This is a genomic window from Brotaphodocola sp. (assembly GCF_050873365.1).
Lineage (GTDB): Bacteria > Bacillota > Clostridia > Lachnospirales > Lachnospiraceae > Brotaphodocola.
In genome coordinates, this window is the sequence record NZ_JBNMIQ010000006.1 from 1 (window position 1) to 57671 (window position 57671).

48 protein-coding genes, 2 pseudogenes and 1 riboswitch (1 of these 51 running past the window's edge) are annotated in these 57671 nt (G+C 48.4%); of the genes and pseudogenes, 4 read left to right on the top strand and 46 right to left on the bottom strand.

Features of this window, described 5'->3' with window-relative positions; all coding sequences use genetic code 11:
• Positions 1-721: 721 nt before the first annotated feature.
• The 4 genes from rlmD to ACR0QT_RS04425 all read right to left on the bottom strand — a co-directional run bounded on the left by rlmD (position 722) and on the right by ACR0QT_RS04425 (position 5704).
• Positions 722-2095 (bottom strand): 23S rRNA (uracil(1939)-C(5))-methyltransferase RlmD, encoded by a 1374-nt coding sequence (rlmD, locus tag ACR0QT_RS04410; protein ID WP_432629674.1) that lies wholly within the window; start codon positions 2093-2095, stop codon positions 722-724.
• A 506-nt stretch (positions 2096-2601) separates the two neighbouring features.
• Positions 2602-3207 carry a hypothetical protein gene (locus tag ACR0QT_RS04415; protein ID WP_432629675.1) on the bottom strand — a complete coding sequence of 202 codons (606 nt, stop codon included), beginning with the start codon at positions 3205-3207 and terminating at the stop codon, positions 2602-2604.
• A 111-nt stretch (positions 3208-3318) separates the two neighbouring features.
• Entirely contained in the window at positions 3319-4266 is a 948-nt protein-coding gene (locus tag ACR0QT_RS04420; RefSeq protein ID WP_432629676.1) for a 3'-5' exoribonuclease YhaM family protein, read from the bottom strand.
• Positions 4267-4390: 124 nt separating this feature from the next.
• Positions 4391-5704 carry a S1C family serine protease gene (locus ACR0QT_RS04425; RefSeq protein WP_432629677.1) on the bottom strand — a complete coding sequence of 438 codons (1314 nt, stop codon included), beginning with the start codon at positions 5702-5704 and terminating at the stop codon, positions 4391-4393.
• 281 nt (positions 5705-5985) lie between these two features.
• Here ACR0QT_RS04425 and ACR0QT_RS04430 point away from each other — a divergent pair, with 281 nt between their 5' ends.
• Complete coding sequence (locus tag ACR0QT_RS04430; RefSeq protein WP_432629678.1) at positions 5986-8376, top strand: endonuclease MutS2; 2391 nt, start codon at positions 5986-5988, stop codon at positions 8374-8376.
• Positions 8377-8414: 38 nt separating this feature from the next.
• A complete protein-coding gene (locus ACR0QT_RS04435; protein ID WP_177977239.1) occupies positions 8415-9125 on the top strand; it encodes a response regulator in 711 nt (236 codons plus the stop codon).
• 15 nt (positions 9126-9140) lie between these two features.
• Here ACR0QT_RS04435 and ACR0QT_RS04440 read toward each other — a convergent pair whose 3' ends face one another.
• The 8 genes from ACR0QT_RS04440 to ACR0QT_RS04475 form a co-directional block, all read right to left on the bottom strand.
• Positions 9141-9353 (bottom strand): FeoA domain-containing protein, encoded by a 213-nt coding sequence (locus ACR0QT_RS04440; RefSeq protein WP_432629679.1) that lies wholly within the window; start codon positions 9351-9353, stop codon positions 9141-9143.
• A 260-nt stretch (positions 9354-9613) separates the two neighbouring features.
• A complete protein-coding gene (locus tag ACR0QT_RS04445; protein ID WP_432629680.1) occupies positions 9614-10630 on the bottom strand; it encodes a hypothetical protein in 1017 nt (338 codons plus the stop codon).
• Between the two features lie 162 nt (positions 10631-10792).
• Positions 10793-12202, bottom strand: coding sequence for a HAMP domain-containing sensor histidine kinase (locus ACR0QT_RS04450; protein ID WP_432629681.1), 1410 nt, complete (start codon positions 12200-12202; stop codon positions 10793-10795).
• A 359-nt stretch (positions 12203-12561) separates the two neighbouring features.
• A complete protein-coding gene (locus ACR0QT_RS04455; protein WP_432629682.1) occupies positions 12562-13374 on the bottom strand; it encodes a hypothetical protein in 813 nt (270 codons plus the stop codon).
• Positions 13375-13450: 76 nt separating this feature from the next.
• Positions 13451-14065, bottom strand: coding sequence for an AAA family ATPase (locus tag ACR0QT_RS04460; protein ID WP_432629683.1), 615 nt, complete (start codon positions 14063-14065; stop codon positions 13451-13453).
• A gap of 131 nt (positions 14066-14196) precedes the next feature.
• Positions 14197-16248, bottom strand: a complete 2052-nt coding sequence (locus ACR0QT_RS04465) for a hypothetical protein (protein WP_432629684.1) — start codon at positions 16246-16248, stop codon at positions 14197-14199.
• 63 nt (positions 16249-16311) lie between these two features.
• Positions 16312-18540, bottom strand: coding sequence for an efflux RND transporter permease subunit (locus tag ACR0QT_RS04470; RefSeq protein WP_432629685.1), 2229 nt, complete (start codon positions 18538-18540; stop codon positions 16312-16314).
• A gap of 190 nt (positions 18541-18730) precedes the next feature.
• On the bottom strand, positions 18731-19543 hold the full coding sequence (locus ACR0QT_RS04475; protein WP_432629686.1) for a hypothetical protein: 813 nt from the start codon (positions 19541-19543) through the stop codon (positions 18731-18733).
• 359 nt (positions 19544-19902) lie between these two features.
• On the opposite strand from ACR0QT_RS04475, the gene ACR0QT_RS04480 reads away from it, so the two are divergent.
• Positions 19903-20511, top strand: a complete 609-nt coding sequence (locus tag ACR0QT_RS04480) for a hypothetical protein (RefSeq protein ID WP_432629687.1) — start codon at positions 19903-19905, stop codon at positions 20509-20511.
• A gap of 321 nt (positions 20512-20832) precedes the next feature.
• Here ACR0QT_RS04480 and ACR0QT_RS04485 read toward each other — a convergent pair whose 3' ends face one another.
• From ACR0QT_RS04485 to ACR0QT_RS04595, 23 genes and pseudogenes are all read right to left on the bottom strand, one after another.
• Positions 20833-21438 (bottom strand): histidine phosphatase family protein, encoded by a 606-nt coding sequence (locus tag ACR0QT_RS04485; protein ID WP_432629688.1) that lies wholly within the window; start codon positions 21436-21438, stop codon positions 20833-20835.
• 740 nt (positions 21439-22178) lie between these two features.
• Positions 22179-22676 carry a tRNA (cytidine(34)-2'-O)-methyltransferase gene (locus tag ACR0QT_RS04490; RefSeq protein ID WP_432629689.1) on the bottom strand — a complete coding sequence of 166 codons (498 nt, stop codon included), beginning with the start codon at positions 22674-22676 and terminating at the stop codon, positions 22179-22181.
• A gap of 95 nt (positions 22677-22771) precedes the next feature.
• A pseudogene (locus ACR0QT_RS04495) lies at positions 22772-23932 on the bottom strand (aminotransferase class I/II-fold pyridoxal phosphate-dependent enzyme); the annotation flags it as partial.
• Positions 23929-24411, bottom strand: coding sequence for an Lrp/AsnC family transcriptional regulator (locus ACR0QT_RS04500; RefSeq protein WP_177977229.1), 483 nt, complete (start codon positions 24409-24411; stop codon positions 23929-23931). The pseudogene ACR0QT_RS04495 and the gene ACR0QT_RS04500, both read right to left, overlap by 4 nt.
• Positions 24412-24476: 65 nt before the next feature.
• On the bottom strand, positions 24477-24605 hold the full coding sequence (locus ACR0QT_RS04505; RefSeq protein WP_432629690.1) for a hypothetical protein: 129 nt from the start codon (positions 24603-24605) through the stop codon (positions 24477-24479).
• A complete protein-coding gene (locus tag ACR0QT_RS04510) occupies positions 24595-25185 on the bottom strand; it encodes an AIR synthase-related protein (protein ID WP_432629691.1) in 591 nt (196 codons plus the stop codon). The genes ACR0QT_RS04505 and ACR0QT_RS04510 overlap by 11 nt, the downstream gene beginning before the upstream one ends.
• Positions 25186-25353: 168 nt before the next feature.
• Entirely contained in the window at positions 25354-27078 is a 1725-nt protein-coding gene (locus tag ACR0QT_RS04515) for a VanW family protein (RefSeq protein ID WP_432629692.1), read from the bottom strand.
• Positions 27079-27098: 20 nt separating this feature from the next.
• Positions 27099-27224 carry a hypothetical protein gene (locus tag ACR0QT_RS04520; protein WP_308450809.1) on the bottom strand — a complete coding sequence of 42 codons (126 nt, stop codon included), beginning with the start codon at positions 27222-27224 and terminating at the stop codon, positions 27099-27101.
• A gap of 60 nt (positions 27225-27284) precedes the next feature.
• Positions 27285-28070 carry a 3'-5' exonuclease gene (locus ACR0QT_RS04525; protein ID WP_432629693.1) on the bottom strand — a complete coding sequence of 262 codons (786 nt, stop codon included), beginning with the start codon at positions 28068-28070 and terminating at the stop codon, positions 27285-27287.
• A complete protein-coding gene (locus ACR0QT_RS04530) occupies positions 28063-28563 on the bottom strand; it encodes a deoxycytidylate deaminase (RefSeq protein ID WP_308450811.1) in 501 nt (166 codons plus the stop codon). The genes ACR0QT_RS04525 and ACR0QT_RS04530 overlap by 8 nt, the downstream gene beginning before the upstream one ends.
• A 135-nt stretch (positions 28564-28698) precedes the next feature.
• Positions 28699-29754: an L-threonylcarbamoyladenylate synthase gene (locus ACR0QT_RS04535; protein ID WP_432629694.1), complete on the bottom strand. Its 1056-nt coding sequence runs from the start codon at positions 29752-29754 to the stop codon at positions 28699-28701.
• A gap of 226 nt (positions 29755-29980) precedes the next feature.
• Positions 29981-30607 (bottom strand): ECF transporter S component, encoded by a 627-nt coding sequence (locus tag ACR0QT_RS04540; RefSeq protein ID WP_432629695.1) that lies wholly within the window; start codon positions 30605-30607, stop codon positions 29981-29983.
• 243 nt (positions 30608-30850) lie between these two features.
• A riboswitch (FMN riboswitch) is annotated at positions 30851-30985 on the bottom strand.
• Positions 30986-31142: 157 nt separating this feature from the next.
• Complete coding sequence (locus tag ACR0QT_RS04545; protein ID WP_432629696.1) at positions 31143-33122, bottom strand: fructose-1,6-bisphosphatase; 1980 nt, start codon at positions 33120-33122, stop codon at positions 31143-31145.
• A gap of 143 nt (positions 33123-33265) precedes the next feature.
• Entirely contained in the window at positions 33266-34015 is a 750-nt protein-coding gene (locus ACR0QT_RS04550) for an N-acetylmuramoyl-L-alanine amidase (RefSeq protein WP_432629697.1), read from the bottom strand.
• Between the two features lie 116 nt (positions 34016-34131).
• On the bottom strand, positions 34132-35745 hold the full coding sequence (locus tag ACR0QT_RS04555) for a metallophosphoesterase (protein WP_432629698.1): 1614 nt from the start codon (positions 35743-35745) through the stop codon (positions 34132-34134).
• Between the two features lie 165 nt (positions 35746-35910).
• The gene (locus ACR0QT_RS04560; protein ID WP_432629699.1) at positions 35911-37590 is read right to left on the bottom strand and encodes a glycosyl hydrolase family 18 protein; all 1680 of its coding nucleotides are present in this window, start codon (positions 37588-37590) and stop codon (positions 35911-35913) included.
• A 257-nt stretch (positions 37591-37847) separates the two neighbouring features.
• The gene (locus ACR0QT_RS04565; protein ID WP_432629700.1) at positions 37848-38369 is read right to left on the bottom strand and encodes a hypothetical protein; all 522 of its coding nucleotides are present in this window, start codon (positions 38367-38369) and stop codon (positions 37848-37850) included.
• A gap of 1089 nt (positions 38370-39458) precedes the next feature.
• The gene (gene rpsR, locus ACR0QT_RS04570; RefSeq protein WP_177976686.1) at positions 39459-39725 is read right to left on the bottom strand and encodes a 30S ribosomal protein S18; all 267 of its coding nucleotides are present in this window, start codon (positions 39723-39725) and stop codon (positions 39459-39461) included.
• Positions 39726-39785: 60 nt separating this feature from the next.
• Positions 39786-40253: a single-stranded DNA-binding protein gene (locus ACR0QT_RS04575; protein WP_432629701.1), complete on the bottom strand. Its 468-nt coding sequence runs from the start codon at positions 40251-40253 to the stop codon at positions 39786-39788.
• Between the two features lie 24 nt (positions 40254-40277).
• Positions 40278-40571, bottom strand: coding sequence for a 30S ribosomal protein S6 (gene rpsF, locus ACR0QT_RS04580; protein WP_177976688.1), 294 nt, complete (start codon positions 40569-40571; stop codon positions 40278-40280).
• 373 nt (positions 40572-40944) lie between these two features.
• On the bottom strand, positions 40945-41517 hold the full coding sequence (locus ACR0QT_RS04585; protein WP_432629702.1) for a biotin transporter BioY: 573 nt from the start codon (positions 41515-41517) through the stop codon (positions 40945-40947).
• 206 nt (positions 41518-41723) lie between these two features.
• The gene (locus ACR0QT_RS04590) at positions 41724-41939 is read right to left on the bottom strand and encodes a DUF951 domain-containing protein (protein WP_432629703.1); all 216 of its coding nucleotides are present in this window, start codon (positions 41937-41939) and stop codon (positions 41724-41726) included.
• 99 nt (positions 41940-42038) lie between these two features.
• A complete protein-coding gene (locus ACR0QT_RS04595) occupies positions 42039-43040 on the bottom strand; it encodes an aldo/keto reductase (RefSeq protein ID WP_432629704.1) in 1002 nt (333 codons plus the stop codon).
• A 45-nt stretch (positions 43041-43085) separates the two neighbouring features.
• Here ACR0QT_RS04595 and ACR0QT_RS04600 point away from each other — a divergent pair, with 45 nt between their 5' ends.
• On the top strand, positions 43086-43232 hold the full coding sequence (locus ACR0QT_RS04600; RefSeq protein WP_432629705.1) for a hypothetical protein: 147 nt from the start codon (positions 43086-43088) through the stop codon (positions 43230-43232).
• Here ACR0QT_RS04600 and ACR0QT_RS04605 read toward each other — a convergent pair.
• The 11 genes and pseudogenes from ACR0QT_RS04605 to ACR0QT_RS04655 form a co-directional block, all read right to left on the bottom strand.
• On the bottom strand, positions 43215-43964 hold the full coding sequence (locus ACR0QT_RS04605) for an NAD-dependent protein deacylase (protein WP_432629706.1): 750 nt from the start codon (positions 43962-43964) through the stop codon (positions 43215-43217). The two genes, ACR0QT_RS04600 and ACR0QT_RS04605, sit on opposite strands and share 18 nt — an antisense overlap.
• 89 nt (positions 43965-44053) lie before the next feature.
• A complete protein-coding gene (locus tag ACR0QT_RS04610; protein ID WP_432629707.1) occupies positions 44054-45301 on the bottom strand; it encodes a GNAT family N-acetyltransferase in 1248 nt (415 codons plus the stop codon).
• Positions 45302-45333: 32 nt separating this feature from the next.
• On the bottom strand, positions 45334-45828 hold the full coding sequence (locus tag ACR0QT_RS04615) for a shikimate kinase (RefSeq protein ID WP_432629782.1): 495 nt from the start codon (positions 45826-45828) through the stop codon (positions 45334-45336).
• Positions 45829-46056: 228 nt separating this feature from the next.
• Positions 46057-46662, bottom strand: a pseudogene (locus ACR0QT_RS04620) (flavin reductase family protein); the annotation flags it as partial.
• A gap of 77 nt (positions 46663-46739) precedes the next feature.
• A complete protein-coding gene (locus ACR0QT_RS04625; protein ID WP_432629708.1) occupies positions 46740-48416 on the bottom strand; it encodes a putative manganese-dependent inorganic diphosphatase in 1677 nt (558 codons plus the stop codon).
• A 320-nt stretch (positions 48417-48736) separates the two neighbouring features.
• Entirely contained in the window at positions 48737-49684 is a 948-nt protein-coding gene (locus tag ACR0QT_RS04630; protein WP_432629709.1) for an ROK family glucokinase, read from the bottom strand.
• A 579-nt stretch (positions 49685-50263) separates the two neighbouring features.
• Positions 50264-52255, bottom strand: a complete 1992-nt coding sequence (gene tkt / locus ACR0QT_RS04635; RefSeq protein ID WP_432629710.1) for a transketolase — start codon at positions 52253-52255, stop codon at positions 50264-50266.
• Between the two features lie 35 nt (positions 52256-52290).
• Positions 52291-53568, bottom strand: a complete 1278-nt coding sequence (locus tag ACR0QT_RS04640; RefSeq protein WP_432629711.1) for a DUF5711 family protein — start codon at positions 53566-53568, stop codon at positions 52291-52293.
• A gap of 351 nt (positions 53569-53919) precedes the next feature.
• Positions 53920-55428 (bottom strand): LysM peptidoglycan-binding domain-containing protein, encoded by a 1509-nt coding sequence (locus tag ACR0QT_RS04645; protein WP_432629712.1) that lies wholly within the window; start codon positions 55426-55428, stop codon positions 53920-53922.
• A gap of 198 nt (positions 55429-55626) precedes the next feature.
• Positions 55627-56130 carry a spore protease YyaC gene (gene yyaC, locus ACR0QT_RS04650; RefSeq protein WP_432629783.1) on the bottom strand — a complete coding sequence of 168 codons (504 nt, stop codon included), beginning with the start codon at positions 56128-56130 and terminating at the stop codon, positions 55627-55629.
• A 505-nt stretch (positions 56131-56635) separates the two neighbouring features.
• Positions 56636-57671, bottom strand: the 3' portion of a protein-coding gene (locus ACR0QT_RS04655) for a hypothetical protein (protein ID WP_432629713.1). 80 nt of this gene lie beyond the right edge of the window; 1036 of the gene's 1116 nt are visible here — the last part of the coding sequence; its start codon lies off the right edge, out of view — the gene reads right to left on this strand; the stop codon is at positions 56636-56638.

Genomic DNA, 57671 nt, shown 5'->3' on the forward strand with positions numbered 1-57671 from the left:
CCGTTCTACTGTTGTTTGGTTTGTTTTTGTTCTGAATTTCTCAATTCAAAGATGTCTTTACCAAAAGACTCTTTTTTATAAGAATTTTCAGGGTTTTAAACACTGTTCAATCTTTCATTTTCAAGGTTCAGTCTGTTGCTTTGTTTTCAGCAGCAACTTTTATAGTATATCATGTTGCTTTTGAATTGTCAAGCACTTTTTATTTTATTTTGAAGTTTTTTGACTTCTTTGTTGTTCTCGTTTCAGCGACAACTTTTATATTTTATCACATTGTCATTGATCTGTCAACAACTTTTTTATTTTTTTCTGATTTTCTTTTTAAATCAGCGCCCCTTTTTCAGGGGCGAGATCTATAATATCACACACAATCTGGAACGTCAAGCGTTTTTTCTACTTTTTCTATTTTTTTCGTTTATATATATTTTCACGTTTTTCGCGGATATATATTCGCCTTTTCTTTTTCTCTGTTGTTCTCCTCTGCTATCCGTGCATCAACCGTTTTCCCGATCTTCTGCCAGACCTATATCCTACCACAAGAACCAATAATTTCATATAGTAAAATCTCTGACTTAATCTCCGCCAGATAAAAAAATACTGGCAAGAAAGCTATGATCACTCGCTTGCCAGTTTTGATTTTCTGCTCGTTCCAATCGTTCCAATAATTTAATCAAGATAAGCAAGACACAATCCCAGCATCGCTAAGCCGGTCACTTAATCTTTTCTAATCTTCTCTTGAAAATAAAATCACGGTTTCTACATGACCGGAATTGGGGAACATATCACAACCGCGGACACGTTTCACCTGGTACCCGTGCTCCCCTAAATACTTCACATCGCGCGCAAGTGTCGCGGAATCACAGCTCACATAGACGACACGCTTCGGTGCCATCTTCACAATCGTGTTCAGGCAAACTTCATCACAGCCCTTGCGTGGCGGGTCTACCACAATCACATCCGCATAAATCTGATTCTTCTCATACTGTTCAGGTAAAACTTCCTCCGCTTTTCCGACAAAGAATTCCACATTCTCAAATCCATTGATCTTGGCATTCTCGCGTGCATCGTCGATTGCCTGCGGGACGATCTCAACGCCATAGACCTTCTTCGCCTTCTGTGCGAGGAACAGAGAGATCGTGCCGATTCCGCAGTAGAGATCCCAGACAACCTCACCGCCGTTTAATCCGGCATACTCAAGCGCAGTTTGATACAGGCGCTCCGTCTGCACCGGGTTGACCTGATAGAACGAGAGCGGGGAAATCTGATATTTGACATTTCCAATATAATCGGTGATAAATCCCGGTCCGTACAGGTTCACGATCTCCTTTCCCATGATCACATTCGTCTTCTCCGTGTTGATGCTGCACGAGATACTCATCATGTTCGGATAAAGGGTTCTCAACTTCTCCACGAGCTGATCGATCGCCGTGAATTTCTTCACCTTTCCATTCAGAACCAGACACACCATCATTTCTCCGGTGCGAAAGCCTTTTCGAATCAGGACATGGCGAACAAGCCCGGTATGTGCCGTCTCATCATACGGGGCAATGTGATATTCTTCCATATGAGTGCGGATGCAGTCAAGAATCTTCCGGTTTTCCTCCACACCGAGCAGACAGTCCTCGCTCTCGATGATCTGGTGCGTTCTGCCCGCATAGAATCCGGTGATGATTCTGCCGTTCTTATCCCGTCCAAACGGAAACTGTGCCTTGTTGCGGTAACGCCACGGCTCCTCCATCCCGATGATCGGCTCCATCGGAATCTCAGTCAGTCCACCGATTCTCTGCAAGTTGTTGCGGATCTTATTCTCCTTAAATCGAAGCTGTGCCTCGTAGCTCATGTTCTGAAGCTGACAGCCTCCGCACGGTCGGGCAACCGGGCACTTCGGCTCCGTGCGATCCGGTGACGGCTCGATCACGCGCACGAGTCTTGCAAATCCATACGACTTTTTCGTCTTCATCACACTTGCTTCCACGAGATCCCCGGTCACCGTATCTTTAATAAACCACGCAAATCCATCGGTCTTTCCGATTCCCTCGCCCTCACTGCTCATGTCCTCGATTCTTACCTGAAACACTTCATTCTTCTTAAATTCCATACATTTATTCCTTTGCTCAATTCTTAACAAAAAATCAAAATTTCGTTATACTTTCTTTCTAATCTTCCCAAATCCTTTAGAAACCGCTCAAACTTTAGACACATTTTTCCAGTAAGATATAACCATGATGTGAGGGAGACAGAAAAACCTTCCGAAACATTCCATAATGAACAATCAACTAAAGAGGTTCGTTATATTACTTACATAAAAGGGCCTGGTGGCAAACCGCGCGCAACCGTTGCCGGGTCCGTCCAAAAATATGACGTGACAATGACCCTATCCCATAACCATCATCGTCGCGTTTTACCATAGATAGAAAACACCATACAACTACCTCCTTTGAAAAGGGCTGCCACAGGATACGGAATCACTCCGTTTTCTGCGGTAGCCCTTTTCCCTTTACCTCTTTGTATCGATCTGTGTATCCAATCTGTCAAGCCACACCGTTTTCCCAGCTTCCCCAGATTTCATCATGCCATGTCCGGGTATATCCGGTTTCAAGCCTTTCATTTTAACAGAACAAGACCGCCTTTTTCCCGATATCCGGTCTCCCACAGCTCCTGAAAATCCAACCACTGTGATTCGCTGTATGTAACCGTCTTCACCCGCAGGCGAGCATCCGGGGTATCCTCCACCTCATAACCGATGAGAAGAAACCAGTGCCACACATAGTCTTCCATTTTGGGATTCTTGTGCTTTAAAATCAGGCAGGGAACCGGGTAACCGGCATCTATCTCAGCGCGCAGTTTTTGACCTGCTTCCTCCCACGGAAGATTTCCGTCGAGCGGTTCTGTGACAAGTTCCGGCGATCCCGCATCGCGAAAATACTTCTCGATTCCTTCCATATAGATGTCGAGGCGGTTGATCCCCATCGGACGCGGACTCAAGTATGGGCGCATCTTATCGGCAAAGCGCACATAGTCTTCTTTCTCAACCGGATCGAGACTGTACGGATACAGGTTTGTCATACCAAAATACTTTGCCAGATAGACACTGATGTCGCAGGCAGTCTCCGCCCCGCATCCGCCTTTTTTCATCATAAATCCCGAGAACCACTCCTGGTTTCCACCAAGAGAGTCCCCGATATAAAAATAATTCAGTTCTTTTTTCATCGTTTAAAACAATCTTTTCACAGTTTTTTCGTCGTTTAACTTTTTAATCTTAAATCCATTCTCAAAAATTAACTCTCAGACATTAATTATTAGAAATTAATTATTTAGAAATTAACTCTCAGAAGTCTTTCGGATATTGGTCTCAAGGAAACGGTTGTATCCAAGCCATCCCGGATTCTCTCCACCGCTCTCAAGCGCCTCAATCATCGTCTCGAGCTTTGCGTCTGCATTGTCCGCAAAGTTCAGCGCAAGTGCCTCGAGAAGAGCCGGTTTCTTCGGAGAACCATACTCCAATTCCCCGTGATGCGCCAAAATGCAGTGCTCCAGCTCAGATGCCAGCTTTTTCGGAAATCCCGGAATTGTCTTGATTCTCTCACTGAGCATCATCGTTCCAATGATGATGTGTCCGAGAAGCTGACCGTCATCGGTGTAATCGTTTTCCGGGAACACGGACAACTCTTTCATCTTGCCGATGTCATGGAACATCGCAGAGGTCAGCAGAAGATCACGGTTGAGCGTCGGATATGCATGAGAAAAATAATCGCACATCTTTGTAACGCCAAGCGTATGCTCGAGAAGACCGCCCACAAAACCATGATGAACGCTCTTTGCCGCACTGTGGAACTGGAAGGCTTTCGCAAAATCTGCATCCTCCACAAAGTAGCTCTCTGCCAACTTTTTCAGGTAAGGATTCTTCATGCTCGCGATCAGATTCAGAAGCTCTGCGTACATCTTTCCAATATCCTTCTTGGAAACCGGAAGATAATCCGCCGGAATGTACTCTCCCTCGTCTGCCTTGCGAATTCTCTTCACATTGAGCTGACAGGAACCCATGAACATGGTCACATCTGCGTCCACGGATACATAGTCCATCGCCTCAAAATTTCCGATTCCCGGAGAACCCAGATCCCAGATCTTCGCATCCACGGTTCCGGTCTTATCCTGAAGCACCAGACTTCCGTATTCCTTTCCTGCCTTCGTCAGAGAGATCTGTCTGCTCTTGCACAGATACACCTCCGAAATTCGCATTCCTTCCTTCAAGTTGCCAATATACTTCATTTTTTTCGTTTCCTCTTCTTTCTTTTTTACCTTTCTGATTTCGATTTCCATTTCCATCGTTTCCGGACAGCTCATGTTCCTGTTCACACACATGTGCCCCGTAACAGAATTTGCCGTGGCTCCACTATCTTGAACCGACAGTGACCGGGAACTCCAACTGTGTATACTGCTCGCGCCCATTGCGCTCCACACTGACGGTTGCCTGCTGGCCCACTTCCATCCCGTCAACGGCGCTCTGATACTCTTTCATCGAAGTGATCGAAGCTCCGTTGATTCCGACGATCACATCTCCGCTCTGAATTCCTGCATTGTAGGCGGGGCTGTCTGCAATCACATTCATCACATAGATTCCACTCGGAAGTCCCTGAGCCGTCATGCTCTCCGACACTTCCTGACCAATGACTCCGAGATAGGGCGCAGAAGCACCGTTTGTCAGCTTTTCGAGAATCCCCTTATAATCAGAGATCCCCATAATCTGCACAGACGAATTCGTACTCCCGTCCGCATTTCCCTGAGGTTCCATCGCCCATCCGATCAGCTCTCCCGAAGTATTCAGCAGAAACGTTCCCTTCTGAGCATCTGCCGAAATGCGAGAGTACAGCACACGGCACACACGATCTGCCATCAGGGCATTCTTCTGCACATAAGATACATAGCCGTAGTCGAGAGAATGTACAATTCCGGAGGGACCTCCGACTGCCAGAATCAAATCGCCCTGACGAACCGTGTAGGAATTTCCCAGTGTGAGAACCTCAAGGGAATCTCGCACACTGCTCTCAAGTGCGCCCATGCTGACACTGACAACTGCCATGCCCGACACCGCGTCTTTCTGTTTGATCTGACCATCCGTCTCCTGCTTCTCACCAAATGCGACCCGGATCGAATCGGCATTCTCAACCGCTGCATCGGGAGTCAGAATCAGAATCTCCTGTCCGTTATCCGCCACAATGACTCCGGCATACAATCCCGTCGTCTCCATCGAATTGTCAAACCAGTCCGTCCCCTGTTGAACCGAGTGAACCGTCACAATTCCTTTCTCTGCCTTCTGTACCTGCATCCGCAGACTGCTCAGCATCGAATTCATATCATCCACCGTAAAACGGTAATTTTCCATAACCGTCTGCACCTGCTCCTCAATCGGCTCGCTCTCTGTCGGTGCCGTCTCATCGGGTGCCGAAACATCAGTCGGTTCATCTTTTGGTATGAATACGGGTGTCTCAGTCGGCTCTTCCTCTCCGAAGAGTCGTCCGGCAAGTGGTTTCACTGCCGTAAAACTGAATGCAGACACCGCACCAAATATCAGCGCCGTGAAGACCACAAAGGCTCCGCGCGTGGCAACCTGCCTCTTTGTCAGAGGTTGCTTTACGATCTTTTCACTGATAAATTGCCGGCTCTTTTTTTCGCCAGATCCCTTCTTAGGACCCTGTATTTCAGGCATCGTAAACCTCCTAACCTCATAATCCTCCCTGAAAAACCTAACCTAATTATAAGGTTCTTCGTTTAATTCTGCAACTACAAACTTATTCGTTGCTGGGCAGTAACTCTTACGGCACTTCCGATTCCAAAAGTGCCTACCTCTGAACCGTAGCACTTCTTCCTCCCGTTGTTCTGAGTCGAAAGCAAAAATTGAACGAAAAAATTTTTTATGCTATAATGAGCGTTAAAGAAAACCCATAAAACATTATAGAATTTTAGAAATGAGGATTTTAGGATTTAATTATGAATAAAAAAGCATTAAAAACTCTGGAATACGAAAAAATCATCTCCCAGCTGACGGAGTACGCGGGATCTGCTCCCGGAAAACTGCTCTGCAAAAACCTCGTTCCGTCCTCGGACTTAAATGAGATCCGCCAGGCGCAGGCAGAGACCAGCGACGCCGTGACCCGTGTCCGCATGAAGGGAAATCTCTCGCTGAGCGGAGTGCGCGACATCCGCGACTCCTTAAAGCGTCTCGAGATCGGAAGTGCCTTAAGCATCCCGGAACTGCTCTCGATCAGCTCTCTTCTGACGGTCTGCGCGCGCGCACGCGCCTACGGTCGCCACGATGTATCGGAGGAATTCCCGGATGACTCCCTCGATGAGATGTTCCGCGAACTTGAGCCTCTGACGCCTGAGAACAATGAGATCAAGCGCTGTATCCTCTCCGAGGATGAGGTTGCCGACGACGCAAGCCCGGGACTTCACAGAGTCCGCCGTTCGATGAGCACCATCAACGACCGGATTCACACCCAGTTAAACAGTGTGCTGAATTCCTGCCGTACCTATCTTCAGGATGCCGTCATCACAATGCGTGACGGTCGCTACTGTCTGCCGGTCAAAGCAGAGTACAAGGGACAGGTAAACGGTATGGTTCACGATCAGTCCGCGACAGGTTCCACACTCTTCATCGAGCCGATGGCAGTGATTCAGCTGAACAACGAACTTCGCACACTCGAGATTCAGGAGCAGAAAGAGATCGAGGCAGTGCTTGCAACCTTAAGTGAACGTCTCGTTCCGTACACCGAGGTTCTCGCAATCAATTTACAGCTCTTGACTCACCTTGATTTCGTGTTTGCAAAAGCCGCTCTTTCCCGCCACTACAAGGGAAGTGAGCCGATTTTCAACACCGAGGGACGCATCCACATCAAGGATGGTCGCCATCCTCTGCTCGACCCGCAGAAGGCAGTTCCGATCACGATCTGGCTCGGTCAGGATTTCGATCTGCTGATCGTGACTGGTCCGAATACCGGTGGTAAGACGGTTTCCTTAAAGACTGTCGGACTCTTCACGCTGATGGGTCAGGCAGGTCTTCACATTCCGGCATTTGACGGTTCTGAACTTGCGGTCTTTGACGAGGTATTTGCCGACATCGGAGATGAGCAGAGCATTGAGCAGAGCCTGAGTACATTCTCCGCGCACATGACAAGCATCGTCGACATTCTCGGAAAAGCGGACAGCCACTCACTCTGCCTCTTCGATGAGCTTGGAGCCGGAACCGATCCGACCGAGGGTGCTGCCCTCGCGATTGCGGTGCTGAATTTCCTCCACAACATGAAGTGTCGAACGATGGCGACGACCCATTACAGCGAGCTCAAGGTCTATGCGCTCAGCACACCGGGCGTTGAGAATGCCTGCTGTGAATTCGATGTCCAGACGCTTCGCCCGACCTACCGCCTCCTGATCGGTGTTCCTGGAAAGAGTAATGCGTTTGCGATTGCAAGCCGTCTCGGTCTTCCGGACTACATCATTGAGGACGCAAAGAGCCACATCGAGACCGAAGATGAGACGTTTGAGGATGTGATCAGCCGTCTCGAGGAGAGCCGTGTGACGATCGAGAAAGAGCGCGAGGAGATCCAGTCCTACAAGGCCGAGATCGCAAGTCTGAAATCCCGCTTAGAGCAGAAGGAAGAGCGATTTGACGAGCGCAAGGACAAGATGATCCGCTCCGCAAATGAGGAAGCCCAGCGCATCCTGCGTCAGGCAAAAGAGACTGCCGACCGCACAATCAAGAACATCAACAAGCTCGCTGCCTCCTCCGGCGTCGACACCCGTGCCCTTGAGGCAGAGCGAACAAAGATCCGCGAGAACTTAAAGAAAGTTGACAGCAAGCTCTCGTTAAAGCAGGAGAGCAAACCGCACAAGGCAATCAATCCGAAGACCCTGCGTCTCGGCGACAGCGTGCGCGTCCTCTCGATGAACCTCAAGGGAACGATCAGCTCCCTTCCGGACGCTCAGGGCAACCTCTTTGTCCAGATGGGAATCCTGCGCTCCAAGGTGAACTTAAATGACCTCGAGCTGATTCAGGAGAATTCGATCAGTGCGCCGGGACTTGACACCCGCAGAAAGGGAAGCGGAAGCAGTTCGATCAAGATGTCGAAATCTTCCACGGTTTCTATGGAAATCAACCTTCTCGGAAAAACCGTCGATGAGGCGATTCCGGAACTTGACAAGTACCTCGACGATGCCTACATCGCTCACCTTCCGCAGGTTCGCGTCGTTCACGGAAAGGGAACCGGTGCTCTGCGCGCAGGTATCCACCGCCACTTAAAGAAACTGAAATATGTAAAGGAATTCCATCTCGGCGGTTTTGGAGAAGGCGATGCCGGCGTTACGATCGTTGTCTTTAAATAAATTTTGACATTAACTAACAGGAAAGGGATGAACCGATCATGGCTGAAAAACAGCGAATTTTGATTGTAGATGACGATGAGAACATTGCAGAATTAATCTCTCTCTATCTCATGAAAGAATGTTACGAGACGAAGATTGTAAATGACGGAGAGATGGCACTTCGGGTCTTTCCTGATTTTAAACCAAATCTGATCCTGCTCGACCTGATGCTTCCGGGCATTGACGGATATCAGGTCTGCCGGGAACTTCGCATGACCTCCCAGGTTCCGATCATCATGCTCTCCGCAAAGGGCGAGATTTTCGACAAGGTGCTCGGTCTTGAACTCGGCGCAGACGACTATATGATCAAACCGTTTGACTCGAAAGAGCTTGTCGCCCGCGTCAAGGCGGTTCTGCGCCGTTATCAGGCAGTTCCATCTCCGGCGACGACAGAGCCGAAACAGCAGGGCGAATATGTGGAGTATCCGGATCTGATTGTGAATCTGACAAACTACTCCGTCACCTACTGTGGACACTCTGTGGAAATGCCACCGAAGGAACTCGAGCTTCTGTATTTTCTGGCTTCCTCCCCGAATCAGGTATTCACAAGAGAACAGCTTCTCGACCACATCTGGGGATATGAGTACATCGGAGATACACGAACGGTGGATGTCCACATCAAACGTCTGCGTGAGAAGATCAAAGATCACGCAAACTGGGCACTGACAACGGTCTGGGGAATCGGCTACAAGTTTGAAGTGAAAAAGTAATAAAAAAAGAGCGGATCAAATTTTGATCCGCTCCGCTACTTCCCCGGCAATCGCAAATCGTCGGTTTCCAGTTCCGGCAATCACACCGCTCTTTCCTTTCTGAAACACACGAATCAGGTTTCCCTCTTTGATCTCGTGCTTCCTCAAAAATTCCATCACGGCAGAATTCCCCATCATCCATTTGACTGTACCAGACTCTCCAACTTTCATTTCCCATAACGACTGCATGATTCACCCTCCCATGCCTATGCATGCAACACACAACTCTACTGAATCTCTCCGGTTTTTCTATGTCATTGATCTATCAATACTCTATCAATCCATTTCTTATCCTTTGCAGGTTCCTTAGTTTCTATTCGGTTTTTATTCGGTTTTTATTCCTTTTTTTCAGTATAATCATGCGAAGGGCTGTTAGTCAATAGCAACATTTTTAACTAAATTTTCTGACATTTTTACTATTCACGCGTTGCACAAACAGCAACGGACATTTATGGAATCCACACTCCGTCTGCGCCTAACGAATACCCATCCGGTGTCGTTGTTCCAGAGAGCATCGCTCCACTCTCGTCACAGTAATACCACTTACTCTTGTACTTGACCCAGCCGGTCTTCATATAGCCATTTTCATCAAAGAAATACCATTTGCCATTGATCTTCGCCCAGCGAGCGCTCGGATAATTGCCATCTGCATACCGATACCACCACCCCGTCTCATCTTTCTCCCAACATTCCGCGGACTTTCCGTTTACCACTGGAAGAAGGCTCGTCGTGGCGGGAAGTTTGGAAGCCGTCATTCCTCCCGTCAGATCCTCATCCTCATCCGCCAACACATGCCAGATTTCAGACGTCTCCCACGCTCCGCGCTCAGACCCGGTTCCAACAGCGCGCACCATAAAGCGATACCGTCCACTTTTGGAAGTCGCCTCCGAAAAATCGTAGGTCGTGTTCTTTGTCGTCCGCGTCGAGCCAACTGCAACATCGTTGCGGTAGAGTTTTACCTGATAGACTCTCGCGTTGTCATTCTCCTCCCACTCTGCAAATCCGTCTTCCTCATTCCATGAAAGTCCATGCACACTCAGATCATCCTCATCACTTCCGAGTGTGAAAATCAAGGTCATGCCGGAACCGCTGTTTTTGACTTTTGCAGAGACGAACGTGACCTCATCTCCCTCGAACGAAAACATTTCCTCATCCGCAGTCCCGAAATAGTATCCCTTCTTTGCCTTGAAATCGACTGAGATTTTCGGTGCCACCTTACTCCAATCCTCATTCTCATTCAGAACCTCAATGTTTCTGATGCGATAGGTCGTGTCCCCGGTGCTCACACTCACATCGCCTCTGCTCTCCGAGTCTTCCAGATACGCTTCAATCTCCAGATTGACTTCTGTGATCTTTTCCGACTCCGACGCAAATGCAGAACACGCAATATTCAACGCAAAGATCATGACAAGCAGAAGTCTCAAAAATCCTTTTGTTCTTCCCATAATTCCCTCGTTTTCTATCATTTTGACTCTTCCTGCCTGTTTTCCAGCTTGTTCCACACTGTCTCTCCTCCCCTGAGAACTTTAAATTCTATTTTCTTCTATCTTTTTCTATTTTCTCTTATCTTTTTTATTCGCCTATTTTTTTATTCGTCCTATTTTTTTGTCCCGGACATCCACTCCGAGTTACAGGTTCGTGGAACGTGGCAGGGAGAAGATAAATTCTGATCCAACTCCCTCCGTGCTGATCACATCGATATTTTCTCCGTGTGCCTGAATGATCTCCTTGACGATCGCAAGTCCAAGTCCGGTTCCCTTCTTATCCTTTCCACGCGAGAGATCCGTCTTGTAAAACCGCTCCCAGATCTTTTTCACACTGTCACGCAGAATGCCGATTCCGGTATCCTTTACCGAGACAAAAATCTTCTCGTTTCTCGTATATGCCTGCACAAAAATCGTCGAACTGTCATGGCTGAATTTGATCGCATTATCGATCAGGTTATAGAGCACCTGCTGAATCTTTCCGAGATCTGCATACACCATCATAATCGTATCGGAAAACGTCAGATCAAATGTGATGTCTCTCGACCCGCAGATCCCCTCAAACGAGGCGACCGTATCCTTGATCACTCGCGTAATGTCAAAATTGCTTCTGGAAAGATAGCCCTTGCTGTCGAGAGAATTTAACGTCAACATTCCCTGTGTCAGCTTTGTGAGTCGCTCCGTCTCAGAGATCACCCTCGTCAGATATTTCTCATAAAATTCCGGCGGGATCGTCCCGTCAATGATCGCTTCCAAATAGCCCTTGATCGAGGTCAGCGGAGAGCGGAAATCGTGGGAGACATTTGCAATGAAGGTTCTCTGGTACTCCTCCATCTTGTTGAGCTCTCCGGACATATAGTTTAATGTTCCCGCAAGGTATCCCATCTCATCCTGCGAGTGAAGGTCAATGCGATAGTCCAGATTTCCTGCAGCGTACTCATTTGCACCTTCCGTGATCTTCTTTAACGGAAAATAGACGGTCTTTGTGAACACAGCCAGGATCACCAGCGAGAGCAGGAAAATCATCGCGGAAGAGATATAAATCACATTCAGACTGCGATTGCTCTCCTCCCAAATCTGGGAAATTGGCAGATGAATCAACACATATCCATAAGTCTTATAATTCCCCGTGATCGGCGCGCATACGGTCAATACCTGATAGGAAAACTGACCGAAATAATCTCCGGTACAGTACGGACGATTTCCGGTAAGCGTCGGATCAAAACCCTCGATCGTGTTTCCCGCGCGTGTCGGGGACTCGCTGTCCACGATGATCACGCCGTCGCGGTTCACCATCCAGATCTGCGCCTGAATAAACTTCGACACCGCCTGAAGCTGTTGGCTCACAGACTGCAAATCCTGCTTCTTTCCGCGGATATAAATGTCGCTGTATGTACCTGCAATCGTCACTGCCTCATCGTACATGGCTTCTGATCGCTCTTCCACGAGATGATTGTACATCATCTTCGAGGAGAATGTGGAAATCGCCACAAATCCGAGCAGTCCAAAAACCAGATACCCGAGGATAAATTTGTAGTAAAGGGAATGTTTCATGTTTTCTGCCTCATCTTCCTGTGTATTGTATAAATATCATCATTCCATATCTTCTTTCTTGTTCAGTATAACATGGATGCACGGCAAAAAGAAAGAGTCTGGAATCTTTCTCTGATATCAGACTCTGAATATTGGTTTAATATGTTTCTGTTACTTTTCATATTGTTCTCATTGTTCTCGCTCCTCCGGCGGAATAACGCCATGAAAACTCGCTCTCGCTCCGAGTTGCCATGTAGCGGTGCATAAAACCGCAAAATACGCGGTTTAAACACCGACATGGCAAACGGGTTTTCATAGCCTTTCCCGCCTTCGTCGCTACCGCAGTGGACAAAACAGCCCCCTGATACGATTCCTACGGTTTATTGTCCCTGAACGGAGAAACTTCCATCCTCCTGGACTATCATGACATTCGACATCACCCAGTCGCTCTTCGCATTATTTTCACTGCGAACGGAACGCACCTTGAACTGGTAGGTTCCTGCGCCCGGAAGAAGGTCGGAGAAATCATAATTTGTGCGGTAAACCGAGCGCATGATTCCGATCTCCCTGCCATCCTTGACGAGGAAAATCTGATAATACTTTGCCGACTCGACCGGAGCCCAGACCGCACGTCCTTTGACTGCCGGGTCCCAGCCTCGGACAGTCTCCGCACTTGCGTCGGTATTATTCTGAGTACTTTCCTGTCCAGTGACTGCCGGTGCATTCACCTTTCTCGTATCTGCCTTCTTGTCGAAAATCAGGCGTCCCCGAATCACAAGCTCAGAATTATCGTTCTGGCGCTTTGCGCTGATCAGCTCTACCTTGTCATACTTCGACTTTGCGGTCGTCGCAAGATCAAGACGAACTGCCGAGCTTCCGGTCTTTGCAAAGTAATATTCCTCCGCGTCCTGTGAGACAAGCGTGATCTCAAATTCCGGCGGATTTGTGTTGCCAAATTCCTCCCCGCCGTCATTGACAAGCTGAACATCGTCAATGCGGTAGCGGTCGGTATTTCCTCCATCCGGTGTCACATATACATCCCCGCTCACATCTGCCTTGATTCCGACATCCGCGTCTACGACAAGCCAGACTTTTCCGATCTTTGTCTTCTCGCTCTCACTCTTCTCCGACGCCCAGACTTTTATGGTCGGACAACTTGCGACTGCGACACAGGTTGCAAACAGAACTGCCATCGCACACTGTCTTCCCCTGCGCCAAAACGAAGTCCTCTTTTTTTTCATCTTTGTTTCTAATCTAAGCATAGTCATGTTATTTCATCTCCATCTGATTATAGAGCGCACAGATCATCTCCACACAGCCATTCAGACCGAGGCGACCGCTGTTTAACGACACATCATAACTCTCTGTCGATCCCCAGCGTTTCCCGGCATAACACTCATAATAATTTCTTCTCGTCTTGTCTTCTTTTCGGATCAGATTCAATGCCTGATCGCGGAGCACCTTGCGCTTCTCGCTGACTCTCTCAATTCGGCTTCCAAGATCCGAAAAAATGAAGACTGAGCGCACATCTTCCTGCTCCCTGAGCACATAGTCTGCACAGCGTCCGACGATGATGCAGGACTCCCGCTCCGCGAGCTGGCGAATCACTGCTGACTGGAGGTTGAATACCATATCGTTGATTGATCCGCCATGTCCGGTGCGATCATTCTGAACCTCGCGCGGAACAGAAAACAGAAATGGATTTGCACGTTTCTCCTCCGCGTCCTTCATTCGCTCAAGATCCACATTTCCGTACTTGCACGCCAGCTCAATCAGACGCTTATCATAGCACTCGATTCCCAGTCGTCTTGCCACTTCCCGTCCAATATAGCTTCCGCCACTTCCAAGCTGTCTTCCTATCGTAATGACCCGATTCTTTCCCATAGCTTTTGTCTCTCCTTCCCGTAGTCTTCTCCGTTCCATTCCACCCAACACGAACACAACTCTATTCCGATTATCCTAATAATCTAACAATCCTGATAATCCCTGTATTCCCAATAACAACTTCTCTCTGATTAACGGTTCTTAAAGATCTCGATAATCGCCTGAACCATCTTTACAAGCACATTCCACATTCTCTTTAACGGTCCCTCAGATGCCTTTTCAGACTCAGCATCGAGCATCTCATCGTCATCGTCAAGGCTGATCTCCTTCGTTCTCAGAATCACCTGAAGCGTATCCGGCTCCTCATTCTGATCCGAAGTGAACGAAACTTTCTCCGCGGACGGGTCCATGTAGAGGAATCTCGTATCGCCGTCGAGATCATCCCACTCACGATCCATCGTATCCTTCATCGTTCTTCCCGCCATACGCATCGACGTCGTGCTGTCGAGAACGCGAAGGCTCTTATCGAGAACTTCCATACTTCCGCGAATGCTGTCGCGTGCTGCCGCATCGAGAGAATCACTGCTTGCTCTCATCGTATTCTGAATCAGAGTCAGCGTGCTCACACTCGTGTCGAGCGCGTTTGTCGTCCGGTTTACCAGCTCCTCGGAATCATCAAGCGCAAGCTGGAAATCCGAGTAATATGTCTCAAGAGAATCATACAGAGCCGTGCTGTCCTCAAGGATAAAATCGATCTCATCGACAAGCTCACCCATCGAGCGAGATGCATCTGAGGTATCATCAAGCAAGGATGCCATCTTTCCGGCCAGAGAACTGCTCGCCGAGGAGAGTTTCTCAAGGTAGGCTTTCTTCTGCGTCAAAGCGACGAGAAGTTGCTGGGTATTCAGCGTCACACCAGGAATTCCGGCCGCCGTTGCAGAAGACGGAGTTGCCGTCTGCGCCGACGCATTTACATCATCAATCAGATCCACATCGCCATCGTAATAATCGTTCTCAACCTGCTCAAGGCTGACTCCGAGAGAAGCAAGCTGAGTCACATAGATCTGCTCGCTCGACTGGAGCGTCGCATCAAGAGCGATCAGCGTCTGCATCAGCTGATTTAACGGAGCGACACCGGAGGCGAGATCTTCGGTATTGCTCTTGATTCCGCGCAGACTCGTATTGAGCTTTCTGAGCGGGTCCTGCATCTCTCTCATCGAATTCACAATATCTCCGAGGCTGTCGTGAACGATCTCAGCTGATTCTTTTGCGGACTCAATATGCGGAACCATCGCCTGCATCTGCTCGGACACTGCGGTCAGAGATGCCAGTGCCTTATCATTGTTGTCGAGGATGTTGTCCTTAGAACCGCTCCAGACACCTCTCGCATTCTCTGCCGATCCGAGTCCGCTCTGAAGTTCATTGACTCCGTCACGCATCGACTCCACGGAGAGTGCCATCTGCTCCATGCTGTCATAGAGCTGATCTCCTGCGTCCTTCCAGGTATCCTTTGCATCCTTGAGATCCTTTACATGCTCAAGATCCTTCGTCGTACCCGGAATCATCGTCATCAGCACGCCGTCGCTCTCAAAACTGTCCGAACCGATGCGAACCGTGTAGTCTCCATCCTCGCCCGGAAGAGCCGTGAAAACGACTCCGGTCTGACTGCCGATATTCTGAACCTGAGCCCCGTCCGCCTCAACGCTGTAACACTTTGTCAAGTCGACAAGGACTGCAACTGCAAGCATCATGTTGTTGCGGTAATACTCGCGCGCATTCTCATTTGCGGTCGCATCAATGTGAATCTCAACCGTTCCGGATGCCCCCGCAAGTTTGTCTGCATCCGTCGGAACTCCATTTAATTTATAAGACACATCAAACGTCCACGGCAGAGTCACCTGGTCGTTCTTCATGACTCCCTTATAATAGAATCGTCCGTTCTGATCCGGCGCAAAGTTCCAGGTAACACTTCCATTTCCAAGAACCGGCTCCGTGTGATCCGTCATGTTTGTGACATCGGTGTAATCGCCGTAGTCCGTGAAACTGGAAGTTCCATTCAGGCTGATGCTCTTGACCATATTCACCTTGTCAATCTGACCATAGTAGTCAAGATTAACGTACATCGCCTCATCCACACTCGCAGCTGCTTCTCCTGCCTGCACTGCCTGCGCCGGAACCAGACTCGTGGCAAGCGTGACAACCGTCATCACGGTCGCACCCATTCTTCTATATCTATCTTTCATCTTATTCTCCCTCCGATGATCCCTGACTCTCTAAAAAATACAATTCTGATTCTAATGCGATTCTTATGAACCAAAATGCTTTGCAAGTTTTGCTTTCACCTGACCCTGCATCTGTTTCCGCTTCTCGCGCATCTTTTCCCGATAATTCTGAATCGGATGCGTCCACGCCTTATCGATGATGATCTTGTCACACAGAACAAGGAGGGCCGGAAGCAGGAAAAGCACAAGAACCAGACTGAACAGTCCTCCACGTCCGATCAGATGTCCCAAATCTCCGATCGCTGCGGTCGTCGAAATCAGATGGACGATGTAACCGGCAAGCGTGATGATCGTGCCCGATGTGAGAATCGAAGAACAGGACTGGGCGATCGCTGAGATGCACGCCTCTTTCTTCGGAAGTTCCTGACGCTTTGCAATGTAGTTGTTCGTGAGCAGAATCGAGTAATCCACGGTCGCGCCGAGCTGAATACTGCTGACAATGATGTATCCCATGTAAATCATGTCGACACCCTGAATATACGGCATCGCCATATTGAAGTAGATCGCGACCTCAATCGGGATCATAACGATGATCGGGATCAGCGCCGACTTGAAGCTGAACATGACAACGATGAATACGCCGAGCAGAGTCAGCACATTTACGCGGGCATTATCTGCAACGATCGTCGTCTTGATATCCTGTGTGGACGGTGTCTCCCCGACCAGATAGGAATTATCCGGATAATACTTTTTCACAATCTCCCGGATCTCATCGGTGTACTGGAACGATGCCTCACTCTCTCCCTTTGTGCGGATGTAAATCAGCATGCGCGCCGTGTCCCCGCGGTGCAGAAGTTTTGCCGTCGAGTACGGAATGATGTCCTCCGGAACTCCCTCCGGAAGGGTTCCTGCCATCGAGGTCACACTCTTCACATACGGCAGATCCTCAAGCTCATCCGTGAGCTCCTTCTCCGTCACATTGGAGGTGTTCGGGTAAATCGCAAGGAGCATGTTGCTTCGTCCAAATTTTGCGACGATCTCCTGATCGTCCTCGTAGACCTTTGTTCCTTCGGAAGAACCAACCGCATCATTTCCGAACAGGAAATCATTCATTCCCTGTGCGACATAGGCAGGCGGTGTCAACACGATGACAAGAGCTAAGATCACATATCGAACTTTGTATACAAGCTTTCCAAGCGGTGTGAAATTCGGCATAAACGAGCGATGTCTCGTCTTGTCGTTCCACTTTGCAAACTTGAGAATCATCGCCGGCATGAAGAAAACAACCGCCAGCAGACTGCAAATAATTCCCTTCGCAAGCACCAGTCCCATATCGAAACCGATGTTGAACTTCATCGTCACAAGTGCGAGGAAACCGACAACCGTCGTCAGACTGCTTGCAAAAATCGAGTTGATCGCCTCCTCAACGGCCTTGACGATCGCCTCCTCCTCGGAGAGACCTGCATTTCTCCATCTCAGGAACGCATCGAGCAGGAAGATCGAGTAGTCCATCGAGGTTGCAAGCTGAAGAATGATCGCCACATTGTTTGTCAAAAACGAGACGGTTCCGATAAATATGTTTGTTCCTCGATTCAACAATACCGCCACGCCCATGACGAGCATGAAGAGGATCGGCTCCGTCCACGCCGTCGTCGTGAGTGCAAGCACCGCAAAGATCATGATGACTGCAACGACAAGGATCGTCTGCATCTCGCTCGCGGTCGTCTCGATCAGAGATTTATTCTGGATCGCCATTCCGGAAAAGCATCCCTTGTCCCCGGTGATCTCCTTGAGCTCGGTGATCGCATTCTTCGTCCGGTTGGAATCCGACTCCTCATCGAACGTGATATCCATGACCGCACAATTATCCTTGTAGTAATCCTTGATGTCATCCATATTGATGAAATCTTCTCCGGCATACACATTAACGGTCGTGTCACACCAGAGCACCTGATCGACTCCATCGACAGCCTCAAATTTTTCTTTATATTGTTTCGCCTCATATAGCGAGACGTCCTTAATCATGACTCTCGCCGTTCCCGGGTACCCAAAGACTTCCTTCATCTTGTCAAGTCCCTGAGCAGACACGGCACTCTCCGGCACATACTTTGTCAAATCATAGTTTACATCGACAAAAAGCATCGAGAGCAGAGAAAACAGGCAGGCGATCGCAAACAGAGTCTCAATGAATCCGCGCTTTTTGATGATCTGGCGCGCCAGCATCGTGGAAAATCCACCCTCTGTTCCTTTTTCCCCCGTCGGTTTTTCTCTGTGTCTCAGGCCTTTTATCCGATTAAACAGTTTCTGTCCCATCTCTTCTACTCCTTCTGATTCTGTTTTCTTTCCTGTTCACAGGTATTCTCGTAACTGTTCAGTGCCTTCACAGTCACGAGCAAAAATCCATTGAAAATTGTCTTCGACAATGAGATTTTTGCTTGCTAGCCCATAGTTTCGTACAGTCAGCGCAGTAAATGCGCAGACCTACCGAACAGTTATTTGTCTTCTATCTCATCAACTCAATCATAAAATAGTGCGCGCCATTTTTTTCCAGATGCGCCATTCCGAGACTCCGATAATATTCCAGAGAATAGAGTCGTTTCCCGGACGTATCGTATTTCTTCTGCGTCCGGTCGAGCACCTTGTCAAATGCATCGTCGGCATCATCCCGCCTCTGTATGTAGAGTTCCAGGCTCGTCGCATGTTTGCGGTAACCGACCTGCCCTAAATAATCTTTCAGGCTTCCCTCACCAGGAATCGTGCTGTCGACGCTGTATCCACTCTCCATCGCCATCTCAAGCCGGTGAGAAGCAATCTTGTTCAGATTCATATCCATCTTGAATCCCGCATACCGGTCATACATCGCATGGTCATCTCCGTCATACTCGTCTTCCCGGTCCGGATACTCCTCAAAAAACAGATCTTTCTTCTCGTCGTTAAGCTGGTCGAAAAGCGCCTGCTCCTCATCATCGTAACAGACAACCGGGTAGGCACCTCCTCCGGTATTCGGAATCCAGTGTGCACTCTGAAGCGTTCCATCCTTCTCAAACTCGTAAACAGCATCGTCAAACGTCAGCTCTTTTCGGTTTTTTGTCCCATCTTCCAGATAGTAAAACCATTCGCCTTCCTCATAGCGCCATCCAGTCGAGCTCTGTCCGGTTTCCTGAACTTTCTGTATCTCCTGAGTCTGCTGTATCTCTTCTGTCCCCTGCACTTCCTCTGCCCAGACCTGCCGAACCTGCCCCGGCATTCCAGTCATCAGAAAAGCCATCGCCGTGGCGATCGTCCAAAGATATGCCTTACAACATTTCTGAGACATCCTCATTTCCTCCATTTCTATCTTTTTGCGCTTGCCTTTTGCAAATTCAGTTTCCATCCATGTCCTCCACAGACCCCAACCGTTCTTGCAAATGCCTCGCCCTGTAAACTGAAAAAATCTACGTTCTTTACTGGACAATTCAAGATTTTCTGTTCAAAAATCTCCCCATCTCGAACGTATTGAAGCAAATATCATTTCTTGCACTATTATCTATGTTTATGGTAAAATACTCAAGTATCATATTTTTGTGGAGCGTTTCAAATGAAACACTTTTATGTATTCTGTCCTATTTGGCACAAAAGTGTTGTTACGTTTCTTTTCGCTTATTTTTTAGAATTTTTCTGGAGGAACCATCTATCATGAGCCGAAATAACCCATCAAAAGAGCACATCACAGTACGGCGCACCTACGCCCTGCTTCGTGGGGCATTTTTGAAAGAACTGAGCATGCTTCCACTCGAACAAATCACCCTGACGGAAATTTGCAATACCTCTCTGATTTCCCGTTCAACCTTTTACCGCTACTTTGAAGACAAGTACGATCTTCTCCACTACTGCCTTCTCTCTCTGATCGAGGAAGTTGGTCTGACAGAAGAAGTCATCAGCCTTCAAAACATCGATTCTCTGAAAAATTTCCTGACAATCCTGATCGACCACATCAGTGAAAACAAGATTCAGTATCAGAAAATTTATCAGGCAAACAAGGACGGAGATCTGGTCCGGATTCTCAGAAAAGGGCTTCAGGATATTCTCGGTGACAAACTGCGCTCAGCAGAGGAAAACGGCTATCATGCAAAGATTGCCTTCCCGATCTTTTCCTCCATGCTCGGCGACCTGTTTTTCAGCATCATCAAATGCTATTTGGAGGAAGCTGACCAGTTCGACACCGAAACCTTTATCGAGAATGTCAGTCTCTTCATCCGAAGAGATTTCTTTGAGCCGATCTCTGAAGTTCCTGCCAAGCAGTAATCAGAGTCTTCCCATCAAAATCACTGCGCTTCCTCGTTCCATTGCGATCGGTACATCACTGACACTTTGAACCCTCACAAAACATATAACACAAAAAGGCGCTCTGCTTGCGGGACAGAGCGCCTTTTCATAGGAGTTGAGTCGTTGCCTCCACGGGTCAGATGGGGCAATGTTGAAATGTATAGAATATTCACATGTGGTTAGCTATTGCTAACTGTCTATATATTAACATAAGGTTTTTAGAAAATCAAGTACATTTTTTCGTACAATTTTCTCATCTAATGGTTCCGTTCATGCATAACACAAACTGTAATCTTATCCCTACGCTTCCTTCTCCGAACCATCATCGAGAATCCGGTATTTCCCGTCTTTCAGTTCAAGAACAGCGATCGCACAGTTCGGGAGCTTAATCTTCCAGAAATCACCAATCTCAATCCCGGCAATCGGATTCAGGATCGTTCGGTTGACAACCGCATGGGCGACAAGAAGAACCGTATCAAAATCATGTTCCCTTTTCTTTAAGTCCTCCATGAAAGCGCCAGTACGGCGATATACCGCCTCAAAGGTCTCCGCTCCCTCCGGCGGAAGATAGTGTGCCGGATCACTGAAAAAGTTATGAACCGGATCGGACGGGTCTGCCTCAATTTTTTCTCTCTCCCGTCCTTCTTCCACACCAAACGCGATCTCCGCAAGACGGTCTTCCGTCTTCAAGAGTTCCTTCTGGTCTCCGAGAATAATCTGGGCGGTCTCCTTGGCACGAATCAGAGGAGAGCAGAATGCGCCATCAAATACCACATCTCTCAGTTTTTCCGATGCCTTCTCTGCCATCTCGCGCCCACAGTCATTCAGAGAAATGTTGTGTCTTCCCTGAATCTTGTGCGCCTTATTCCAATCCGTCTGACCGTGTCTCACCAGATAAATCTTCATCCCAGCCATTTCCTTTCTCTTATGTTCATATTTCTCTTATTACGATTTTTTCTCACTGTGTATATTGTTCTCTATTTTGACTTCCTGCACCCAAAAAGTCAAGTCTATTTTTCCATACAACCCTGTTACCGTTCATGCATGCCATAAACTGTAACGAATTTTACCTATGCCTTTCATCCCAGTGACTAAATAGGCAAAACAAAAGCACCCTGCTTGCGGGACAGGGTGCTTTCTTCATAGGAGTTGAGTCGTTGCCTCCACGGGTCGAATGGGGCAATGTTGAAATGTATAGAATATTCACATGTAGTTAGTTGTCGCTAACTGAGTATTATATTAGCATGTGCTAACCGTATTGTCAATCCTTTTTTTCATATTTTTTCATTTAATTTTATTTACTTAACACAAATTAATTACCCGCCATATTTCTCTTTAATCGCTCAAAATCAATACCCCATGATTTTAAACAGCCAATCCTAATACCGGCCCAACCTTTACAAACGAACGGTGCGAACAAAACTTGAAGGGGATTCCTAGAGCGACTACGGGCGGGCAAGTATATGCAAACCCGTGTGAGACGTCGGTGCTTAGGTCGCGTATTTTGCGACCTTACGCACCGCTACGTCGAACCCGGAGTGCGAACGCGTTTGCATAACTTGACCCGCCCGTAGGAGCGAACTCAAAAAATTCAATTCAAACTATAATTTTATTTCTATATCTCACTCACTAAAAAAAGTCCTCAATCACTCATTCCAGTGAAGCCGATGAAGATTTCCCTCCATCGTCATTGCCTCAAACCCCTTCTGGCGCAGTGCCTCATAAAGCACAATCGCCACAGAATTTGACAGATTCAGAGAGCGGATGTCTCCCCACATCGGAATCCGCACGCAGGTCTCCTCATTCTCCACAAGGATCTCCTCCGGAATTCCGGCGCTCTCCTTTCCGAACATAATGTAACAGTCCGGCTCATACTTGACATCGGTGTAGACATGCTTCGCCTTCGTCGTCGCCATATAGATCTTCGCGCCCGGATTCTTGTCGAGAAAATCCTGATAATCGCAGTAGACCGTCACATCGAGCTTGTCCCAGTAATCGAGACCCGCACGACGGATCGCCTTCTCATTGAGCTTAAATCCCAGCGGTTCAATCAGATGAAGTCTCGTGTTCGTCGCCACACAGGTACGTCCAATATTTCCCGTATTCAGTGGCATTTCCGGCTCAAACAAAACAATGTTCATCATTTTGCTTCACCTGCTTCTGCTGTTTTTTCTGCCACATCTACATCTGCTTCTGCTCTTACAGCGTCCTCTTCCAGTTTCTTTCCGGCGCCCTCCTCATCGAGACGCTTGACAAAACGCTCAATTCTGCTGAGCGCCTCCTTCAAGCTCTTCAATGAGTACGCGTAGGAGATTCGCAGAAATCCCTCTCCACACGCACCAAATGCTGTTCCCGGAACAACTGCCACTTTCTCCTCCTCAAGAAGTCTCAGTGCAAACTCCTCCGAAGTCATGCCGAAACGCTTGATGCTCGGGAAAATGTAAAATGCGCCGAGCGGTTCAAAGCACTCCATTCCCATCTCGCGAAGCGCATGAAGCAGGTAACGTCTGCGCTGATCGTAGGACTCTCTCATGTGAGCCACATCCTCATCGCTGTTCTTGAGTGCATCGACTGCCGCATACTGGCTTGTCGTCGGCGCACACATGATCGCATACTGGTGAATCTTGAGCATCTGTTTTAAGATAATCTCCGGTCCACACGCATATCCCAGTCTCCATCCGGTCATCGCAAATGCCTTCGAGAAACCATTGATCAGGATCGTGCGATCTCTCATTCCCGGAATCGAGGCGATCGTGACGTGTGGCTCATCTCCGTAAGTCAGCTCTCCATAAATTTCATCAGAGAGCACAAAGAGATCATGCTCCTCCACAATCTCTGCAATCTTCTCAAGATCCTCGCGGGTCATGATCGCACCGGTCGGATTGTTCGGGAACGGAAGCACCAGAAGTTTTGTCTTAGGCGTAATCTTCTCAAGCAATTTCTCCGGAGTCAGGCGGAACTGGTCTTTCTCCTCAAGCTCGATGATCACCGGAACTCCATCTGCGAGAATCGCACACGGATCATAGGAAACATAGCTCGGCTGTGGGATCAGAACCTCATCCCCCGGATTGAGCATCGCACGCATCGCAAGGTCAATCGCCTCACTACCACCAACGGTCACCATGATCTCAGAGTCCGCATCATAGGAAACGTTGTACTTTCTGTGCACATAGTTGTGAATCTCCTCACGCAGTTCCCTCAGACCCGCATTGGAGGTATAAAACGTTCTTCCCTTTTCCAGAGAGTAAATGCCCTCCTCACGGATGTGCCACGGCGTATCAAAATCCGGCTCGCCCACGCCGAGAGAGATTGCATCTTTCATCTCGCTTACAATGTCAAAGAACTTACGGATTCCAGACCACGGAATCGATTCAATCTTGTCAGATAATGGATTTCTCACGGTGTAATCAGCATCCTTTCATCCTGGATCTCGTCACAGAGTACCGTTCCGTGATCCTTGTATTTTTTCAGAACAAAGTGGGTTGCTGTGCTGAGCACAGAATCAAGCGGAGCCAGCTTGTCAGAGACAAACTGTGCAACCTGGCGCATCGTCTTTCCCTCGATGATGACCATGAAATCAAAGGCTCCAGCCATCAGATACAGGGAATTGACCTCATTGTACTGGTAAATTCTCTCCGCCAGCTTGTCAAATCCCATTCCTCTCTGAGGAGTTACCTTTACCTCAATCAGGGCGTTGACCTTTTCCTCGCTGGTATTGTCCCAGTTGATCAGAGTGTGGTAACCGCAGATGATATGCTCTTTCTCCATCTCCGCGATCTCGTTCGCCACCGCGACCTCACTCTCACCCAAAAGAATCGCAAGATCATGAATATCAATTCTGCTGTTCTTCTCAATTACCGCCAGTATCTTTTCTCTCATTACGACATTTCCTCCCGTTCCGAATCTTTCTTTATCTGAATTCTTTTTTGAATCTTTCTCTTTATTTATTTTTCTTTATCTTTTTTTATCGTTCTTTCTCTTTCTTTATCTTTCTCGTTCTTTTCTGAATCCTTTTTATGCTCTTGATCAGCCATCGATTTCTTTTGATCGCTCGCTTTTAACTCACTGCTCATCCCGCTCAAAATATCCGGGAAGAATCTTCTCGAGTTCATCCGGCTGTGGGCGCTCGAGAAAACCATGTCCATTCTCCACAATCATCTCGCGCGCAATGCCCTTCGTCACACTTCCGATCACCTGAGCCGGGATTCCCTTTTCTCTGAGATTCTCGACGGTCCGACCACCGTTCTTTGACGCCAACAACCAACATCCATGACTGTAAAGTCGGTAGGGATTCAATTCCAGACGCTCGCAGATCTCAATCGTGTCCTGACGAACCGGAATTTTTCTCAGCGCAAATTCCACTCCGGTTCCATAGGCTCCGGAAAGGCACCAGATCGCAGACAGGATACCGCCCTCGCCTGCGCTCTCCCAGTCCGTCGCTCCGACCTCCGACCAGTCGATCTTATCTTGCTGAAGCGAGTTCTCCATCTCACCTGCCTGATCGAGCCATTCCGCCGAGAACCACTCACCCAGGCGAGCTCTCTGATCATTTGCGAGAATCGCACTTCCGGCAAGCCCCGCATATCCCGCCACAACCAGGTCCTGTCCCGGTTTCAAAAGCCCGGTATTCTCTCGCTCAATTTTCCGCATCATGCCGAAATGCTCCCCTCCTAAGAAAGTTTACAATGTCCCCATCTCCCCCATCTATTAGAGAAGAGGGGACATCCATACTAAGTTATCTGTCACGCAATCCTCTCAATCCTCTCGGATCAAATAAAATTTCTATATTGTATATAATATATATTAATTGTATATATATTATCACTGCGCTGCTTCTACAACAGGAGAGGTAGCTGGTGTCTCAGGCTCCGGTGCCGGTGCTGGCGCTGGAGCTGGTGCTTCGGTGTGACTCTCTGTCTGAGCCTCAGTCTGTGCCGGTGCACTCACACCCGGACCGCCATTCTCCCCTTCGACTGCCGGGGATTTCGTCTCAGATGCAGTCTCTGCCGGAGTCGTCGTCTCTGCGCCCGTGTTTCCACCATTACCACCATTATGACTTCCAGATGTCTCCGGTGCCGGTGTCGGCTGTTCCGGTGTCGTCGGCTGGGTCTGCGGAGTCGCCACCTTCGGTCCAACCAAAACAATCGCCTTCGATGCATTGTAAGTATCCGTGTGAAGAATCGTTCTCTCCGTCTCGACTCCATCAACCGTCACAACCTTCCAGAGACGGGACTTCAAGCCGGTATGTGCAGACTGAACCTGCTTTCTCGTTCCCGGTGCAAGCGAATTGTCCACCTTCTCCTGCGGTGCTCCCGGATCAGTCGTGCCGAGCGTCTCCGAGATGTACTCCACCTTGCGGTTTGCCGGGCGAGTCTCTTTTCCGTAAATCGTGAATGTGAGCTTGCGTCCGCTCGTTCCACCCTCGACATAGATCGGAGTATCATACGGGTTCGTGATCTTGATATCCTTGTAGGTTCCCGCAATCGCCGCATCCATCGACGGTTTCACATAATTGACAATCATCGAGTGATTCTGTCTCTGTGTGATCGTCAGCTCCGCCATCAGAGAGGCATCATAGAGTGTCGTCGCAATCTGGCAGACACCGCCTCCGACGCTGTCGACAACCTGTCCATTCTCGTAGGCGGCAGCCGTGAAATATCCATTATCGGTCGTGAACGGGCTCATGCACTCATATCCGGAGAGTGTATCTCCCGGCATCAAAATCTTTCCGTTGATCTTCTTCGCTCCGTTTGCAAGGTTCTTTGAGCGCGCCTCTCCACTGCTCGAAAAATCGGTCGTGCAGGTGCCGAGCACATCTTTGATGCTCTTCAAATCGTCTTCCTTGATTCTCGGCTCTTCCTCATTCACCACAGCACTGACCTTGATTACCATGCCGTCGGCATCCTTCGCAGGTGCCGTCTCTGCGCCTTCCGTCGCCTTTGCAGTGGCAGTATCCGTCGTCGTATTTTCCCCGCCGGTTCCGGAAGTTCCACCGGTCAACGCCTCATCGATCGCCTGACTCGTTGCGTCGAGATCAACCACTTTTCCAGAACTTCCCGGTGTGATCTTAAAGGTTCCGTTCTCTCGGACAATCGATGCATCCACCGGTGCGCCAACAATTCCGGCACACGTTTTCTTGATGAACGCGTCCACCTTCTCCTCGTCCACAGATGCCTCGATCGCAATGTGAACCGGATTCTTTTCCAGATCCTTCGTTCCCATATATCGACGGATCAGATTGCCCTCAAGTGCATGACTTGCGGCCTCCTCAACGACATTCTCATTGCTCCAGGCATATCCCAGATCGCGCGCCGTCGTCTCCACCGTCGTTCCGTCAACATCGAGGGAGATCGTTCTATCTGAGAGCCCGTCCACATAGGTCGCGACTTCCTCCTCCGCCTTCTCCTTTGTGAGTCCTCCCAGACTGAACTCCCCGACATAGATTCCATCCGGTATGGTTTTCTCCTCTGCATACGCCGGCACTGCCGAACTGATTCCTGCAACCGCAATCAGAGCCACACCACTCAGCAATCTCAATCTTCTCATATATTCTCTGCTCCTCTTATTTACTGGAACACGCTGACGAGCGTTCCCGCTACCATCGGAACCACCATCGCAAGAATCAGGATGATGACAATCACTCCCGATACGATTCTCTTTGTTTTATTCTTATTATTATGTGAGTTTGCCATGATACATGAACCTCTCTTTCTCTTTCATCTTAATTTTTCTTGTGCCAGATGCGCTATCTCTCATTTTTTGACAATTCTGCCGTACTGCAAAATCAGCTGATCCTGAAGCCTTGAGGCTTCGCTACGGCTCAATTCTTCAAAGCGCACAGGTAAGCTTATTTTATGATATTTTATAAAATACCGCAAGTCTTCTTTTTGCTTTTCCGACGCCGGCTGATCCCGTTTTACCTTGTAAATAAGCGGTTTCGGGACAAAAAGCTCCGGCTTGTTCTGTCCAAAGCGTCTGGCTAGCTGTGTATACAATCTCACCGTATCCCACGCATCCGAGCATGCCCGATGTGCCCGCTCCCGCTCAATCCCGAAAAACGCACAGGCGACAGCCAGGTTTTTCTTCTCCTCCACCGGCATAAATGCCCGGCAAAGCGCAAGCGTATCAATCCCGCTCCGCTCAAAAGATTCCCCCTGATTCACTGTCGCCCGCTTCAAAAAACGGTAGTCAAACATCACCTGATGCCCCACGATCGGAAGATCTCCACAGAATTTCAAAAATTCGTTGAGAACCTCCCCGATCGTCGGCTCTTTTTCCACCATCTCATCCGTAATTCCGGTCAGATCAGATACAAAATCGGAGATCGGACATCCGGGATTTACCAACTGCTGATACTCTCCCGTGACCACTCCGCGCTCCACGCGAACCGCCCCGATTTCGATGATCCGGTCTTTCTTTGGATCAAGTCCCGTCGTCTCAAGATCAACCGAGACAAAACTCAACTGTTCTGCCAAATTTCCCTGATCGCACTGATCTGACTCCCATTTTTTCTCAGATTTTTCAGATTTCTCAGACATCGATCTCAATCTTTCTTCCACTGCACTCATACTGATAGTAGCGAACACCCGCCGCATTCAACATGCGCTTTGACGCACGGACAGACGGAGAATCCGGATACTTGTCTTCCTTATAGATGATTGTCTGGATTCCTGCCTGAATGATCGCCTTCGCACACTCGTTGCACGGGAAGAGTGTCACATAGAGCTTGCTTCCCTCGAGACTTCCACCCCGGTAATTCAGGATCGCATTGAGCTCGCTGTGCGTCACATAGAGGTATTTTGCGCTGTACGGATCCGTCGTCTCCGCCTCTTTTCCCCACGGGAACTCATCATCGGAACACCCCTTCGGAAAGCCATTGTATCCCATCGACATGATCTTATTGTCCTGACTGACGATGCAGGCTCCTACCTGCGTGTTCGGATCTTTCGAGCGACGACCGGAAAGATCTGCAACTCCCATAAAATACTCATCCCAGGAAATGTAATCCCGACGCTTCTTCGTCTCTGACATAGAATCCTCCTTTTTTATCACAATCTCATAATTTCATCGTTCTTTTGTTTTTTCTGTTCTTGTCTTTACGATGCGTTTCATGTCCTATCACAATTTTTCAAATCGACGCTCGCGAAGACTTACATCTTTTTCTTCTCAGACTTTGAGGATGTGATATCCCGCCGCCTTTGTCAGACGGTTCATGATCGCCTGACCGAGATGATCCTTAGAGAAACTCTCCGAGTAAATCACATCGACCTCAAGATCATCAAACTCTCTGAGAACAGCGAACAGGTTGTGCGCAATCGTCTCTTCCTTTGCGCGCTCTCCGACACTGCGGACAAGTCCGTCCGGATAGCTTGACCGGCTCTCATCGGTGCAGATCACACCTACCCGAAGATTCTGCTCAAGTCCCTCTTTTACAAGCTCATTGATCTTCTTTGCGACTGCCTCTGCCTCGCCCTCCACAAGCGTCATCTGCGCATGCGGAGCGTAATGGCGATACTTCATGCCCGGGGCCTTCGGATGAAAATCCGCGGTTGGCGGTCCCTGAATCGCCGGATCGATCTCGACATGACCGACGGTCTTTTCAAGCATCTCCATCGTCACAGCGCCCGGACGAAGAAGCGTCGGCACCTCACCGGACACATCGACAATCGTCGACTCCACTCCGATTCCAACCGGACCTCCGTCGAGAATCATCTCGATTCTTCCATTCATATCCTGCCATACATGCTGAGCCGTTGTCGGGCTCGGGCGACCGGAAGTATTCGCACTCGGAGCTGCAACCGGAACTTTCGCAAGGTGAATCAGGCGGTTTGCAACCGGATCACTCGGCATTCGCACTGCCACAGTCTCAAGACCTCCTGTCGTTCCATACGGCACGATACTGCTCTTCGGAAAAATCATCGTCAGCGGTCCCGGCCAATACGCCTCGGCAAGTTTTCTTCCTGCCTCCGGAATCTCCTTTACGAGGGGTTCAAGCTCCTCCATGCAGGAAATATGCGCGATCAGCGGATTATCCGACGGACGCCCCTTCGCCGCATAGATTTTTTTGGCTGCCTCCTCATTCAGAGCATTCGCGCCGAGTCCGTAAACCGTCTCCGTCGGGAACGCCACAAGACCTCCGTCCCGAAGAATCTGCGCTGCCTCCGCCAGCTCCTCATCTCGTATCTCTGCTGTATCCTGTATTTTCACCATCTTTGTTTCCATTGGTGTTTTGACCTCTTTTCTTTTTCAGATAAATATTTCCCAATATCATATCTCGTATCATATCACAAAAAAACCGGAAAGGAAATATAAAGCCTTCCTTTCCGGTCCTTCCATATTTTGCTATGTTATGTTTACTTGTTTCTTCTTTGCTTCTGTCTCTAATCGTTTCTTTCGATTATTTTATTTTCAAGTCAACGCTCTTTTTCCTTCTCGTCTTACTCGCCTCTTATGCTCGAACGCCCCGTCTTGCCTGACCTGCCGTGCTGTGAATCACAACGCTGACTCTCTTATACACAAGTGCGGTGATCAGAGAAACCACAATGCCCTTTACCACATTGAACGGGCCAACACACAGAAGAGCGAATGTCCACACATTGCTGACTGCCGGGTTGATCTGTGCTCCCATCGAGATGATCGTGTCAAGTGGCATGAAGTGAGAATAGAACGGAAGCATCACAACGGCATTGAGAACAACTCCTGCCAGCGCCATCAGAATCGTTCCAACTGTCATTCCGATTCCGGCGCCTTTCTTCGTGCGGTTGAAGCGATAAATCAGTCCTGCCGGAACTACCAGTGCACAGCCGATTGTGAAGTTTGCAAACTCTCCGACAAATCCGGTGCTCGTCGGCTTGATCACGAGCTTTACCAAAATCTTCACTGCCTCAATCACAATTCCTGCAACCGGGCCAAGTGCAAAGCTCCCGACAAGGACCGGAACTTCACTGAAATCAAGTCCATAAAAACTCGGTGCCAAAAATACGAGCGGTACCTCAAACATCATCAGCACACCCGCCAGCGCGCCGAGCATTCCCATCAATACCACATTTCTCGTCGTAAACAGTTTCTCTCTCATTGTTGACTCCTCCTCTTGCCATGATGTAAGTTCCTTTCAGTCACAGCACATCCCAATCTCTGCTCTCTGGCATTTACTCCGCCCAAAAACAGATTTTGTGATGCACCGCAGGGAGTATCATGCGAAACAAATGAGTGAATCAAAAAACCCCGGATTCTATTGAAATCCGGGGCTCATTTTCTGTGTGAAGATCTGTCATTTTTTGCTGTCTATATTCTGACATCTTTCTGACATCTATTCGCATAATCTCTTCTTTCATCCAGACTTTACTGTCGGTTCCGGAATCTCACCGGATCAGCCACTTGCGCAGGTCGCGGACTTCTCTTCTCTCAAAGAGTCACCGCCGGTGGGGAATCACACCCCGCCCCGAAGAACTTATTTTTTATTTATTTGCTGTCAGTATAATCACTTTTTTCTGTCTCGTCAATCCTTTTTTACAAAATCTGTTGCCGTTTGTCTGAGATATAAACAGTAACGAAAATTTTTCTCATAAAATTCATTCCCACTCAGGTACAATACCCGCAACCAAACTATTTTATCTCTGACTATTCGAATTGTGAGACGGGAACTTCTCGATGATACGTCCGCTTCGGTATGCCTCAAGCAGATACTCAAGGTCTGCAATATCCGCTTTGAGTTTCCGTCCACTGTCCGTATCTCCGACGAGCTCTCTCTCCGTCGATCTCTGGATGATCACGCTGTCGGAGTGGATGTCAATCTCGTTTTCAATCGCAGACTCGGTCGACTCAAACGGCTTATGCGCCGCAAGAATCAGTCCGTAAGAATTATAAATCAAGGTGTATCCGGCGATTCCGGTCTCCTTCTGGTAAGCGCGCGAGAAACCGCCATCAATGACGAGTACTTTTCCTCCGCACTTGACCGGACTCTCTCCATTCTTCGTCTTGACCGGAACATGACCGTTGATGATGTGACCGTCCTCCGGTGACAGACCAAATTCCTCAAGAATCCGGTTTGCAACCTCCTCATCCTCGATCAGCGTGTAGTACGGATTCTTGTTCTCCTTGTGGGTCTCCTTCTCCGCAAGGAAATAACGCTCAAACGTTGCCATCTTCGTCTTTCCGAACAGCGGGGAATTCTCATGAAGCCAGATGTACCACATCAGATCACGACCGCGCTTGCGCTCCACGAGATCCTCTGCGACAAAACCTTTTCGGATATACTCATCAAAAAACTCGTAGAGAGATCTGCCACTGCAACGATGTCCGTAAAGTTCCACCTCGCGGAAACTGCCGTCTTCGTTTAACGGCACACAGCCGTGGAAGAGCAGATTTCCGTTGTATACTTTGTACAAACTTCCCTTTGCAAGCAGGAAACGCATGTGTTCCTGAAGTTTTTCACACTTCTGGAATGCATTTTCAAGACGCTCCATCACCTGCTCCTCGGCATCACTCAGGCGATACGGATCTTTCGGATCTACGGTCGGGAAATTCGTATCCAGAAGTTTGTATTCTTTTCCGTCGAGCGTGATCACACCGCGCTCATAGTCAATGCGGTGAAGAAGCGCGCGCCCCTCCAGACCGAACTCCGGATGCTCTTTGCTCATCTGCCCCTCGACCTTGAACTGAATGATCGAGATCGCCTTATGCATCTTCAAGTTCATCTCTCTCTCATTCTTGTTTTTCGGAGGCTCGCCTTTCAGCGCAAAACAGGTACACGGATCATTCTCATACGCCTGCATCGCGAACGTCGCAAGCGGAAGAAGATTGATTCCATATCCCTCCTCCAGAATATCCAGATTGCCATAACGGGCACAGATTCGAAGTGCATTTGCAATGCAGGCTCTCTGTCCGGTCGCTGCTCCCATCCAGAGTACATCGTGATTGCCCCACTGCACATCCACGGAATGATATGCCATCAGGTCATCCATGATGATGTGCGGACCCGGACCTCGGTCATAGATGTCACCGAGAATGTGAAGATGATCGACGACAAGTCTCTGAATCAGTTCACACAGAGCTGAGATAAAATCCTCCGCTCTTCCGAGACGAATAATCGTCTGCACAATCGCATCGTAGTAGGATTCCTTGTCTCTGACATCGTCCTTCTCAGTAATCAGCTCCTCAATCACATACGCAAACTCCGGCGGAAGTGCCTTGCGGACTTTTGATCGAGTGTACTTGCTGGCTGCCCTCTTGCTGACTGCAATCAGACGGTAAAGCGTGATCTTATACCAATCCTTCTTGTTCTTCGTCTTTGCGAGAATCAGTGCCATCTTCTCGCGCGGATAATAAATCAGGGTTGCTAACGTGCGCTTATCCTGATCACTCAGCGTCGTTCCAAATACCTCGTTCACCTTGCGTCGCACAGCACCCGAACCGTTCTTGAGCACATGAGCAAACGCCTCATACTCTCCGTGTACATCCGTCAAAAAATGCTCCGTTCCCTTCGGCAGGTTCAAAATCGCCTCCAGATTGATGACTTCCATTGATGCGGATGCGATCGTCGGATACAGTTCTGACAGTCTTTCCAGATATCTTGTCTGTAAATCGTGCATACCCCAAACTCCTTCCTTTTTTTCTCCCCTCATCACTCGCTGTCGTGTATACAATGTGTCCTTATTATAGCAGATTTGAGGAGTTCCAAAAAGGCTTTTGTCTTATGTACCTTCCAAAATGCATCGCTTTTGTTGTCTGCTCGTTACTGTCCATTTCTTTCATCGGTTCTCGCAGTTGCCTCATCCTGTCTGCTGTTCAAATATTCCAGAATTCCGACATGGATCGTCCAGGCAAGTCTGTCCTGATATTCCTCCGTCTTTAACCGTTTCGTCTCCTCCCAATTCGAGAGAAACCCGCACTCCACAATCGCAGAGACACACTTCACATTTTTGAGCAGATAATAGCTCCCGTTCGCTTTTGCAAGCCTTGTATTCTTATCGCCTAGAACATAGTCAAAGCGTTTCTGCAAAATCTCCGCGAGTCTCTTGCCCTCATCCGAGTTGGAAAAGTAAAAGACCTGACCGCCGGTGATTGCCTCCTGATGATAACTGTTCTGGTGGATGCTGACCATGAGATCCGGCTTTTCTTCATTGATCTTCGCACAGCGATTTCTCATATCCGCTGTCTTTTTCTGCGTGTCCGTCTCCTCGTAAAGCCCTCTGTCATCCTCGCGCGTCAAGACCACCTCGACATCCGACGCCTCGAGATAGTCTCTGAGCTTTCGCGCAATGCTTAAATTGATCTCCTTCTCCGGTGTTCCATCCACCGCAATTTTTCCCGGATCATTGCCCCCATGACCCACATCGACACAGACCACCGGGCGCTTTTTCCCAAACGCCACTGCCATCGCCTCCCGGTTACCCAGGGTAAGTTCTCCCGCTCTTCGCGAAATCAGAAAAACTGCCATAAGAAAGACTACCGCCATCAGATGTTCCGCTCTTCGATTCTTCACGCGACACCTTCCCGGATCGTTCTCCCTCCTATTATATCTTTCCGATCAGAAGAAAAGACGTGACAATCTAACAAACAATGTGGCAATATATGGCAGCATGGCAATGATAAAGTAGATTATCGACCACTTCTCAGCTGGTTGTAATCTGTCTTCGCATCTCTCAAAATATACTCGATGTACTCCGACAGTTCCGTGAGTGCATTGTTGTTCATCCAGAGCTCATATGCCGGATCTTTGTATGCCTGTTCACAGATTCGATAAGCCGTTCCCTGGTAGTAGGCATCATTCAGATCTGCATAATAATCCGACATCTGTTTTTTCTGTGCGTCCGTCAAATCCGGGATATTTTCAAGTGCTTTCTGCGACTGGTTGTAAAATACCTTTTTTAAGAATTCTCCCTGAAACTCATCAAAGTTCAACAGATCCTTCTTCTTGCTTCCATGCTCCTTCGCCCACTTCTCGACGTCAACCGCCCAGGTTCGATAGTAAAACTCTCCGTCCGGGCAATAACTGAGCACACCATACTTGCACCCCGGCGTCGCAAGCGAACCTGTCACCATCTCCGGAAGCCCTTTATTATCAGAGGCGTGCTTATAATGCTGAACATGGAGATGACCACTGAGGAAAAACGGCGCATCCCACTCTTCCAAGAGATCCACGAGTTGTTCTCCATGCTCGATCGTACAGTCATCCACATAGATCTCGCTCTCATCGAGAAGGTTGTGATGAGCAATCGGAATCACCATCACTCCGTCCTCCCACGCGGATTTCAGTTGTTCCTCAATCCAGTCGTAGGTGTCCGAGAGAATCGCACCGCCGACCTTTGCGACCGGACGATACTGACAGGTATCAAGCATCAGAATTCTCGTCTCATCATCCAGTTCATAGACATAGCTCAGACTTGTCTTGTCCTCGCTGAGCGCCTCATCATAACCAAAGTCGCGGTATATCTCGCGAAATTCCTCCGGTGTCGTGTACTCTGCGGGCATTCTCTGTGTTCCCTTATATTTTCCCGCTTTTCGGTTGTTGATGTCGTGGTTTCCCGGAATCACGAGAACCGGAATCCCGGCATCTTCCACCTTTTCGAGCTTTTTCGCCAACTCCTGATGGCTCTTCTTCTCACCTTCCAGTGTCAGATCTCCACTCAAGATCAGTGCATCCGGACAGTACTCCATCACCTCATCGAGAAAAGCATCCGTGATCGCATCGATATAGGTGACAATCTTTCCGTCTCCGTACTCGACCATCTCCTGGAACCGCGGTCCATTGTCCGTCAGCTCCTTTGCAAAGTAGTGAATATCCGATCCCTGAATCAGATGGCTCTCCCACTCACCGTCTCTCTCAAACCGCTTTTTTTCGTCTCTTCGATCCCAGCGGTCTAAGCTCGAAGAGGTCAAACCGGAAGTCTTTGATCCTCCCGAACTTCCGATCTCCTCGCTTCCCTTAGATCCTGACTTGGAGTCTTCATTCCCCTTCGATTCGCCATCTTTCCCCGATTCTTCCGTCTGGTCTCTGTCAGAATCTTCGGTTTGATCCTCCGCCTGACTTTCCTGACTTCCATCCACTGTTTCCACCGACGAGGATTCAGATGAGTCGGATGATGATTCTGACGCTGTCTGGAAAGATGTCAGATCTCCGTTTGTATTTCTCGCACATCCAGAACCTCCCCAAAGAACACTTCCCGCAATCAAAACCACCGATGCCCGTTTCCAGAGTTTTCTCTTTCTCATTGTCTCATCCCCCTCTTTTTTCAAATTGACGCTCGCACAGACTTGGCGCATGATTTTGGTCGACTCCGCTGACATCTTTCTATCAAAATCACTGCACGTCCGCTCTGAGTTATAACCCGATATCGCTTCCGGTATCTGCGATCTGATGATCCGATCTCCGACCTCTTACGGCAGTTTCACAATGTCCCAGATATCAGATGGCTCAAATCCAAGTTTCCAGCACGCAACACCTGCCAGATTATTGCTTCGGATCAAATCCATCTTCAAACCGATCGATCGCTCTTCTTCCATCCATATGCTGTAAGTTGTCCCGTTTTCCGTCTTTTCTCCGTAATACTGTCCGAGCGCATCCTCCCAGGTCAGCTCAACCTGATTGTCCTGAACCCACTGTTTCGCCTTCGTGATTCCCATTGCCTGAGACGTCACTCCATTTGCATCCTCCTGCCATACCCGCGTGTAGAATGGGATTGCACTGATCAGTTTTTCCTTCGGCACCTCTCTCAGTGCATCCTCAATTCCCTGCTTCTCATAACCAAGAGAGGCAACCGAACCGGCATCTCCGCCTGCATAGTGCTCATCATATCCCATAATCACAACATAGTCTGCGACCCGTCCCTGCTCCGCGCGATTATAAAATGCGGTGTATGCAGACGGAACATAAGTATCCACAGAGAGAATAATTCCATTTTTTCGACAATCCACGGAAAGTTCGCGGATGAATTCCACATAATGCGGACCTACGGAAGACTTGATTCCCTCGATATCCAGATTGATTCCGTCAATTCCATAGGTCTGCACATCTCCGATCAGTCCTGCAATCAATTTCTTTCTCGCTGAGGTATCTGAAAACAGAACACCAGAATCCACATTGTCTCCCTTATTGAAGTTGTCAAGAACTGCCCACACCTGTGCGCCCATCGCGTGCGCCTTCTGCACATAGGAGCGATCCGCCAGACACTCATAATTTCCCTGATTATCCGTCAGCAGAAACCATGTCGGAGCAATCACATTGACTCCCTTCGTGTTTGCCATCAGCTTCTCCATCGTCTGATTTGCGTCCTTCGTCGTCACCTGATGCCAGACAAGAGTAATCGGCTCGTCCAAAGAAATGTTCGTATAAACCGGCTCCTCAAAATGGCTGATCGGCTGTTCCTCACTGCGATCTTTCAGCGTGCTATTCTTGATGTAACCTAAATAGCCATCCTCCGTTCTGACCCTCGACCACTTCTCCATCTCATCGAGAATCGTCACCTGCGTTCCCTTCGCTTCCTGGGCGACAATCTTGCTCTTCACACCTCCACGAATGCGAACCGCCGTCTTCTTTTTCAAAACCGCTGTCTGCTCTGTATCCCAATTGCTATCGAGAAAGAAGCGATTTGCCTCCCCGTCCACAAAAGTTTCCGTCCGAATATCGGTGTGCTCCTGAACGAGATCCGCCAGCACCCAGACCTGATCGTCCGCCTCCACAAACAGAGGTTTTCCATCCTCTGAGCGGTCATCCTCTCCGATATAGAGAATGGATTCCGGAAACGTATAAATCAGCTGTTTATCCGCCTCATCCCAGTAAAAACGCTCATTGATGCTGTTGCTGACCCAATCCTGCGGAAGATAAACCGCATCCTCAATGATTTTTCCCTTGATTCCGTCTGTACGCTGTCCATTCCAGATGATCGCCACCTCATCCTGACTGCTGACCGCGAATATCTCCTGAATATCTGCCTGCTCTTTCGACGGCGCCAGATATTTCCATGCGACAAATCCGCCTGCCACAACTGTAAAGATCAAGACTACCGTAGCCAGTCTCGCAAATGAAATAAAATGTGTCTTCCGTCTTCTCCGCTTCATCTGCCGGTTTCTCCTCTTTTATGATCAAAATTTTGTGTTTTTATTATAGCATAAAACAGGAGTCCCCTCTCTTAATTTTTCCTGACTATTCCCACCCCGTGCTTTTATCCGTTTCTTCCAGGCTGAATTGGAATTCTCTCAAAGCCCCACCCCCTTCCTGCAATGGACACCAAAAAATTTCCTATCATCTTTCTCCACCGCAGACCAGTCAGTTTGTCACCGTTTTCGTTATTTACTTATTTCGCTGTTTACTTCATTTACTTATTGTATACAAGATCAAAACGAATCTGTCTCAAAATCTTTCTTCTCGCTGTGATACTCTGATTCCCCGCCTGAGCACTTCTCGCCTGAATATCTGATAGATCCGGAAACATTCCGCAGTTCTCCATTCCACTGTTTTCTACATTGCCAGTCGCACACGAACCGTAACCACGCCCCTGTTCTCTCACGCTTTCGACCGAATGACTCTGGCTTCTGGTATTCTCATTCTGTGCGAAATTTGGGCTAAAATTCTGGCCGAAACCCTGATTGAAATTCTGATTGAAAGCCTGATTGAATGTCTCGCAACAATCGCCATCTCCATCCTCCGGAAGATCCTCAAGAACATAATCTCCCATATAAAATCCACCGTCACTGCGGATCTCAAACAGTCGCTCCCACAGCGTGTCATCCGCCTCCTTTCCGTCAATTAAAACAGAAACTCCCTTCGCCTGATAACGCTTGAGTCCCTGCACATAAGCCTTTCTGCTTCGTGCATTCATTCTCAATTTTTTCTTCATACTCCCCCTTCTGTTCGGACAGCAGTCCAGACGACCAGGGAGGGATAAGCCGTGACACAAATTCTCCTGTCTGTTCTACTGTCCCGGGCTCTGCACCCGTTTCTCCTACCAACCGGATTCGTTTTCCTAAACCCAATCAGCAGGCAGAGATGATCGCTGTTTTCCGATCTTTCGCGACACTTCCTTCTGCTCATCTTTCCGATCCCACTTCCATTCTCTCCTCTTTCGGGAATGATTCAGACTTTGGCATTCTGACTCTCTGCTTATCCACAACGAGAAATCCAACTCTCATTCCTCACACATTCCAAATTTACACAGGTTATCCACAAACTATCTTTCTTTTCTTTCAATCTGTGTTCGTTGCATTCATTTTTTCTGCATGTCCGCGCGCAAAAGGCAGTACCAATGGCAAAAAGGATATTTCGTTTTGCGTTTTTTCTTTTATTTCCTGTGATTTCTGTGAATGTTTCTATGAGTTTCCATGAATTTCAATAGAACTGTGCCCCGCTACGACTCGCGCTTAACTCTCGCTTGACTTTTTCTTTCTCTTTATATGCAGGATACACAGGCAGAATCAGCGCCTTCATGTCTGCCAGACTTTATGGCAAGATCATATCGTTCTGATTGCAGAATTGCGTTTCATTTTAATATTAAAAACTGGGTTTTCTCACTGAATGTAAGATCTTTTATTCACCAGACGGCTGTTGAGAATCCTCCGGACTTCTCACTGCCATTGAATATGTCCCTTGCAAGAAACAAAGGACGCATAAGAAATCATTTTGATGCTGTTCTGTTTAAAATGTCGTTTACTCTGTTCGACAGCTATCATCTCTGTAAAGCCCATTCTAATACAGACACCGACATTTATCAAGAAGAATTTTCAATTTTTATGTCTTTATTTTCTTTTTCTGGAAAAATCACTATCCCAAACGCACCAAATATGTAACTCAGAGTGGATGTCCCCCTCCTCTATAGGTGGGGGTATCACAAACTTTCTCAGAAGGGGAGACAAAAAAAGAGACCCTGCACGAATCTCGCGCAAGATCTCTCTATTTTCAGTATTCTGCTGTTTCCAACACAGAGTATATCTTACTCCATGGTGTACGGCATCAGAGCGATGTGACGTGCTCTCTTGATAGCAACGGTCAGAGCTCTCTGGTGCTTTGCACAGTTTCCGGTAATTCTTCTCGGAAGAATTTTACCTCTCTCAGATACGTATCTCTTCAGCTTGTTTGTATCCTTGTAATCGATTACGCCGTTCTTATCGCCACAGAATACGCAAACTTTCTTTCTTCTGCGAATGCCGCCTCTTCTAACCTTAGCGCCATCAGCTTTATCAGTCTTATTGAATGCCATTGGTAGTGCCTCCTTCTCTCAAATATCGTCGCACGCTCAATTTCTCACGCCAACCTGCGCTTAGTTGAACGGCAACCCTTCGTCTTCCACACCATCCGGAATGTTCATGAATCCGTCGCCGATTGCACTGGAAGGAGCCGGACGGGAAGCCGGCTGGTAAGAGCCACCGCCCATACCGCCATTGCTTGCGCCTGCACCCTTGCTATCTGCAAATTCCTGATCATCTACGATGATGTCTGTGGTATAAACGCGCTGACCTTCTTTGTTGGTGTAACTGCCAGTCTGAATTCTTCCAGAAACGAGAACTCTCATTCCCTGACGGAAATACTTCTCTGCGAACTCACCAGCTCTGTCAAATGCTACGATATTGATAAAGTCTGCGGTCTGTCCCTGATCGCCATCCTGACCTCTGCGACCTCTGCGGTCTACTGCCAGAGTGTATCTTGCGATCGCCATGGAACGCTCGCCCTGTGAGTACCGAACTTCCGGATCTCTGGTCAATCTTCCCATAAGGATTACTCTATTCATACCATCACTCTTTCTAAATTGTATTTACTGCTCGTCCTGCTTCACGCAAAGATATCTTACAACCTGCTCCATGATACGGATGTGTGCTTCCACTTCGTTAGAGCAGTCAGAATTCTCAGACTCGAACTTGATGAAGTAGTAGAAAGCCTCCTTGGACTTCTGGATCTCGTATGCAAGTCTCTTCTTGCCCCAGTCGTCAACGCCGGTAACAGTACCGCCAAAGCGGGTGATGTATCCCTGTACCTTCTCCAGTGCTGCTGCTCTCTCCTCGTCTTCGAGTTTTGCGCTCAGAACAACTGCTAATTCGTATTTGTTCATTGCTTTACCTCCTTGTGGTCTCTGGCCCTTGAATTTCATTTTCAAGAGCAAGGATTTATTGTGTCACGAATATTTATTCTAACAGAAAGATTTTATAATTGCAAGTACTTTTTTCACGATTTTTTCTTTAAAAAACGTAGGTTTTTCACACAAAAAAAGAGGACTTCTGTCAGAAATACATTCCAAACATACAAATGTATTCTGACAGATAATCCTCTCATCAAAAAGAATCCGACTTACCGGATTTTTCCCTCAAAATGCAGTCGCTTTGACAGCCTTTTCAGAGATCCTTGATTCTTAGATCCTTGATTCTTAGATTCTTAAATTCTCAAGTTAATTCAAATCGACGCAAGTATCGACTTATCACATAATTCTAGCGATCCAGTCTGTGAATCTCACGGCGCAGTCTCGGTCCGAATGCGACAGCCAGAATAATCTTTACGGCATCTCCCGGCAGATACGGAATTACGCCAACGCTCAGTCCCTCAAAGAAGGTGCGTCCAAGCTGTGCAGACAGCCATACAGTTCCAAAAATATAGCAGATTGCAAGTCCAATCACCATTCCGACAACTTCAATCACGCGGTTTCCAGAAGAGTGATCGATCAGAAAACCAGCAACCAGTGCGAGGAAAATAAATCCAACCAGGTATCCGCCTGTCGGCCCTGCTATTTTTGCCACGCCACCGGTGAATCCGGAAAATACCGGAAGACCTGCAAATCCGAGAAGCAGATAAACAAGGTAGCTTAAGGTTCCTGCCTTCATGCCAAGCACATACAGTGCCAGATAAATCACAAGGTTTGTGAACGAGATCGGTACCGGGCTAAATGGGATCGGGATTGCAAGCGGTCCTGCGACACAGGTCACTGCCGTCATCAAACCGATCAGCGCAATCTGCTTCGTCGACAGTCCACTTCTCTTTGTTTCACCAGAAATTGTCTTTTCCATACAAATTGTCCTCCTGAAAATTGTACTCCTGAAGAGAAAGAGTTAAGTTTTACACTACAATAGTTACAATAACTACAATAAGCCCCATTATAAACAGAACAGGCGGTATTGTCAACCAATAATTTATTTTTAGTTAACAATGCCACCTGTTTTATTTGATTTTTACTCTGGCTTTTTCTTTTTTTCTTCTTTGCCTAGTTTCTTCTCTAGTCGTCTTTCTTTTCTTCGTTTCCAGCCTTTTTCAGCGCTCTGGCATTTTTCTCCACCAGTTTTCGCTCCACCATAATCTGATGTCCGCATCCCATGCATTTCAGACGAAAATCTGCGCCAACTCGCAATATCTCCCATTCCTGACTTCCGCATGGATGCGGTTTTTTTAATTTCACAACATCTCCAACTTCAAAATTCCATTTCTGATCCATGTTTCGTCTATCCTGTCTTTTATTTATCTTTAACTCATTTTTTCGTAACTGTTCTGCACCGTCACCGTCACGTTTTTCTCAAATTCTTGTTTTCCTACTCTACTTTTCTGCGAGAATGGCATCAATCGCGTCGAGTTCATCCTGGGTGAAATCACGATGGGTGAGGACTGCAACATTGTCATCCAGCTGTGAGGTACGGCTCGCTCCGATCAGCACACTTGTCACCTCCGGACGGCGCATTACCCAGGCAATCGCCATCTGCGCCAGACTCTGACCGCGATTTTCTGCAATCTCATTGAGTTTGCGAATCTTCTCCAACTTGCTCTCCGACAGATATCTTCCGCCAATACTTGTTCCCTCACGGGAAGCGCGGGATCCCTCCGGAATTCCGTGCAGATATTTGTTCGTCAGTGCACCCTGTGCAAGCGTGCTGTATGCGATACAGCCGACTCCTCCGCGATCCAAGACGTTCAAAAGTCCATCCTCAACCCAACGCTCAAACATGTTGTAGCGAGGCTGACAGATCAGACACGGGGTCTTATTCTCCTTCAAAATCTGAATCGCTTCCTGCGCCTGCTGTGCATTGTAATTGGAAATACCGACATAGAGTGCCTTTCCCTGGCGAACCATATCAGACAGTGCCCCCATCGTCTCCTCAATCGGAGTCTCCGGGTCTGGACGGTGATGATAGAAAATATCCACATAGTCCAACTTCATTCTCTTCAGACTCGCATCCAGACTCGACATCAGATACTTGCGAGATCCCCAGTTTCCATACGGGCCCGGCCAGAAATCATATCCTGCCTTTGTGGAAATCAGCATCTGCTCTCGGTAAGCCTCCATGTTTTCATGCAGGATCTTTCCAAAATTCTCCTCCGCAAGACCTCTCGCCGGATGACCATAGTTGTTTGCCAGATCAAAATGAGTGATCCCCAGATCAAAGGCATGGAAAATAATCTCCTTCTGCTCGTCCAGAGTTTTCTCAAGTCCAAAATTCTGCCACAGTCCAAGAGAGAGCCGTGGAAGCAAAATTCCACTCTTTCCACATCTCTTGTACTCCATCTTGTCGTAACGCTTCTCGTCTGCCTGATATGTCTGCATTTTGCCAGACCCCCTTATTCTTTTATTTTAAGATCTGCTAAAATCTTGCTGAGATCTGATCCGATCTTGAATCTGATCTTGAATCTGATCTTGAATCTGATCTTGAATCTGATCTTAAATCAGATCTTAAATCAGATCTTAAATCAGATCTTAAATCTGATCTCATCGCACCTCTTATCCTTCCAGCTTTGAAAAAATCTCCCCGATCTTTCCGCTGACAATAAGATCTGCCTTGCTGTCCATCGGCGTCACATCGCGGTTGATCAGAACCAGTTTCTTTCCGCGATAGTAGTCGATGAGTCCCGCTGCCGGATAAACCGTCAGCGACGTTCCCCCGATAATCAGAACATCCGCCTGAGAAATATAGTAGACCGCCTTCTTCAACGTCTGCTGGTCAAGTCCCTCCTCGTAGAGCACAACATCCGGCTTGATGATTCCCCCACAGTCACAGTGCGGAACCCCGTCCATCGCAAGAATGTCATTCAAGGTATAGAATTTTCCACACCGCGTACAGAAATTCCGGTGAACAGAGCCGTGAAGTTCAAGCACTTCCTTGCTCCCGGCGAGCTGATGAAGCCCATCGATATTCTGCGTGATGACCGCCTTCAGCTTGCCCTCCTGCTCCAACTTCGCAAGCGCCAAATGCGCCGGGTTCGGCTTTGCAGATGGAAAGAGCATCTTGTTCTTATAAAAGCGGTAAAACTCTTTCGGGTTTCTCTGATAAAAACTGTGGCTGATGATCGTCTCCGGCGGATAATCATACTGTTGATTGTACAGTCCGTCAACACTTCTGAAATCCGGGATTCCACTCTCCGTCGAGACCCCCGCCCCACCGAAAAACACAATGTTATCGCTCTCGTCAATCCACTTTTTCAGACACGCAATCTGCTCATCCAGATTCGGATCTTCTCTCTTCTCTCCCATAACAACAGAACCTCCCTTTCCGATCTGATTTCTGTTCGCCGTCAAGTTCCCTCGTTACTCATATTTTTCATATTTCACAGACATCAACATCAAACCACTTCGTCCAGAAAAACGCCTCTCAGCGGTTCCACAACCTTGTCCCACTCACCGACAACTGCCGGAACCGAATATCCAAACAGCCATGAGGTGAAGTCCGAAATATTTATGCGCAGATCCCACTCGCACCCAGTTTCAGGTTCAGCCTCATGTTTACGCTGGCAAATGGTCTCACCGGAAATTTCCACGGACTTTGCACCACCCTCGTCCCCAGATGTTTTGCACTGCCCTGATTTTCCGCACTTTTCCACAAGCTGTTTTTCATCGAGTTTTCCACAATCATCCGATGCTTCGGTTATACACACTTTTGCGCGTTCCATCCAGGACATCTCGTGATTCAAATGCCAGATCCACAGCCCATCATTTTCCGAAATCAGCGTATCTTCGAGATAGAGGCGAATCACTCTCTCGTCCTCCCGCACCCCGTTTTTCAGATGAACTGCTTTCACAAACACTTCCGGTGTGATGATTCTCGCCATGATCGCCGGTTCCTCGGAGTCTTTTTCTTCCTCCACATACGGTTCTTTGCCGTACAACAACCGCTGTTCGACTTCCTCAAGCCCCCAGAATGCCTGCATCCCTGCGATCCCATGTCGATCCATCAAAACGTCAAACGTTCCATTCTCTGACGCAAGTTCCAGAAAAAGACGTTTGAGATAGGCTTCATCACGCACCGCATAGACCTGATAACGGGCGGACAGCCACTGATTCATCCATCTCGCAAGCTCTCCCAAATACCCGCTCTTTCCGGGGCGATTGTAGTCCTCTCCACCGCCGAGATCTCCTCTGCCGAGAACCTGCTTTCTCGCAAATCCCTCTGAAAGAGAGTCCGAACTGCGAAGTCTCCATTTTGGCTGACGAAAAATAAAGGTAAATCCAAACGGCAGGTAAATCGCCTCGCTCGCCGGCATCAGAAAACAGAACGGCATCTTCTCCGCCCTCATCTCTGCCATCATCGCTGTCAGAAGGCGCGTCATATATCCCTGATGGCGTTTTTCCGGTCGGGTGGCGACTCCCACAAGGTAGTCGACTCTCCACCGCCATTTTCCGACTGCAAGCAGATAGGGATTCTGGTGAAGCATCGCCTGCAAAACACCGTCCTCGCGAATTGCGAGCACCCGATTGTCCTTCATTTTCTCCCTGTAATAATAATCCACAAAAGAACGAGAATCCTCCGAAAAGATGCCTTCCCACAGTTCTCTTGTCTCCTGTTTCTGTGCATCATCTAAATATTCCGGCATTGTTCTTCCTCTTTTCTACGCACCTCTCGCTGTCAGATACTCTCAGATACTTTCTCATCTTCCATCATCGCTCTGAGCTCATCCACAATCACACCTGCATTCTTTCCGGTCTCATCGATCGTGATGTCCGCATACTTCTCGTAGAGCGGGATTCTCTCATCATAGAGATCCTTGAGCGTCATTCCATCCTTGAGTGCGACTCCGCGGTCTTTCAGATCTCCGAGACGCATCTTCACATCCTCGTAGGACAGTTTCAGGTAAACGACCACACTGATCTCCTTTAAGTGTTCCATCGCCTTCGGTCCGTAGATCACGCTTCCTCCCGGAGCAATCACAGAACGCTGTACATTCAGCTCGCTGTTGACTTCTTCCTCAACCTTCAAGAATCCGTCCGTTCCCTGCTCTGCAATGATCTCCTTGAGCAGTTTTCCCGTCTTCTCCTGAATGACAATATCCGCATCCACAAAGGAATATCCAAGCCGTTTTGCAAGAAGAACACCAACCGTACTTTTTCCTGATGCCGGCATTCCAATCAGAGTAATATTTGACTTCACTTAATTTTTCCTCCTGTCTGCACGCTTTTTCGCAGTCTGCACCGTTTTCCCAGACTTCTCCGAATGCGTTTTTCTGTCGTTTCCGTTCCCGTTTCTGTTCTTGTCTCTGTTTTTGTCTCTGTTTTTGTCTTTATTCTTGTCTTTATTTTGTTCTCTGTTTTCGTCCCTGTTTTTGTCTTTGTTTTTGTCTTTGTTTTTATCTTTGTTTTTATCTTTATTCTTATTTTTGTTCTTATCTTTGTTCTTGTCCTTGCGCACCGAAAATCCGAAGGTTCCAAGCGCCTCTCCAAGCTCAAAATACGTTCCGTGAGAATATGCGGTCAGCTTCGCATCGTTTAAATGAAACGTCCCCTTCTCATCCATGTAGCGCTCATCCACGGAAACGCCGACCACCTCAGCCAAAAACATATCGTGGGTTCCGAGCGGAATCTGCTGTTTAACTTTGCACTCCAGAATCAGAGGACTCTCCGCGATTCCGGGAGCCTTGATATACTTAGACGGATATTCCGTCAGCTTCATCTCCTGAAACTTGTCCACATCGCGCCCAGAACGCACTCCGCAGTAATCCGTCGCAAATGTCAACTCTCTGTTTACCAGATTCACGGCAAATTCTCCGGTCTCCTCAATGATGCTGTGGGAGTAGCGTTCCTTTCTCACAGAGATGGAAAGCATCGCCGGAGCGGAACATACGGTTCCTGCCCACGCCACCGTAATAATATTCGGGCGTTCTCCCGGTCTCATGCAACTGACCATCACAGCCGGAACCGGATAAAGCATATTTCCTCCCCGCCAGTACTGTCTTCCCATATGATCCTCCTGATTCTCTCTTTCTATCTTTCTATCTATCTTTATACTTTTTATCTATTACTATCTATTATAACCTTTTACGCCTCACATGCAATCATGATCGCCGGAATCAGCTGTTTCTTTCTCGAAACGACGCCCGGAAGTGTCACTGCACACTCCTTTGCATCCAGATGCTCCGGCTCCTGCTGTTCCATATGGAAGGCTTTCAGAATCATCGATTCTGCTCCGGAACCCTGGCACAGAAGCTCTGTCGATTGCGTCAAAATGTTCGTCAGCATGAAGAAGAGCATGTCAAGACCATGTTCCTGCTGTACCTTTACCATGTACGGAGCAAGACGGGCTTTCAGCTGTTCAAGCTCATCCGCATTCAGCGAGCTGATCTGGCCAACACCAAAGGATACCTTTCCTGCGGAAAAGCGCTTGAAATCCTGATAAAAGATCTCCTGCTCACTCTTGCCCTTGAGATTGCTTCCTGCCGCAAACATATCACCTGCATATTTGTCAATGTCGATTCCCGCTGCACACGCAAGCGCAAGTCCTGCCACGCGATCGGTCTCCGTACAGGTCGGGGAGCGGAACAGAAGCGTATCGGAAATGATCGCACTGCACAGAAGTCCTGCGGTCTCGCGGTCGATCTCCAAATTGTTCTCATTGTACATCTGGTAAATGATCGTCGCCGTACATCCGAGAGGCTGGTTGCGGAAAAATACCGGGGAGATCGTCTCCACCGTTCCGAGCTTGTGGTGGTCGATGATCTCAAGAATATCCGCATTCTCCACGCCGTTCACCGCCTGAGCACGCTCATTGTGGTCGACGAGAATGATGCGCTTTCCTCTTGCACCGAGAAGATTTCGGCGAGAGATCATTCCCTTGTACTTTCCATTCTTGTCAAGGATCGGGAAATCGCGGTGACGCTTGCTCGTCATCACTTCCTTGATCTCGTCGATGTAATCGGTATCCTCAAATGTGATCAGGTTCTCGGTCTTCATGAAGTAACTGATCGGCATACTCTGGTTGACGAGACGAGTTGCCGTGTAAGTATCGTAAGCCGTCGTAATCACAGCACAACCGCGCTCCTGTGCGAGCTTGCGAATCGTCATCGAGACACCTGCGCCCTCACACACGATGATACAGGCTGCCTCCATCTCAATCGCACACAGCTGAGACTCGTAACGGTTTCCGAGGATGACGAGGTCATGAGGCTTGATGTAATACTCCATCAAATCCGGGTTTGCAGCAGCAATCAGAACATTTCCCTGATCGAAGTAATCATTCTCATCTCCGACTACCATCGTTCCCTCAAGAGTCTCGAGAATATTTTTGTACTGGGTCTTTGCCTTAGAGAGAACATCGTTATCGTAAATGCTCATGTAGGATTTCGCGATATCTCCGACCGTGATCAGACCTTCGAGGACACCGCCCTCACTGACTGCCGGCAGGGTGACAACATTCTCATCCTGCATCAGATTCCACGCCTTCTTCAGGGAAATGTTCCGGTCTACGCCCTGCGTTCTGCGGATCTCAATATCCTTGACCTGCGTCTTGACATTCTCCACAAGGCGCGGAGGCTCGATACCGAAGTAGTCCAGCACAAACTGTGTCTCCGCATTTACATGTCCGGCACGGCAAGGCTCATACTCCATACCGGTCAGCTTCTGTTTCATCTTTGCATAGCAGATCGCAGAACAGATCGAATCTGTATCCGGGTTCTTATGTCCAATTACGATCGTCTTTCGCTTTTTTTCGTCCAGCATAATCTCCTCCTTGTTTTTGCATATTTCACAATTTTTCTTGTTTTCGCTCATTAAAATTGTCTTGTTTTCACAATCTGTTTACATTGTGTTCATATTTTATTCATAATTGTTCCATATACTAAATACATAGAAAACATTGGATGTAACTTGATTTAACCATCAAATTGCACATAGATTTTTCATAATTGCCCCGGTCGGATGAGAATCCGCCGGGGTCTCCTCATTTTCTGGGAAGTTTCTGGAAAATTTCTGGGAAGTTTCCATCATTCTAACACAAGAGCCCGGCAAGCCGGACTCTCGTTTTCCATTCTTTTGCTTTTTTAGTCCAGAACCAATCTAGCTGCTCCGTAGATTCCGGCATCGTTTCCGAGTTTTGCAAGACCAATCACTGCCTTATTCTCTGAAATCGGAGTGAAATGGCGATAATATTTATCGATGACATCGATCAGGAACTGACCTGCCTTGGATACTCCACCACCGATGACGAACATCTGTGGGTCCACAGTCATTGCCAGCTGTGCGAGAACAAGTCCGAGATAACGTCCAACTGTCTCCACAACCTCAAGTGCCAGCGCATCCCCGTTCTTTGCCTCATCGAGGACATCTTTTGCCGTCACATCGTTGCCAAATTTGCGCAGAGCAGATGGAGTGTCCGTGCTTGCCATCTTTCTGCGTGCCTCTCTCGCGATTCCTGTCGCACTTGCAACCTGCTCAAGACAGCCCACACCGCCACAGTTGCAGTGTTCCGTCTCCTCATCGCGAACATGGATATGACCGATCTCACCTGCAAGACCGTGCTTGCCCGCAATGATCTTCTCATCGATGATGACGCCACCGCCGACACCCGTTCCGAGTGTTACCATGACGATGTCGGTGTATCCCATACCACCGCCCTGCCACATCTCGCCGAGGGCTGCCACATTTGCATCGTTTCCGCTCTTAACCGGAATTCCTCCGAGGAGGTCACTGAGCACCTTCTGCGGGTTTAAATCACGCCATCCGAGATTCACACAGACCTCAACATAACCGTCTGGCATAACCGGTCCCGGTACTCCCATTCCTGCACCGGCGATCTCATCTGTACGGATCTCCCTCTCAATCAGGACATGACGAATGGACTCTGCCACATCCTCAAGAATGTAGCGTCCCCCTTCTTCCTTTCGAGTCGGAACTTCCCACTTGAAAATCAGAGTTCCGTCTGTCTCAAACAGTCCCAGCTTCACAGAAGTTCCACCAATATCGACTCCAATACACTTTTTCTTCTCCATGTCCTTACTCCCTCTCCTTCTCCATGTTCAGATCCCAAAACAGCATTTCTGCTTCCCCGTTTTGCAACCAGAAACAGCAAGATTCTTTCATTTTTCTGTAAACCATGTGTCAAACATCACAAGTCTTCTCGGCTTGATTATAAAAGAAAGCTACTCTGATTGCAAGTATAAAATCGCATACCCGAACGCTGGAATTCTCAGTTCGTTACTGTTCACGCGCACGTGCCCAGTAACGGAATTTGCCGTGGCTTCGCATTTAAATACGGCAAATTTCCGCTACCACCACGCTATCTTACGGCACTTTCGGTTCCAAAAGTGCCTACCTCTGAACAGTAACCTCAGTTTCTGTTACAGTTCACGTCTTGCACAGACAGAAAATAAATTTCTCATGAAACGAAAAACCGCCCGGACAGAGTCTCTCCATCCAGACGGTCTCTCATTTTTATTTACGCTCAAAAATGCAATCGTTATTTCAGAATCCGTTTAAAAAACTCAATTTTAACAATCTTAAAAATCTTAAAAATTTCATTTTAAAAACTCAATCTCAAAAACTCGATCTCAAAATCTGATTCGATAAAATTAGCCGAGCTTGCGTGCAGTCTCCACAACGTTCTCAACCGTGAAGCCAAAGTGCTCAAACAGCTGTTTTGCCGGGCCACTTGCTCCGAATCCGGTCATCGTCACATATGCGCCATCAAGACCTACATAACGTCCCCATCCGAAGTCGCTGAGTGCCTCGATTGCGACACGCTTGCGAACTGCCTTCGGAAGAACGGACTCCTTGTACTCCTCGCTCTGCTCCTCGAACAGATCCATACACGGCATGGATACAACGCGGACTTTCTTGCCCTCTGCGCTCAGAACTTCCTTCGCCTTCACAGCCAGCTCCACCTCAGAACCGGAAGCCATCAGGATCAGCTCCGGAGTGCCCTCACAGTCATCGAGTACATACGCACCCTTGAGCGCCTCACGACTGCTTCCTGCCATCGGGGTCAGGTTCTGTCTCGTCAGAACGAGAGCGGTTGGGGTTGTCTCGGAGGTCACTGCGCTGTACCATGCAGATGCAGTCTCCACCGCATCACACGGACGGAATACATGGAAGTTCGGCATTGCGCGGAACATGGCAAGCTGTTCGATCGGCTCATGGGTCGGACCATCCTCACCGACACCGATGCTGTCGTGCGTGAATACGAAGGTCAGCGGAGTCTTCATCAGAGCAGACAGACGTGCCATCGGCTTCGTGTAATCGCTGAATACGAAGAAGGTTGCCACATAGGACTGAAGACCACCGTGAAGCATCATTCCGTTTCCGATTGCGGTCATTGCAAGCTCGCGGACACCGAAGTGCATGTTGCGACCTGCACGGTTCTCCTTCGAGAAATCACCCTCGCCGTTCATATAGGTCTTGTTTGACGGTGCCAGATCGGCAGATCCACCCATCAGGTTCGGCATCAGATCTTTCAGGCGATTGATGACCTTTCCGGAAAGGCTACGGGTTGCCTCCGGCTTCTCGGTCTGTGCCCAGAAGCTCTCATCCTCCCAGAGTGCCTTCTTGATCTCCTCTTTTCCGCCAAAGTACTTGTTCCAGAGTTCTTCCATCTCCGGATACTCCTCGCAGTATGCAGCGAACATCACCTTCCATGCTGCCTCAACCTCAGCCTTTGCCTCGCCAACTCTGCTGAAGTTCTCGTAAACTTCCTTCGGTACCTCAAACGGCTCCTCGCACGGCCACTCAAGGAATTTTCTCAGCTCTGCCACGTTGTCCACGCCCAGAGGCTCACCGTGAGCACTTGCCTTGCCCTGCTTTGCCGGACATCCGTATCCGATCTGCGTCTTGATCGTGATGAAGGACGGTCTGCTTAAATCTGCCTTTGCCTCCTCGATTGCATTTCCGATTGCGGTCAGATCATTTCCGTCTTCCACGGTCAGAGTCTGGAATCCGAATGCTTCCATACGTCCCTGTACATTCTCGGTAAACGCAATGTCGGTGCTTCCCTCGATAGAAATCTGGTTGGAGTCATAGAGTACGATCAGTTTTCCAAGTCCGAGTGTTCCTGCGAGTGAGAATGCCTCAGAGGAAATGCCCTCCATCATGCATCCGTCTCCGCCGAGAACAAAGGTGTAGTGATCCACTACCGGATAATTTTCTTTGTTAAATACCTCTGCAAGATGTGCCTCTGCAATCGCCATGCCGACTGCCATTCCCATACCTGCTCCGAGCGGTCCGGTCGTAGCCTCAACGCCTACGGTGTGACCGTACTCCGGATGACCTGCGGTCTTGGAGCCGAGCTGACGGAAATTCATCAGATCCTCCTTAGACAGATCCCCGTATCCAAACAGGTGAAGCAGAGAATACAGCAACATCGAGCCGTGTCCTCCAGAAAGAATGAAGCGGTCGCGGTTTGCCCACTTCGGGTCTGCCGGATTGTGGTTCATGTGGTTCATCCACAGCTCATAGGCAGCCGGAGCGCATCCAAGCGGAAGTCCCGGATGACCGGAATTTGCTTTCTGGATCGCGTCTGCTGATAACACACGGATCGCATTAACTGACAACGTATCAATCGTACTCATTGGTAATCCTCCTTTGGGGTGGTTGTGTATTTTTGTTACCTTAACTTGATCTCCCGCATCTGTTGCGGTCCCGACACTACAAGAGTGTTCGGAAATCTTCCTTTTCGTATCTTTGAAACCGTAAAATCAAATGTGGCATACAGCTTCTGAACCCCCGCCATATTAAAGATCTCACATGAATTCTCATTATACAGAATAATCAAATCATCGTCAATATCAAGGTGGGTATACTCATAGGTAAAATCTTTCGTAAACATATGGCTTCCGTCTTTTCTGTAAACCTGAAGACTGCTTGTATATTCTCCCGAAGGATTCTTTAAAACCATCGCCACATATTCCTTGTTGTAGCAGACGCTCTGAATCTCTGACTCCACCGGAATCTGAGCCACAAGCGCCGGGGATGCGATATTTTCCGTGGAGAAGAAGGTCAGCCCCTTTCCCGAAATCGCGCAGGAGTAGGAGTTGTTCATATAAAAGACTCTCGGAACAATCGTCCCGTCAAACGGATCGTCAAATCCTCCGACAATTCGATCCGGAACATTTTTTCCAACCTCGGAAAAATCATAAAATACCACGCGGTTTTTCAGCTCTCCGTTCTTGATATACACAACGGAACACATTAACTGTGTACCATCCTCCGAGAGTGCCTCCCCGAGCACATATCCATCTCCCGAAATGATCGTCTTGATTCCGACCTGAAGAGAACTTCCATCGCGGTCATAAAACATGACGTAGCTCGCGGTCGAGTCCTCGACAACCACTGCAACAATTCCCGTTCCCGAGATCGTCACCTTGCTGATCGGAAGCACTGTCGATGCCTCCCCGACTTTTCCGGTTGAACCGAAAATATAGATCTTGTTTCCCTGCCGGTCTGCAATCGCGGCATAGTCGCCCTGCTTTGTGACAATCGGATTCTTCATCTCATAGCTCTCCGTCCAGACCGTCTTTCCATGATTGTCCAGATAGGATGCGCCATCCTTTGTGTACTTGAGCACATTATTCCCAAAACTCTCGTATCCGACCAGACTTCCCTCATTCATATCGGTCTGCCACGCCGTCTCAAAGCTGACATACTGATAATTTCTCTGGTAATAATAAAGCCCGCCTCCTGCTCCACCTATCACTGCCAGCAGAGCGACAAGAAGGATCAGCTTGCGTCTTCGCGCTTTCTTGTATGCCTGTACTGCTGCCTCTTCCCCATCCGGGTTGAGTTCGGAACGCAACTCTGGTGGGATCGGAGCTCCCGCTGAAATCACCCTCTGTCGCAGTTTCTGTTTCTTGCTTTCTCTGCTCATGGAGCTCATATCACTCATGATTTCTTGTCTCCCAAATATGATTCTGTCAGATTTATCCAGATAAGATTTCTACTCGGACAGATTCACATCTCTTTTCTCGTATTCATTATTAATTTCTGGTTCCGAAAATGATCTCCGCATCTGATCTTTGCATTTGATCTCTGCATCTGATCTCCGCATTTGATCTCTGCATTTGATCTCTGCATTTCTCTCTCAGATATCAATTACCATGTCTGATTCCGTTGGTCTAGGCGTGGTACTCTGCAATTTTGAGAGATGTTGAGAGATTTATGCAGAAGTACATTTATGCAGAAGTACATTTTGAAACACGCTCTAGTATATCTCATTTTGAGATACGGGTCAAAGAGTTTACGGATTGTTTTCCGGTGGGAGATAAATCTTCTGCCCCACAGAGAGATGACTTCCATCTCCAAGCTGATTCCACGCACAGATTGTCTCCAGATTTGCAAGGCTGTGATACCGCTCCATGCAGATCCCATACAGGGTCTCTCCGGTCTGTACGACGTGGGAAATCGCATTCGACGGAATGGATACCTGAATGGTTACCTGCTGAGATTGCTGTGATTGTTGCGATTGCTGTGATTGCGAATCCGATGAGGCCGACGAGTTCTGCGCACTTGAGTTATTTGCGCTGTTTTGTGGACCTGAGGGATCTGAGGAGTCTGATTCACTTGAGGAACCCGACGCACTTGACGCAGAAAAGCTCGATGACTCCGCCTGCGAGCCTGTACCACTTCCAGACGCACCGACTCCTGCACTCACCGCACTCTCATGCTCTCCCATCTGCTCTCCGTTTGCGCTCTGTCCGCTTCCCTCTGCGCCGTCCGTCCCGCTCATTCCCGAAGATTCATCCCTTCCTGCACTTCCTGACGAGCTCGACGAATTTGACGAATTTGATGAATTCAATGAATTCGCAGAATTGTCTCCTGCGTCTCCGAGTTGAATCTCTGCAAGTGTCGGATAGACTTCGCCCGGCACATGCTCGATCTCCACCTCATCCGCTGTACCCCCATCTCGCTGAGCGACTGCCTGTCCGGTCTTTTCTTTCAGAATCCTCGTCCAGTCGCCTGCACTGCCCTCAGGCACTACGGACGCAATCACCGCCTCCATCTGTTGCATCTTGTGGTAATTGTTCACCATGACGACACCGCCCGCGAGCACGACGAGGGAGAGAATGCCACAGGCTGTGCCAAGCGTTCCGGTCAGACTTTTTCGCTTTCCCGCCTTGACCTGGTTTTCTTCCATCTTTTTGCGGAAGTCGCGGATCACTCCATCCCTCGTCTGGCTCTCGATCCGCCTTGCATCCTTTCGAGAAACCATGTAGTCCTGCATCATCTGATTTTTTTCGTAGTAAATATTGTATCCACGCAGTTTATAAAATCCATCCTCCGAGGCGGTATACACCGCCTCCTCCCCCTCAAGTCCGCTGTTGACATACATCAGCTGATTCTTTCCGGAAAAATACGTCCCGTGCTGTTTCCAATAGTTGAGCGGGCTGAGCATGGCTCCGGGAGCACCGCAGAGAAACCAACCAAGTACGATCCTTCTCGGAAACATCTGCTCCATATCCCGATATGCCTTTTTCCAGAGTTCCTCTGAAAATTCTACTTTTTCTCCTCCGATGGAAGCGCCCTCCATCTCGAGCGCCCCGTCCACAAACAGGTACGGGACACCGTCCTCCTCCCTGTTTTCTCCCAGCAAAAGTCCGACCCGCAGATCCTGCCCGCCGGTCGGATAGAGGCGCTTCAAATATGTATTTACATAGTCTTCCACATAAAGTTTTAAAACCGGGTCCCGCTCTCCGATCTGCCGGATATTTTTCGGCAACTTCGGGTATGGATTATAACATTCTCCCATAATCTACTCTCACCATCCTGCCATTTCTTTCTCCGTGAGTGTGCCCCAGATGTATTTAATTTCTTTTTTAGTGGGCACACACTCTGCCATCTGAACAGGCTACAAAGTTATAAAGTTACAAGGTTACAAGTTTCTAACCTTAGCCTGTCCGGATGTCTGATCACAGCAGAGTATATCACGGGAAAAGCAAAGAATTTGTCAAATCCAGGTGCGATTTTCGAGGAACTGTTCGACAAGAAATGCTGACTCACAGATGTAATCCGCCATCTGCATGACGAGCGAAAGTCGAACGCTCTGGAGCATCAGCGGATCGCGATTTCCATATCCACCCACAATGCCAGTCAGAAAAATATCCCCGACCGCCTGTAATTCCTTCGCCACTCCAAGTCCCGGTCGGAGTGAGCCACGCCCGAGTGTCACACAGCCGACATGCTCCATGCTCCCGACGGAGGCATCCACAGCAACGATCACACTGCGCGGATAACGTTGGTGAATCATCCGGACATACTGCTCGAGATTCATCGCGTGAACAGGTCGCTCGAGCGTTCCGACAACCTGAAGTCTTCGCACATTTCCCGATGACAATTTGTAGCCGATCAGAGGTCCGAGACTGTCCCCGGTCGAGCGATCCGTCCCGATGCACAGAAAGACAACCCCATTTCGCTTCCTCGTGCTCAGAAGTTCCCCGATCATCGCACACATCAGTCCTGCACAGTAGCGGACATCTTCTCTCTGTCTCGAGTCAAAATAATAAATTCCATATCGGTTCCCGATTTTGCGCTCTGCCTGCTGTGCCTGCCCCATCTGCGTCATCCCCGCCTGTGCCTCTACTTCCTTTTCTGATTTTTTCTTCAATAATTTCATCATTTTCCGCCTGTGCCATTTTTTGTTAGTATAGACGGGGAATTTGGAAATTATGTATAGGGGAGTGCGCTTCTCGCGGAGCGTTTTTTATATGATAGGACGCAATTTTCTATCATGAAAAAGAATGTGCCTTGGCACATTCTCGCGCCGAGGCGCGGTTGCTTCGGCAACCATCTTCCCCTGCGCCGAGTGCGCACCCTCGCGGAGCGTTTTTTATATGATAGGACGCAATTTCCTATCATATAAAAAAGCGACCACATCTGACATGTATAACATGCATCTGTGATCGCCATTCCTTCATTTATTCCTAGTTCTTATTTTCTTACTTTATTCCTTTATTCGCTTATTTGGTCGCCAGCTCTGTTTTCTGTTTTGCTTTTGTCCGGTAAACCTCAATCGCCTCGCTGATGTTGAAGGCCTCCCCACTCTCAATTATCCCCTTCAAATCCTGAATCTTGAACGGATCGAGAAACTCTCTTCCGAGATAGGTGCTGTAATGATCTGCCAGATCCAACCGTCTCTCCTTCACCTCCGTCGAGGTCTCCTTGAGTTGACTGCGAACCGCCTCATACTCATCCTCAAGACGCATGAGGTCAGCCTCATGGTTATGCTCAATCTCATCCTGAAGAATCGTCTTTGTCACATTCTCAAACGTGTTCAGCGCATCTTTCTTTTTCAAAGCCACATCGCTGAGTTCCTGCTGGATTCTCGCAATCTCATCGTCATATTTTTCCAGATCATAGAAGGCCTCATTCCGGTCTTTCCGGATCGTGGAAGTGATCACGCGGATTTTTCTGTCGTTCGCATGGATCTCATCGAGGATCTGGCGTCCCTCCTTGAGAGGTGCCATATAGCGCATCTTTGTATGGTTGCTCAGTCCGACATACATTCCTCCAAAAATCAGGACATCCAGGGCATAGATTCCTGCAAGGTAAATCGTTCTGTGATTCGGAATCAAAAGATAAATTCCGCACGGAAGTGCTACAAACAAAACTGCCACAAACAAAAGCAAAGTCAGAAATTCTTTTATCCATCTCGGGAAAAACAGTGAGTAGTACAGACGGCTTTTGCAAAATCCCGGCACATGATTCTGTCGGAAAACAGTCTTCATTCTCAGTCTCAATTCCTTGTTGTGTGAATGTAGTTCAAACGTCTCCTCGGCAATTCTCTCCTTCACACCCTGATTTTTTGCCTTCTCCCGTCTGGCTCTGGCTTTTTTGAGCTGTTCCTGCGCTTTTCCAATCTCTGTATCATAGCTGGAATCAATCTCGTCCCTGCGCTTTTTGATTGTCTGTGTGACCAGCTCTGCAACCTGTTTGCGCTCCATCTCCAGAAGTTTTTTCTTTTTTCCCTCATCCTGAATCAGCTGTTTTTCTCTG

What these genes read in the sequence shown, in the direction of transcription:
- ACR0QT_RS04625 (WP_432629708.1), bottom strand. Translation starts at nt 48,416, where the DNA reads ATGCTGGACGAAAAAAAGCGAAAGACGATCGTAATTGGACATAAGAAC.
- ACR0QT_RS04590 (WP_432629703.1), bottom strand. Translation starts at nt 41,939, where the DNA reads ATGGATCAGAAATGGAATTTTGAAGTTGGAGATGTTGTGAAATTAAAA.
- ACR0QT_RS04565 (WP_432629700.1), bottom strand. Translation starts at nt 38,369, where the DNA reads ATGAAGAAAAAATTGAGAATGAATGCACGAAGCAGAAAGGCTTATGTG.
- ACR0QT_RS04520 (WP_308450809.1), bottom strand. Translation starts at nt 27,224, where the DNA reads ATGGCAAACTCACATAATAATAAGAATAAAACAAAGAGAATCGTATCG.
- ACR0QT_RS04510 (WP_432629691.1), bottom strand. Translation starts at nt 25,185, where the DNA reads ATGATGCGGAAAATTGAGCGAGAGAATACCGGGCTTTTGAAACCGGGA.
- ACR0QT_RS04645 (WP_432629712.1), bottom strand. Translation starts at nt 55,428, where the DNA reads ATGGGAGAATGTTATAATCCATACCCGAAGTTGCCGAAAAATATCCGG.
- ACR0QT_RS04555 (WP_432629698.1), bottom strand. Translation starts at nt 35,745, where the DNA reads ATGAGAAAGAGAAAACTCTGGAAACGGGCATCGGTGGTTTTGATTGCG.
- ACR0QT_RS04610 (WP_432629707.1), bottom strand. Translation starts at nt 45,301, where the DNA reads ATGCCGGAATATTTAGATGATGCACAGAAACAGGAGACAAGAGAACTG.
- ACR0QT_RS04415 (WP_432629675.1), bottom strand. Translation starts at nt 3,207, where the DNA reads ATGAAAAAAGAACTGAATTATTTTTATATCGGGGACTCTCTTGGTGGA.
- ACR0QT_RS04465 (WP_432629684.1), bottom strand. Translation starts at nt 16,248, where the DNA reads ATGAAAGATAGATATAGAAGAATGGGTGCGACCGTGATGACGGTTGTC.
- ACR0QT_RS04460 (WP_432629683.1), bottom strand. Translation starts at nt 14,065, where the DNA reads ATGGGAAAGAATCGGGTCATTACGATAGGAAGACAGCTTGGAAGTGGC.
- ACR0QT_RS04525 (WP_432629693.1), bottom strand. Translation starts at nt 28,070, where the DNA reads ATGTCTGAGAAATCTGAAAAATCTGAGAAAAAATGGGAGTCAGATCAG.
- ACR0QT_RS04545 (WP_432629696.1), bottom strand. Translation starts at nt 33,122, where the DNA reads ATGCACGATTTACAGACAAGATATCTGGAAAGACTGTCAGAACTGTAT.
- ACR0QT_RS04450 (WP_432629681.1), bottom strand. Translation starts at nt 12,202, where the DNA reads ATGAAACATTCCCTTTACTACAAATTTATCCTCGGGTATCTGGTTTTT.
- ACR0QT_RS04455 (WP_432629682.1), bottom strand. Translation starts at nt 13,374, where the DNA reads ATGGCAGTTCTGTTTGCAACCTGTGTCGCAGTCGCAAGTTGTCCGACC.
- ACR0QT_RS04535 (WP_432629694.1), bottom strand. Translation starts at nt 29,754, where the DNA reads ATGGAAACAAAGATGGTGAAAATACAGGATACAGCAGAGATACGAGAT.
- ACR0QT_RS04430 (WP_432629678.1), top strand. Translation starts at nt 5,986, where the DNA reads ATGAATAAAAAAGCATTAAAAACTCTGGAATACGAAAAAATCATCTCC.
- ACR0QT_RS04435 (WP_177977239.1), top strand. Translation starts at nt 8,415, where the DNA reads ATGGCTGAAAAACAGCGAATTTTGATTGTAGATGACGATGAGAACATT.
- tkt (WP_432629710.1), bottom strand. Translation starts at nt 52,255, where the DNA reads ATGAGTACGATTGATACGTTGTCAGTTAATGCGATCCGTGTGTTATCA.
- rlmD (WP_432629674.1), bottom strand. Translation starts at nt 2,095, where the DNA reads ATGGAATTTAAGAAGAATGAAGTGTTTCAGGTAAGAATCGAGGACATG.
- ACR0QT_RS04615 (WP_432629782.1), bottom strand. Translation starts at nt 45,828, where the DNA reads ATGCCGGCATCAGGAAAAAGTACGGTTGGTGTTCTTCTTGCAAAACGG.
- ACR0QT_RS04420 (WP_432629676.1), bottom strand. Translation starts at nt 4,266, where the DNA reads ATGAAGTATATTGGCAACTTGAAGGAAGGAATGCGAATTTCGGAGGTG.
- ACR0QT_RS04595 (WP_432629704.1), bottom strand. Translation starts at nt 43,040, where the DNA reads ATGCAGACATATCAGGCAGACGAGAAGCGTTACGACAAGATGGAGTAC.
- ACR0QT_RS04585 (WP_432629702.1), bottom strand. Translation starts at nt 41,517, where the DNA reads ATGGAAAAGACAATTTCTGGTGAAACAAAGAGAAGTGGACTGTCGACG.
- rpsF (WP_177976688.1), bottom strand. Translation starts at nt 40,571, where the DNA reads ATGAACAAATACGAATTAGCAGTTGTTCTGAGCGCAAAACTCGAAGAC.
- ACR0QT_RS04480 (WP_432629687.1), top strand. Translation starts at nt 19,903, where the DNA reads ATGAGCCGAAATAACCCATCAAAAGAGCACATCACAGTACGGCGCACC.
- ACR0QT_RS04470 (WP_432629685.1), bottom strand. Translation starts at nt 18,540, where the DNA reads ATGGGACAGAAACTGTTTAATCGGATAAAAGGCCTGAGACACAGAGAA.
- ACR0QT_RS04475 (WP_432629686.1), bottom strand. Translation starts at nt 19,543, where the DNA reads ATGTCTCAGAAATGTTGTAAGGCATATCTTTGGACGATCGCCACGGCG.
- yyaC (WP_432629783.1), bottom strand. Translation starts at nt 56,130, where the DNA reads ATGTGTGCGATGATCGGGGAACTTCTGAGCACGAGGAAGCGAAATGGG.
- ACR0QT_RS04630 (WP_432629709.1), bottom strand. Translation starts at nt 49,684, where the DNA reads ATGGAGAAGAAAAAGTGTATTGGAGTCGATATTGGTGGAACTTCTGTG.
- ACR0QT_RS04640 (WP_432629711.1), bottom strand. Translation starts at nt 53,568, where the DNA reads ATGAGTGATATGAGCTCCATGAGCAGAGAAAGCAAGAAACAGAAACTG.
- ACR0QT_RS04490 (WP_432629689.1), bottom strand. Translation starts at nt 22,676, where the DNA reads ATGATGAACATTGTTTTGTTTGAGCCGGAAATGCCACTGAATACGGGA.
- ACR0QT_RS04530 (WP_308450811.1), bottom strand. Translation starts at nt 28,563, where the DNA reads ATGTCAGAGACGAAGAAGCGTCGGGATTACATTTCCTGGGATGAGTAT.
- rpsR (WP_177976686.1), bottom strand. Translation starts at nt 39,725, where the DNA reads ATGGCATTCAATAAGACTGATAAAGCTGATGGCGCTAAGGTTAGAAGA.
- ACR0QT_RS04425 (WP_432629677.1), bottom strand. Translation starts at nt 5,704, where the DNA reads ATGCCTGAAATACAGGGTCCTAAGAAGGGATCTGGCGAAAAAAAGAGC.
- ACR0QT_RS04560 (WP_432629699.1), bottom strand. Translation starts at nt 37,590, where the DNA reads ATGAAGCGGAGAAGACGGAAGACACATTTTATTTCATTTGCGAGACTG.
- ACR0QT_RS04500 (WP_177977229.1), bottom strand. Translation starts at nt 24,411, where the DNA reads ATGAGAGAAAAGATACTGGCGGTAATTGAGAAGAACAGCAGAATTGAT.
- ACR0QT_RS04605 (WP_432629706.1), bottom strand. Translation starts at nt 43,964, where the DNA reads ATGGGAGAGAAGAGAGAAGATCCGAATCTGGATGAGCAGATTGCGTGT.
- ACR0QT_RS04515 (WP_432629692.1), bottom strand. Translation starts at nt 27,078, where the DNA reads ATGAGAAGATTGAGATTGCTGAGTGGTGTGGCTCTGATTGCGGTTGCA.
- ACR0QT_RS04445 (WP_432629680.1), bottom strand. Translation starts at nt 10,630, where the DNA reads ATGATAGAAAACGAGGGAATTATGGGAAGAACAAAAGGATTTTTGAGA.
- ACR0QT_RS04485 (WP_432629688.1), bottom strand. Translation starts at nt 21,438, where the DNA reads ATGAAGATTTATCTGGTGAGACACGGTCAGACGGATTGGAATAAGGCG.
- ACR0QT_RS04440 (WP_432629679.1), bottom strand. Translation starts at nt 9,353, where the DNA reads ATGCAGTCGTTATGGGAAATGAAAGTTGGAGAGTCTGGTACAGTCAAA.
- ACR0QT_RS04540 (WP_432629695.1), bottom strand. Translation starts at nt 30,607, where the DNA reads ATGAGAGAGAAACTGTTTACGACGAGAAATGTGGTATTGATGGGAATG.
- ACR0QT_RS04505 (WP_432629690.1), bottom strand. Translation starts at nt 24,605, where the DNA reads ATGAGCAGTGAGTTAAAAGCGAGCGATCAAAAGAAATCGATGGCTGAT.
- ACR0QT_RS04575 (WP_432629701.1), bottom strand. Translation starts at nt 40,253, where the DNA reads ATGAATAGAGTAATCCTTATGGGAAGATTGACCAGAGATCCGGAAGTT.